40 protein-coding genes and 1 pseudogene (1 of these 41 running past the window's edge) are annotated in these 57,671 nt (G+C 36.7%); 18 read left to right on the top strand and 23 right to left on the bottom strand.

Features of this window, described 5'->3' with window-relative positions:
* A pseudogene (locus B045_RS15400) lies at positions 1-717 on the top strand (outer membrane beta-barrel protein); the annotation flags it as partial.
* Positions 718-852: 135 nt separating this feature from the next.
* Here B045_RS15400 and B045_RS0101865 read toward each other — a convergent pair.
* Positions 853-1,377 carry a ferritin gene (locus tag B045_RS0101865; protein ID WP_018462568.1) on the bottom strand — a complete coding sequence of 175 codons (525 nt, stop codon included), beginning with the start codon at positions 1,375-1,377 and terminating at the stop codon, positions 853-855.
* Between the two features lie 424 nt (positions 1,378-1,801).
* On the opposite strand from B045_RS0101865, the gene B045_RS0101870 reads away from it, so the two are divergent.
* Positions 1,802-2,818 carry an EFR1 family ferrodoxin gene (locus B045_RS0101870; protein WP_018462569.1) on the top strand — a complete coding sequence of 339 codons (1,017 nt, stop codon included), beginning with the start codon at positions 1,802-1,804 and terminating at the stop codon, positions 2,816-2,818.
* Positions 2,819-3,552: 734 nt separating this feature from the next.
* On the opposite strand, the gene B045_RS0101885 is transcribed toward B045_RS0101870, so the two are convergent.
* Positions 3,553-4,188, bottom strand: coding sequence for an NAD(P)H-dependent oxidoreductase (locus B045_RS0101885; RefSeq protein ID WP_018462572.1), 636 nt, complete (start codon positions 4,186-4,188; stop codon positions 3,553-3,555).
* Positions 4,189-4,623: 435 nt separating this feature from the next.
* Here B045_RS0101885 and B045_RS0101890 point away from each other — a divergent pair, with 435 nt between their 5' ends.
* Complete coding sequence (locus B045_RS0101890) at positions 4,624-5,094, top strand: helix-turn-helix domain-containing protein (RefSeq protein WP_018462573.1); 471 nt, start codon at positions 4,624-4,626, stop codon at positions 5,092-5,094.
* A 66-nt stretch (positions 5,095-5,160) separates the two neighbouring features.
* Complete coding sequence (locus B045_RS0101895; protein WP_018462574.1) at positions 5,161-6,246, top strand: AAA family ATPase; 1,086 nt, start codon at positions 5,161-5,163, stop codon at positions 6,244-6,246.
* A gap of 43 nt (positions 6,247-6,289) precedes the next feature.
* Here the strand turns inward: B045_RS0101895 and yfcE are convergent, their stop codons facing one another.
* Genes yfcE through pflB form a run of 3 tightly spaced genes read right to left on the bottom strand, consistent with a single transcriptional unit; the run spans position 6,290 to position 9,818 of the window.
* Complete coding sequence (yfcE, locus tag B045_RS15245) at positions 6,290-6,829, bottom strand: phosphodiesterase (RefSeq protein ID WP_018462575.1); 540 nt, start codon at positions 6,827-6,829, stop codon at positions 6,290-6,292.
* A gap of 3 nt (positions 6,830-6,832) precedes the next feature.
* Entirely contained in the window at positions 6,833-7,570 is a 738-nt protein-coding gene (gene pflA, locus B045_RS15250) for a pyruvate formate-lyase-activating protein (protein WP_025883663.1), read from the bottom strand.
* A gap of 1 nt (position 7,571) precedes the next feature.
* The gene (gene pflB / locus B045_RS0101910; RefSeq protein WP_018462577.1) at positions 7,572-9,818 is read right to left on the bottom strand and encodes a formate C-acetyltransferase; all 2,247 of its coding nucleotides are present in this window, start codon (positions 9,816-9,818) and stop codon (positions 7,572-7,574) included.
* A gap of 346 nt (positions 9,819-10,164) precedes the next feature.
* Here pflB and B045_RS0101915 point away from each other — a divergent pair, with 346 nt between their 5' ends.
* Both B045_RS0101915 and nrdG read left to right on the top strand, forming a co-directional pair.
* Positions 10,165-12,384, top strand: coding sequence for an anaerobic ribonucleoside triphosphate reductase (locus tag B045_RS0101915; protein WP_018462578.1), 2,220 nt, complete (start codon positions 10,165-10,167; stop codon positions 12,382-12,384).
* Positions 12,385-12,432: 48 nt separating this feature from the next.
* Positions 12,433-12,936 (top strand): anaerobic ribonucleoside-triphosphate reductase activating protein, encoded by a 504-nt coding sequence (gene nrdG, locus B045_RS0101920; RefSeq protein ID WP_018462579.1) that lies wholly within the window; start codon positions 12,433-12,435, stop codon positions 12,934-12,936.
* A 473-nt stretch (positions 12,937-13,409) separates the two neighbouring features.
* On the opposite strand, the gene B045_RS0101930 is transcribed toward nrdG, so the two are convergent.
* Positions 13,410-13,859, bottom strand: a complete 450-nt coding sequence (locus B045_RS0101930; protein WP_018462581.1) for a type I restriction enzyme HsdR N-terminal domain-containing protein — start codon at positions 13,857-13,859, stop codon at positions 13,410-13,412.
* Positions 13,860-13,903: 44 nt separating this feature from the next.
* On the opposite strand from B045_RS0101930, the gene holA reads away from it, so the two are divergent.
* The 7 genes from holA (at position 13,904) to B045_RS0101965 (ending at position 20,576) form a co-directional block, all read left to right on the top strand.
* Positions 13,904-14,938 carry a DNA polymerase III subunit delta gene (gene holA / locus B045_RS0101935; protein ID WP_018462582.1) on the top strand — a complete coding sequence of 345 codons (1,035 nt, stop codon included), beginning with the start codon at positions 13,904-13,906 and terminating at the stop codon, positions 14,936-14,938.
* A 771-nt stretch (positions 14,939-15,709) separates the two neighbouring features.
* A complete protein-coding gene (locus B045_RS0101940) occupies positions 15,710-16,177 on the top strand; it encodes a helix-turn-helix domain-containing protein (protein ID WP_025883666.1) in 468 nt (155 codons plus the stop codon).
* Positions 16,178-16,397: 220 nt separating this feature from the next.
* Complete coding sequence (locus B045_RS0101945; protein WP_018462584.1) at positions 16,398-17,174, top strand: dihydroorotate dehydrogenase electron transfer subunit; 777 nt, start codon at positions 16,398-16,400, stop codon at positions 17,172-17,174.
* Entirely contained in the window at positions 17,162-18,073 is a 912-nt protein-coding gene (locus tag B045_RS0101950) for a dihydroorotate dehydrogenase (RefSeq protein WP_018462585.1), read from the top strand. Before B045_RS0101945 ends, B045_RS0101950 begins: the two co-directional genes overlap by 13 nt.
* A 75-nt stretch (positions 18,074-18,148) precedes the next feature.
* The gene (locus B045_RS0101955) at positions 18,149-18,739 is read left to right on the top strand and encodes an FKBP-type peptidyl-prolyl cis-trans isomerase (protein ID WP_018462586.1); all 591 of its coding nucleotides are present in this window, start codon (positions 18,149-18,151) and stop codon (positions 18,737-18,739) included.
* A gap of 61 nt (positions 18,740-18,800) precedes the next feature.
* Positions 18,801-19,877: a chorismate synthase gene (gene aroC / locus B045_RS0101960; protein WP_018462587.1), complete on the top strand. Its 1,077-nt coding sequence runs from the start codon at positions 18,801-18,803 to the stop codon at positions 19,875-19,877.
* 315 nt (positions 19,878-20,192) lie between these two features.
* Entirely contained in the window at positions 20,193-20,576 is a 384-nt protein-coding gene (locus B045_RS0101965) for a hypothetical protein (protein WP_018462588.1), read from the top strand.
* A gap of 92 nt (positions 20,577-20,668) precedes the next feature.
* On the opposite strand, the gene B045_RS0101970 is transcribed toward B045_RS0101965, so the two are convergent.
* The 3 genes from B045_RS0101970 to B045_RS0101980 all read right to left on the bottom strand — a co-directional run bounded on the left by B045_RS0101970 (position 20,669) and on the right by B045_RS0101980 (position 26,982).
* Entirely contained in the window at positions 20,669-21,709 is a 1,041-nt protein-coding gene (locus tag B045_RS0101970) for a YeiH family protein (protein ID WP_018462589.1), read from the bottom strand.
* 73 nt (positions 21,710-21,782) lie between these two features.
* A complete protein-coding gene (locus B045_RS0101975; RefSeq protein ID WP_018462590.1) occupies positions 21,783-22,676 on the bottom strand; it encodes a LysR family transcriptional regulator in 894 nt (297 codons plus the stop codon).
* 226 nt (positions 22,677-22,902) lie between these two features.
* Positions 22,903-26,982 carry a two-component regulator propeller domain-containing protein gene (locus tag B045_RS0101980; protein ID WP_018462591.1) on the bottom strand — a complete coding sequence of 1,360 codons (4,080 nt, stop codon included), beginning with the start codon at positions 26,980-26,982 and terminating at the stop codon, positions 22,903-22,905.
* Positions 26,983-27,974: 992 nt separating this feature from the next.
* Between B045_RS0101980 and B045_RS0101990 the strand changes: the two genes are divergently transcribed.
* From B045_RS0101990 to B045_RS0102005, 4 genes are all read left to right on the top strand, one after another.
* A complete protein-coding gene (locus tag B045_RS0101990; protein ID WP_018462593.1) occupies positions 27,975-31,241 on the top strand; it encodes a SusC/RagA family TonB-linked outer membrane protein in 3,267 nt (1,088 codons plus the stop codon).
* A gap of 13 nt (positions 31,242-31,254) precedes the next feature.
* On the top strand, positions 31,255-33,255 hold the full coding sequence (locus B045_RS0101995) for a RagB/SusD family nutrient uptake outer membrane protein (protein WP_026234299.1): 2,001 nt from the start codon (positions 31,255-31,257) through the stop codon (positions 33,253-33,255).
* 120 nt (positions 33,256-33,375) lie between these two features.
* Positions 33,376-34,638 (top strand): DUF2264 domain-containing protein, encoded by a 1,263-nt coding sequence (locus tag B045_RS0102000; protein WP_018462595.1) that lies wholly within the window; start codon positions 33,376-33,378, stop codon positions 34,636-34,638.
* 38 nt (positions 34,639-34,676) lie between these two features.
* Complete coding sequence (locus B045_RS0102005) at positions 34,677-36,956, top strand: glycoside hydrolase family 88 protein (RefSeq protein WP_018462596.1); 2,280 nt, start codon at positions 34,677-34,679, stop codon at positions 36,954-36,956.
* 73 nt (positions 36,957-37,029) lie between these two features.
* Here the strand turns inward: B045_RS0102005 and B045_RS0102010 are convergent, their stop codons facing one another.
* The 6 genes from B045_RS0102010 to B045_RS0102035 all read right to left on the bottom strand — a co-directional run bounded on the left by B045_RS0102010 (position 37,030) and on the right by B045_RS0102035 (position 44,632).
* The gene (locus B045_RS0102010; protein WP_018462597.1) at positions 37,030-37,992 is read right to left on the bottom strand and encodes a type I phosphomannose isomerase catalytic subunit; all 963 of its coding nucleotides are present in this window, start codon (positions 37,990-37,992) and stop codon (positions 37,030-37,032) included.
* Positions 37,993-38,086: 94 nt separating this feature from the next.
* Entirely contained in the window at positions 38,087-39,982 is a 1,896-nt protein-coding gene (gene dxs, locus B045_RS0102015) for a 1-deoxy-D-xylulose-5-phosphate synthase (RefSeq protein ID WP_018462598.1), read from the bottom strand.
* Positions 39,983-40,287: 305 nt separating this feature from the next.
* A complete protein-coding gene (gene rbr / locus B045_RS0102020; RefSeq protein WP_018462599.1) occupies positions 40,288-40,830 on the bottom strand; it encodes a rubrerythrin in 543 nt (180 codons plus the stop codon).
* Positions 40,831-40,947: 117 nt separating this feature from the next.
* Positions 40,948-42,624, bottom strand: coding sequence for a SulP family inorganic anion transporter (locus B045_RS0102025; RefSeq protein WP_018462600.1), 1,677 nt, complete (start codon positions 42,622-42,624; stop codon positions 40,948-40,950).
* A gap of 58 nt (positions 42,625-42,682) precedes the next feature.
* Positions 42,683-43,381 (bottom strand): HAD family hydrolase, encoded by a 699-nt coding sequence (locus B045_RS0102030; RefSeq protein WP_018462601.1) that lies wholly within the window; start codon positions 43,379-43,381, stop codon positions 42,683-42,685.
* Positions 43,382-43,387: 6 nt separating this feature from the next.
* Entirely contained in the window at positions 43,388-44,632 is a 1,245-nt protein-coding gene (locus tag B045_RS0102035) for a CobW family GTP-binding protein (RefSeq protein WP_018462602.1), read from the bottom strand.
* Between the two features lie 245 nt (positions 44,633-44,877).
* On the opposite strand from B045_RS0102035, the gene B045_RS0102040 reads away from it, so the two are divergent.
* Entirely contained in the window at positions 44,878-46,284 is a 1,407-nt protein-coding gene (locus B045_RS0102040) for a C1 family peptidase (protein WP_018462603.1), read from the top strand.
* Here B045_RS0102040 and B045_RS0102045 read toward each other — a convergent pair.
* From B045_RS0102045 to B045_RS0102085, 8 genes are all read right to left on the bottom strand, one after another.
* Positions 46,281-47,786 (bottom strand): ComEC/Rec2 family competence protein, encoded by a 1,506-nt coding sequence (locus tag B045_RS0102045; protein WP_018462604.1) that lies wholly within the window; start codon positions 47,784-47,786, stop codon positions 46,281-46,283. The two genes, B045_RS0102040 and B045_RS0102045, sit on opposite strands and share 4 nt — an antisense overlap.
* Complete coding sequence (locus B045_RS0102050; protein ID WP_018462605.1) at positions 47,787-49,397, bottom strand: RagB/SusD family nutrient uptake outer membrane protein; 1,611 nt, start codon at positions 49,395-49,397, stop codon at positions 47,787-47,789. It lies immediately after the preceding gene.
* A 5-nt stretch (positions 49,398-49,402) separates the two neighbouring features.
* Positions 49,403-52,117 (bottom strand): SusC/RagA family TonB-linked outer membrane protein, encoded by a 2,715-nt coding sequence (locus tag B045_RS0102055; RefSeq protein ID WP_018462606.1) that lies wholly within the window; start codon positions 52,115-52,117, stop codon positions 49,403-49,405.
* Positions 52,118-52,369: 252 nt separating this feature from the next.
* Entirely contained in the window at positions 52,370-52,939 is a 570-nt protein-coding gene (locus B045_RS0102065; RefSeq protein ID WP_018462608.1) for a GNAT family N-acetyltransferase, read from the bottom strand.
* A 163-nt stretch (positions 52,940-53,102) separates the two neighbouring features.
* The gene (locus B045_RS14160) at positions 53,103-54,842 is read right to left on the bottom strand and encodes a TonB family protein (RefSeq protein WP_025883673.1); all 1,740 of its coding nucleotides are present in this window, start codon (positions 54,840-54,842) and stop codon (positions 53,103-53,105) included.
* Between the two features lie 3 nt (positions 54,843-54,845).
* Positions 54,846-55,205 (bottom strand): BlaI/MecI/CopY family transcriptional regulator, encoded by a 360-nt coding sequence (locus B045_RS0102075; protein WP_018462610.1) that lies wholly within the window; start codon positions 55,203-55,205, stop codon positions 54,846-54,848.
* Between the two features lie 1,469 nt (positions 55,206-56,674).
* Positions 56,675-57,076, bottom strand: coding sequence for an FMN-binding protein (locus B045_RS0102080; RefSeq protein ID WP_018462611.1), 402 nt, complete (start codon positions 57,074-57,076; stop codon positions 56,675-56,677).
* Between the two features lie 200 nt (positions 57,077-57,276).
* Positions 57,277-57,671 carry the final stretch of a diaminopimelate dehydrogenase gene (locus B045_RS0102085; protein WP_018462612.1) on the bottom strand. 505 nt of this gene lie beyond the right edge of the window, so only the last 395 of its 900 coding nucleotides appear in the window; the start codon falls outside the window, past its right edge — the gene reads right to left on this strand; it ends in the stop codon at positions 57,277-57,279.

Raw genomic sequence — 57,671 nt, forward strand, 5'->3', positions numbered from 1 at the left:
CAGGCTCAATATAATGTAGCAGCTGATTTTAGGATTGACAGAAATCTTATTGGAAATGCCGTCACATACAATCAGTCAAATGGTGTATATACTTATCAGCCACGTAATATAAATGGCAACTGGACCGGTTCTGTAAGTAATGGATTCTCAATGGCACTTGATAAGGATAGACTATGGAACTTGGAGAATAATGCCAGTTTCAACTTCAATCGCAATGTAGACTTTGTAACGCTTGCAGGAAGTGCTGATTACCAGATTAGCAAGGTGAACAATATCTATGTTACAGATGGACTGAAGCTTACGATGCAGAAGAATAAGTTTCGTGCTGCGTTGCTTGGCAATATGGAATGGCACAATTCCGTAAGTCTTAGCAACAACTTCTCTACAATGAATGTATTTGATTTTAATTATGGTATGACAGCCACTTATGTGTTACCTCTTAATATCGGAATTTCTACAGACTTGAAGATGTATTCACGCCGAGGTTATAGTGAAAGCGTTGCCAATACCAACTATGTAATTTGGAACATGTCTTTGTCGCGAAGTTTTATCAAAAACAAACTTGACGTACGTGTGATAGGGTATGATCTGTTACAAAAAATATCAAATCATTCATTCGTAGTCAACGGACAAGGTCGTACGGAAACATTCTATAACAACATTCCTAGCTATGTAATGTTGACAGTAGGATACAAAATTAGTATCAACCCAAAATAAAGTAAAGACGATTATCTATTAATAAAAAATTGCTAAGCCCCGTTTCTTTTAATGAAATCAAAGCTTAGCAATTTATTTATATTCTTTTATAGTGATAAAAGAAAACGGTATAATCTTCAAAAGTGTTTTATTTTTTTATAACACAGAGTTGGCTAATGGAGCAGCCAGTGTATAAGTTCTTACAGCAAGCTCTTTGTCCAACATATAAATACCGAAACCATTATCCTTAATCATATCAAGTTTATCTATAATGTCTCGTGCATTATCTTCTTCTTCTACCTGCTCGTCAATGAACCATTGCAGCAGACTTTCTGTAGCATAATCATTTTTAGCCTTAGCTAAAGATACTAGGCTATTGATTTTAGCTGTAATTTCCTGTTCGTGTTTTAATGTACTCTCAAAGATCTCATGTATAGATTTCCATTCCTTAGGAACAGCATCTAAGCCTTCGAGTTCAACTCTACCATCACGACGGATAATATAATTGAATAAAATTTTAGCATGATCCTGTTCTTCCTTAAATTGGACTTCAAACCAACTTCCCATACCCGTATAGCGAATGGAATGACAATAAGCAGCCATAGATAAGTATAAATAAGCTGACCACATCTCTACATTGACTTGCTCATTAAGAGCTTTTTCAATTTCTTTATTCAACATAAACTTCCTCCTATTTTATTTATATTATTGTTAATAACAATCTTGAAATTAACAGTCATCGCATCTGGCAACACATATCGTTGCCTAGAGTGAAATCACTTTCTCAAAGATATATATAAAAAACAGATAGTAATTAAAAATGTCACATAATTAGATGTTTTTAACTGTTTTTTATTTTAAAATATAATGATGGACTCAACTTATCTGTATAAAATTAAGATATTTTTGATAAAAACGCAAGCATTCCATTCTGTAGATATTATGAATTTCCCTTTTACTACTGTAGAAAACTAGATGCTAAATACTTTTTCCTCTAAATTCTTTAAAAATTCATTCGTGGTAAGGTTTCTAAGATCTAAATGTAGTTTTTTATAAATTAATATCGTAAATTTGCATTTTATAGTCAGATACCACATTATATAAGATGAAAGAACTTTTGATATTTTATTTCTCAGGCACTGGAAATGCACGACAAGTTGCAGAATGGATGAAAGAAGATGTTATGGAGAAAGGAGTAAAATGCTCTCTCTATGACATTACACAGCTGAATATTAATGAAATCACAATAGATAATGATGCCCATATTGGACTAATCTCTCCGGTACATGGTTTTAACTATCCACCTATAATGCTCAATTTCATCAGTAGATTTAAATATGGACATAACAAAGTGATATTAATGAACACTAGAGCCGGAATGAAAATAGGAAGTGTCGTGACACCAGGAATCACAGGTATTGCCTTCTTGTTATCAGCAATGATATTAAGCATTAAAGGCTACAAGGTCATTGGAATGGTGCCATTTGATATGCCATCTAATTGGCTGTCGCTGCATCCGGCCTTGAGAGGAAAAGCTGTGGATTATATCTTTGAGAAAAATCATCAGAGGGTGAATAAACATAGTCTAAGGCTGATTAAGAATGAACATGATTTCACTGCTCTACGCGAAATCGTCCAAGATCTACTCATATCACCAATAGCTTTGCTTTATTACGCTATAGGCCGTTTTTTCATTGCTAAAACCTTTTATGCGTCTCATACCTGTCTACATTGTGATATGTGTATTAAGCGCTGTCCAAAACATGCGATAATTAAGAAATCAGGACATCCTTATTGGACCTTCAAGTGTGAGAGTTGCATGAAATGTATGAATATCTGTCCAGGAAGGGCTATAGAGACGTCTCACGGACTTGTAATGATGACAGTACTATGCACGCTTCTTCTTTCTTCTTCAGCCCTATATGCAATGCTTCCATCAATATTCGACAATGCACAGGTAAGTTTTATCACTATCAACGTTTTCCTATTCATTCTGATGGGGCTGCTGTATCGCATACAGCACGTTCTGATTATGTATAAGTTCACTGGCAAGCTTATACATATATTCTCTCTCACGCACTTTAAATGGTGGGGAAGATACAGAAGAAATGGAAGATTATAATAACCAATATAAGCAGATATAATATTAACGCGTTGGCAATATTTGGACAACGGAAAATTGATGATTCTTAAAATAGAAGTTTTCCATATAGAAAAGGAAACTTTATATCGTAGGAATAGAAACTTTATATCGAAAGAACGGAAACTTTACGTCGAAGGAATGGAAACTTTATGTCGTAGAAATGCAGACGTTTGATCGTAGAAATGAAATACAGGGTCTTTAAATGCTGTTTTTTACTACAGTAAAAATGGATTTTAAGTATAACGTATTTAGAAATCAGGGTATAAATTATAGTACTTACTTTATTTTTTTATTGATGATTTAAGTCATTTTTCCCCCTATAGTTTTTGAAAATAAATAGCGTCAAAGCGTCTAATGATTGTGTGTCAGTCTGTTAGAAAGTTTTTTGGGGTAGGAGAGGTGTATGTCAAGAGACACTATTTTATGCGTTTTATCGATGAAATGCAAAATCGGAATAATTTAGAGGTGATTTTATACTGTGCAAAAACATGTATTTTGGGTAGAAAATTGATGATTATGAAAGAAAAGCTGATTTTGTCGTTCAAAAAATAGATGAAACTTAACATGAAACATGATTTCATGTTAAAGCACATCTAAGTTGCTGATAGTAAGTTTGTCTTCGTTTAAAAGCTTGTATCATTATTAAAAAATACGTCGTAATCCAACATGTTTAGTTAAATTACGACGTTGTTCTGATATAAGTTCCGAAGATTCTACTTGTTTGTTATAACAAAATCCTCTTTTGGAATTCTTACTTTCTTCATATTCACAAGCCAGTCGTTTGTTGTGTCTCTATAGCCTATAGGCATTAAAACGACACTTCTTAGTCCTTTTGATCTTAGACCTAATAGTTCATCCAAAGCGTCATTATCAAAGCCTTCCATTGGAGTGCTGTCTACTTTCAACTCAGCGGCTTGTGCCAAAGCCATTCCTAAACCAATGTAAGCCTGTCTAGCCGTGTGAGCAAAATTTTCTTCTGCTGTCTGTGGCAGATACAGAGCTTTAAGTTTCGTCGTATAAGAGCCGAAACGTCCTCTTGGTAAACCTCTTTCGTCTGTGATATAATTGTAAATATCATCAATTCTCTTTTCTGTGTACTTATCCCACGCAGCAAAGACTAAAAGATGCGAACATTGAGCAATATTCTTTTGATCCATAGCAATAGGAACAATCTTTTCTTTTAGTTTCTGATCGTTAATAACGATTATTCTAAATTGTTCTAAACCAGAAGAGGTTGGTGCTAAACGTGCTGCTTCTATAATTTTATCGACGTTTTCCTGATCTACCTTCTTTGTAGAATCATAAGCTTTTGTAGCGTATCTCCATTTTAAATTATCTAATAGTGCCATATATGTTAATTTATAAGTTATATGACAAAGATATATATCTTTTTTTTAATCGCCAAGATATTTCTGTTATAATTAATAAAAGACTCATGTTAATAATTTTTTATGAGCGCCCCGTCAACTCAAAAACATTATACAATGTCGTGTGCCACAAAACTTTTTTACATGCTTTTTGGGAAAGCATCATAATAACACTTGGTATCATAGCATTACAGACTCTTTGATAAAAATATTAGCTTATTTCCTTATTCTCAACATGTAGTAATAATGCAGATTGAATCTAACTGTTTTTTATTTTTTCTCAATAATATGTCTTTAATCTTTCTTTGTCTGACAATCTTTTAGTAATTTTGCATCGCTTTTAAATTTATTTAGTGACTGGAATAGTCGCAGTGGATGTCAGAATAACAATTTGAATGTATATATATATAAAGTGAGATGACGAAATACAATATTAAGGAAAAGTCGGAGAAAAGAGCAAACTATCGTAGTTTTATGAATCCTAGTGTGAAAGATGAATTACAGGAGAAAATTCGTGTGAAAATTATCCTTGAAGAAAAGTATAAGGACAAAGATTATAGCGCAAAGAAATTGGCAGAGGACTTGGGTACTAACGTAAGATATATTTCTGCGGTATGCGCTGAACGTTTCTATATGAGCTATTGCGAATTGGTGAATTATTATCGCGTTAATGAAGCTATGACAATGCTAATAGACAGAAGATATACAAAGATGAGAGTAGAAGATATCAGTGAAATGGTAGGATTCTCAAATCGTCAGAGCTTTTATGTGGCTTTTTACCGCTTGCGCGGAATGACTCCACGTCAATATAAAATGCAATATATCAGAAATCATCCTGAATTATTGAGAGAACTTGCTGTGAAAGGTCGTCAACGCAAAACAGCATAAAAAATTTTGTGTAATCGGGATTTTTAGAGTACCTTTGCTTACTCAATTGTACTCAATAAAACAAGTATGAAAGATATTAAGAAAATAGTTCTTACAGGTGGACCTTGCGCTGGCAAGACTACTGCTTTGGTGAAGGTTATAGAGCATTTCTCTAGTTTGGGATATAAGGTATTCACTATTCCTGAGGTGCCTACAATGTTCAGTCAGTCAGGAATGGACTATCTAACAGACAATAAAGATTTTTTTTACCAGGGCGAGAAAGCCACTCTGGAAGTTCAGCTTGATCTAGAAGATAAATTCCAGCTCATTGCAGAACAGTGCACTGAACCATCAATGATTATCTGTGACCGTGGGGCTATGGATATTTCTGCCTACATGAAACCAGAAATGTGGGAGAAAATAACCGCTTCAGTTGGCACAAGTACTAGTATGTTGAGAGATCATCGCTATGATGCGGTATTGCATTTGGTCTCTGCCGCTGATGGAGCTGAGAAGTATTATACGACTACTAATAACAAACAGCGCACTGAAGGACTTACATTAGCTCGTGAGCTTGATAAAAAGGTTATTAATGCATGGACGGGACATCCGCACTTGCGAGTTATTAATAATCATGAGGATTTTAATAACAAGCTGCACCGTGTGCTGAATGAAATATCAAATGTACTTGGCATTCCGCAGCCTATTGTTGAGGAAAGAAAGTATATTGTGGAATTGACTGGCGAAATACCTGGAGTTATAGAAAGTGAGATTACACAGACATATCTTGTTGCTGAACCAGGATGCGAAGTTCGTTTGCGCCGTCGTGGATGGCAGGGAAAGTATGTTTACGTGCATACAACCAAGAGACGAATCTCAGACACAGAAAAGTTAGAGACTGAACGCCCGATAAACAATAACCTTTATGTGTCACTGTTACAACAGGCTGATCCTTACAGAAACACAATAAGTAAGGTGAGAAAGAGTTTTATTTGGAAGGGACAGTATTTTGAACTTGATAATTATTTCAAGCCTGTGAAGAATTTGATGATTCTTGAAACCAAAGGTATTGCGGAACAGGAGAGCGTTAATTTTCCTCCTTTTATAAAAGTGATAAAGGATATTACAGGAAATTCAAAATATTACAATTATAATATAGCTTTAAAAGGATAGTAAATGTAAATAATTATCCTTTAATGCTATTTTGATATTCCATTTAGATCGCAAGCTGCTTTATAAGTTTGCCATTTAAATGGAATATTTTTATTGTTCCATTTTCGTATATGGCAAGAGTAGGAGAGTTGCCTCCTTTGGGGAATGTTACAGAACCAGTGTTGCAAATAGTAGTACCATCAATCTTGCAAAGTTCCCATAGGTGTGTGTGACCATATATAATAGCGTCAAAGTTTCCCTTTGGCAAGTTTTCCTTATTGTAGATGTGTCCGTGAGTGAGAAATAATTTATGACCTTCGTCTACAATCATCGTATAGTCGCTCATGATAGGAAAATCAAGTAACATCTGGTCTACTTCTGAATCACAGTTACCTCTTACTGCGATAATCTTGTCTGCCATAGAATTAAGATATTCAGCAATGCCCTTAGGGTCTATTCCTTCAGGTATTTCATTTCTTGGACCATAATTCAATATATCACCCATTATGCACATCATATCGCAATGCTCTGAATTGAATAGTTTCAGAGCTTCATTCAATGCTGGAAGTGAACCATGAATGTCAGATATTAATAAATACTTCATATGCTAAAGTTCTAGTCCTTGTTTGAGAATAGCTGTAGCTTTGTCTATGCTATCCTTAGAAGGAGGTTCTATGCCTTTTAAAGGGTATTCAATGTTTAGCTTGTCATATTTAAAAGTGCCAAGCGTATGATAAGGAAGAATTTCTACTCTTTCAACATTCTTCAATGTCTTGATAAATGCATTTAGCTGTGAAAGATATTCTTCTTTGTCAGTTATTCCAGGAATCAGCACGTGGCGAATCCAAACTTTCTTGCCCGTATCACTAAGATATTTGGCGCAGTCAAGGATGTTGCTGTTGCTGTGATGAGTTAGTTTGCGATGTTCGGTGTCGTTAATGTGCTTGATGTCAAGCAATATGGTATCAGTATATTTCATCAACGTCTCAAACTTGCTGAAATATGGTTCCCTTCTAGTGAAAGGTTGTGCCGATGTGTCAAGGCAAGTGTTAATACCTCGAAGTTTGGCTTTGCTAAAAAATTCTATCAGGAAGTCTATTTGAAGCAGTGCTTCACCACCACTTACAGTGATACCTCCCTCGTCACCCCAATATGACTTATATCTTTCTGCTTTATCAAGGAGCTCGTCGGCAGAGAATTCTTGTCCTTTGCCCAGTTCCCAAGTATCAGGATTGTGGCAGAACAAACATCTCATAGGACATCCCTGCAAGAAGATAATAAAACGAACCCCCGGCCCGTCAACCGAGCCGAAGGATTCTATAGAGTGAACGTTTGCTTTTGCCATATTAAAGAGTCTCGTGAGCCTGACGTGCGATAACATCCAACTGCTGTTCGCGTGTAAGGTCAATAAACTTAACTGCATATCCACTTACACGGATTGTGAAGTTCTGATATTCTTCCTTTTCAGGATGCTCCATTGCGTCTTTAAGTTTATCAATACCGAATACGTTGACATTAAGATGGTGTGCACCCTGACTGAAATATCCGTCCATAACATTTACCAATGTGTTGGCACGTTCAACATCGTCGTGGCCTAGAGCACCAGGATTTATTGTCTGTGTATTTGAAATACCGTCAAGGGCATATTCGTAAGGAAGTTTTGCAACAGAGTTCAAAGAAGCCAACAGACCGTTTTTCTCTGCTCCGTATGAAGGATTGGCTCCAGGAGCGAGTGGTGTACCTGCAGCACGACCGTCAGGCATAGCACCAGTATATTTACCATATACTACATTTGAAGTAATGGTAAGGATACTTGTTGTAGGCTCTGAGTTACGGTATGTGTGACATTTCTTAATCTTGTTCATGAATGTCTTGAGCAACCATACTGCAATCTCGTCAGCACGCTCATCGTCATTACCATAACGAGGGAAATCACCTTCTGTCTTGAATTCAATTGGGAATCCTGTTTCGTCGCGGAGAATGTTAACTTTGGCATATTTGATAGCGCAGATAGAATCAACTACATGGCTGAAACCTGCAATACCGGTAGCGAATGTACGGCGTACGTCTGTATCTATAAGAGCCATTTCTTCAGCTTCGTAGAAGTACTTGTCGTGCATGTAATGAATAAGATTCAATGTCTTTACATATACGCTAGCCAACCAGTCCATTATTGCATCAAAGCGAGGCGCAAACTCTTCGTATGTGATGACATCTCCACTGATAGGGCGGAATGCAGGACCACACTGTTCGTGAGACTTAGCATCTACACCACCGTTGATAGCATAAAGAAGAGCCTTAGCAAGATTTGCACGTGCTCCGAAGAACTGCATTTCTTTACCAGTCTGAGTTGCACTGACGCAGCAGCAGATTGAGTAGTCATCACCCCAAACAGGGCGCATGATATCATCGTTCTCGTATTGGATAGAACTTGTAGTCACTGAAATCATTGCAGCATACTTCTTGAATCCATCAGGAAGACGTTTGCTATACAATACTGTGAGGTTTGGCTCTGGTGAAGGTCCCATGTTCTCAAGAGTATGCAAGAAGCGGAAATCATTCTTTGTAACCATAGAACGACCGTCCTGACCTATACCACCAACTTCAAGAGTAGCCCAAACTGGGTCACCGCTGAACAACTGGTTGTAAGAAGGAATACGTGCAAATTTAACCATTCTGAACTTCATAACCAAATGGTCGATAAGTTCCTGTGCGTCATCTTCTGTAAGATTGCCTTCATTGATGTCGCGAGTCATATAGATGTCGAGGAAAGTAGAAACTCTACCTACAGACATTGCTGCTCCGTTCTGAGTCTTTACAGCTCCAAGATAACCGAAATATAACCACTGTACAGCCTCACGTGCATTTGATGCAGGTATAGAAATATCGAAGCCGTAGCTAGCAGCCATTTCTTTAAGTCCTTTGAGAGCCTTAATCTGCATTGAAACTTCTTCGCGAAGACGAATTACATCGTCGATCATTTCGCGGTCGCCCATGTTCTCTAGGTCGTTTTTCTTTTCCTGTATAAGGAAGTCAATACCGTAGAGTGCAACACGACGATAGTCACCTACTATACGACCACGTCCGTAAGTGTCAGGAAGACCTGTAAGGATGTGATTGTGGCGTACATGCTTCATCTCGGTTGTATATGCGTCAAAAACTCCGTCGTTGTGAGTTTTTACGTATTTAGAAAATACTTCGTGAAGTTTGTCAGCAGGTTGGTATCCGTAAGTGGTGCAAGCTTGCTCCGCCATTTTGATACCGCCATAAGGCATGAATGCTCGCTTTAATGGTTTGTCTGTTTGCAAACCAACTATTTTTTCTAGTTCTTTAGTCTTTTCTCCAATATATCCAGGTCCATAAGCGGTAAGACTTGAAACAATTTCTGTTTCCATGTCAAGTACGCCTCCTTTGGCCCTTTCTTCTTTTTGTAGATTTTTGAGTATGCCCCAGAGTTCTTCTGTTGCCTTTGTAGGCTTAGCAAGAAAACTCTCGTCACCATCGTAGCTTGTGTAGTTGTTCTGAATAAAATCTCTTACATCAACTTCAGATTTCCATTTGTTACCTTTAAAACCTCTCCATTCTGTTCTCATAATAGCGTGGGTTAAATATAATATTAATTAATCTTAATTCGCGTGCAAAGGTAATACTATTATTTTGATATACTGGTAACAATTGTTACCTCTAATATCATAAAAATAGTTAAATAGTTTGTGCGAAAGCGTAAAATGTTAGTTATTAAATAGTTATGAAAATTATCAGAAAAGAAAACTTAAAACGACTTAGAATTTAGCGAAGTTTTCTTTTTTATTTTGTAAGTTGTTGATTAATAGGCACTTAACTTTTGTTAACGTGTAAAAAGTTGTCTAAAAAGAACAACTTTGTTATATAAGTACTATCTTTGTAGGAGAATTTAAATAACTTAATCACTGGTTAATAATGATACAGACAGTAGTAAAAAGAGACGGAAGAGTAGTAGGCTTTAATGAGCAAAAGATTATGGCTGCTATCCGCAAAGCAATGCTTCACACAGAAAAGGGTGAGGACGATGAACTAATACAGAAAATCACGGATCACATATCTTTTAAGGGAAAAGACCAGATGACTGTTGAGAATATACAGGATTCTGTTGAACTGGAACTTATGAAGAGTGCCCGAAAGGATGTTGCTCAGAGATATATAGCTTATCGCAATCAGCGTAGTATTGCAAGAAAAGCCAAAACTCGTGACGTATTCATGGAAATTGTCAACATCAAGAATAACGAGGTAACACGCGAAAATGCAAACATGAATGCTGATACTCCTGCAGGAATGATGATGAAGTTTGCTTCGGAAACGACAAAACCTTTTGTTGATGATTATTTGTTATCTGAGGATGTAAGAGATGCCGTGAAGCATAATTACATACATATTCATGATAAAGATTATTACCCGACAAAGAGTCTAACTTGTGTTCAGCATCCTTTGGACAATATTCTTGAACATGGATTTGTTGCAGGTCATGGTTCATCACGTCCAGCAAAGCGCATTGAAACTGCTGCTGTACTTGCCTGTATATCTCTTGAAACATGTCAGAATGAAATGCATGGAGGACAGGCTATTCCTGCTTTTGATTTTTATCTTGCTCCTTATGTTAAAACTTCATTTATAGAGGAAGTTAAGAATCTTGAAAAACTTACCGGTAATGATTTATCTGTATTGTATCATAAGAATATTGAAGATTACATTGAAAAAACTCTTGATGGGCTTGAAGGTGATGAACGTTTGTGCCAGCATGCAATCAATAAAACTGTGAATCGTGTACATCAGGCTATGGAGGCATTCATCCATAATATGAATACTATTCACAGCCGTGGTGGAAATCAGGTTGTATTTTCTTCAATAAATTACGGAACAGATACGTCTGCTGAAGGTCGTTGTGTAATGCGCGAATTACTGAAGTCTACTTACGAGGGAGTTGGTAATGGCGAGACTGCTATATTTCCGATACAGATCTGGAAGAAAAAACGTGGTGTAAACTATCTGCCAGAAGATAGAAATTATGATATTTATAAGTTGGCTTGCAAGGTTACAGCACGTCGTTTCTTCCCTAATTTCCTGAATTTAGATGCCACATTTAATCAGAATGAGAAATGGAATGCAGATGATCCTGAACGTTATAAATGGGAAATTGCAACTATGGGATGTCGTACACGTGTGTTTGAAAACCGTTTCGGACCTAAGACTAGTATTGCTCGCGGAAACTTGAGTTTCACTACTGTTAATATCGTGAAGTTGGCAATAGAATGTATGGGTATTGAGGATAAGAATGAACGTATAAATGTATTTTTTGACAAGTTGAAAAATATCCTTGATATTACAGCAAAGCAACTTGATGAGCGTTTTCAGTTTCAGAAAACAGCTTTTGTCAAGCAATTCCCTTTGCTTATGACAAAACTTTGGATAGATTGTGATAAGTTAAATCCTGATGAAACAATAGAAAAGGTAATCAATCAAGGTACTCTTGGTATCGGATTTATTGGATTGGCTGAGTGTCTGAAAGCTCTTGTCGGTAAGCATCATGGAGAAAGCGATGAGGCTCAGAACTTAGGAGTTAAGATTATTACTTTCATGCGTGATTGCGCAAATGATTACTCCGAACTCTATCAGCATAATTACAGTATTCTTGCTACTCCTGCTGAAGGCCTTTCTGGTCGTTTCACTAAATATGACAGAAAGGAGTTTGGGGTAATCGATGGTATTACAGACCGTGAATACTATACAAACTCAAACCATGTACCTGTATATTATAAATGTTCTGCAATGCATAAGGCTCAGATAGAGGCTCCTTATCATAATCTTACACGTGGTGGACATATTTTCTATGTTGAAATAGATGGTGATGCAACACATAATCCAGATGTAATATCTAGTGTGGTAGATATGATGGATAAGTATGATATGGGATATGGCAGTGTAAACCATAATCGTAACCGTTGTATGGATTGTGGTTATGAAAATGCTGATACTGAACTTGAAGTATGCCCTAAGTGTGGAAGTACAAATATAGATAAACTGCAAAGAATTACAGGTTATCTTGTTGGAACTACAGACCGTTGGAATCATGCCAAACTGGCTGAACTTAACGACCGTGTAACACATATAAATTCAAATAAATAATTTTCTTTATAGCATCCCTCCTCAATAAGAGGAGGGATTTTTTCAATTATGATTAGTATATTAGATATAGTTCATGACACAATGGTTGACGGACCTGGTTTTCGTACGTCAATTTATTGTGCTGGTTGCCCTAATGCTTGTGTTGGTTGCCATAATCCTCAGTCATGGGATATCAACAACGGTAAGCTGATGACAACAAAAGAAATAATGGATATAATAAAAGAAGATCCGTTTGCCAACGTCACGTTTTCTGGTGGTGATCCTATGTTTCAACCTGAAGGATTTGCTGAACTTGCTGAAGCTATACGTATTGAAACATCAAAGACAATATGGTGCTTTACGGGTTTTAAATTTGAAACCTTAATTAAAAATCATGCCCAAAAGTCTTTGCTTGAAAAAATAGACGTTTTGGTTGATGGACCTTTTGTGTTGAAATTGAAAGATACAGACTTGATATTTCGTGGAAGCAGTAACCAGCGTATTATTGATGTGAAAGCATCTTTGAAAAATGAAGAAGTTGTATTGCTTGATTATGATCCAACTAGATTGTAATTAAGCAATGGACTACTCTAATTTTTAATAAATTTATCTCCCAGCATTGCTCCTGCAATAAAAACTCCAACCGCTATTTCTTCTGGAATATAATGAATTGTCACGACAAGATTTAGTATTGTCGTTTTTTATAAATGTGATTTTGGATCTACTGGTTCTTGACTTCTTGTATGAAGGTGTGGGGTAATAATACCAATGAGTATAAATGCCGTGCATACAAGTAGACCTATTGAAACTTATAGAACAGCAGCTTTTCCGTAATTAGATAGCATGTCCATTCTTGGTATAATGAGTGACCGTATTGAAGCGGCTATCATAACACCGAATGTAAATCCAAGTAACGTCTTCTTCATTTATAAAGGCATTTCATTTTTCATGAAAAACACAAATGCTGAACCTAAAGTGGTTCCTAAAAATGGTATTAATTAAGCTTATATAATTCCTTCCACAGTGTATCTTTCAATTGAATTTTGTCAGATATTTTTGTAGTCTGGAATATCTTTTAAAAATAAATATTTTTTACTAGCATAATCCATTTTGCAGCAATAGTGTTGTAGTCCGTTTGTGACTATAAGATAGTCTACGTGGAGCAACATATTGTATACTGTAATTTGGTCAAATACCTTTTGGGTTATGCTTATGTTGGGTGCCTTATATTCTATAATCATCCTAGGTTTCAACTCTGTTGAATATAATACGCTATCGGCTCTGAGTTTTTTCTCACCAACTTTTAGTTTTACTTCGTTTGCTAGTAAGCTAAGTGGATAACCTTTTTGCTCAATCATGAAGTGTATAAAATGTTGGCGTACCCATTCTTCAGGAGTAAGTGAAACATATTTTCGGCGAAGTACGTCGAAAATCGCAGGTTTATCTGGAGTTCCCGATAACTTTATTTCGTAATCTGGTAGGTTTAATGGAATCATTTTGCTATTTTTGCAAAGATAAACAAAATAATTTAAATAGAAAGATGCCTGAAAGAAAAAATACAGGAGTGTCATATGAAACGGTTATGCGCGATCTTAATGCGCGTAAGTTTTCACCTATTTATATATTAATGGGAGAAGAATCATATTACATTGATAAGATTTCTGAATTTATTGCTGAAAATGTACTTAAGCCAGAGGAAAAAGATTTCAATCAAAGTATTGTGTTTGGTGCAGATATAAGTGCAGCCCAAATTGTCGATTCGGCAAAAGGTTTTCCGATGATGTCTGAATATAGAGTGGTGATTGTTAAAGAGTCGCAGAATTTGAAGAATACAGAACCTTTAGAAAGGTATTTCAAAAATCCTGCAAAATCAACCATCTTAGTATTCTGTCACAAAAATGGCAGTATTGACAAAAGAAAGAAAATTATTCCGGCAGCTCTTGAAGGGGGAGCCGTTATTTTCGAAAGTAAAAAATTATATGATCGTGAACTTCCTGGTTTCATAGAATCATATTTGAAAAAAAATAGTGCTACCATTGATTCAAAAACAGCTCAGGTAATTGCTGAACATGTTGGAGCAGATCTTAACAGATTAACTTCAGAATTAGACAAAGTCCTAATTTCACTTTCTGATTCTGATAGGAGAGTAACAGCAGATGTTGTTGAAAAAGAAATTGGAGTTAGTAAAGAGTTTAATACTTTTGAACTTAGAAATGCAATCATAAGAAGAGATGTTTTCAAGGCAAATCAGATAATAAAATATTTTGACAGTAATCCTAAAGCTGGTTCACTCTTCTCAATTCTCCCGTTGCTCTTTTCATATTTCGAAAATTTGATGATAGCATATTATTCTCCAAATAAGATGAACGAAAATGCTGTTGCAGAATACTTGGAATTAAGAAACGGATGGGCCGCCAAAGACTATGTTACAGGTATGAGAAATTACTCCGGAATGAAAACGATGCAGATAATTTCTAAGATAAGAGAAATAGATGCTAAAAGTAAAGGGTTAGATAACCCTAATACTAGTGCTGGAGACCTAATGAAAGAGCTTATTTTCTTCATTTTGCACTAAAAAGAGTCTATTTATTGCTTATTTTGAGCTAGATGGAGTGCCCTTCAGGGGCACTTTTTTGTGCCTAAACTATTATAAACAAGTCATTTAAGTTGATTTTACCCCCTTCAAAATTCGCGTATTTTTAAATGTTCGGGCACTCGTTCAGATAATCAGAATTTTGCTGTTTTTTAGTTGTTTTGCTTTCTGATAATTTAGTGTTAACATTAGTTACGGTTTACCTTTTTAAAGTTTACGTTTTGATAATTAAGAATAGTAAATTGTATTTGTATTTACGAATCTAAATTTACTATATATTATACGTTTGTATATTGTTATATTTGGATATACAAATGTAAACATTTAGGTTTTGAATTCTATACGAATAAATATTCTGCACTGATATACAGACCATAACTTGCTAAAAATCAGCATTATAGCTAAAATTTCCATTGAAAACATCCTAATATATCACTATTTTAAAAATCAGAAGTGAATATATGCTCTTTCAGTGCTTTACAATCAACAATTAACTATATTAGAACTAATTAGTTAGCTTTTCCTTCTAAAGAAAGGCTTTGTAGTACTTTATGAATCTAAATTTGGATTTGTAATTCTAAACCATAGGCTTTTGCGTTTTGATATTTATATTTGTAAAGTTTCGAAATCAAAACCTGATGTTTAGTATGTTAAATATGCTATACAAATGTTGTTTGTTTCGATTTTTTGTTTTACTTTTGTAAAGTCAACGAAAAAAGGCATAAAAGAGCCCTTTTCTATAAATACACACTTATGAAAGATAGAATAAAGATGATCATGGAGAGTCAACACATGACTCAGCAGACCTTCGCTCAGTTCATTCAAATGTCACCTGCTTCACTGAGTAGTATTTTTAATGGTAGAACCAAACCTACCCTCACGATTGTTGAGGCTATAAAAAATAAGATCCCTTCATTATCTTTGGAATGGCTTTTATCAGGTACTGGACCTATGTATATGGACCAAGTTTCGACATCTGATGTTACTGAGCATAATGAGGCTTTACCATCCCAAGATGGTATTATTGATTTTGACTCACAACAAGACAGTCCTACTCTATCTCTTTTTGAACAACCAAATATACAGAGTGTAAATAATACACCAATTACTAAAACTAAAACTGAAGTTAAAATAATTGACAAACCACAACGAAAGATATCAGAGATAAGAGTGTTCTATGATGATAAGACATGGGAGACTTTCGTTCCTCAAAAAGGTTAGATCGTTATTAGCCTATGCAACTTTTATGGTATCAGAATAATATAAGTTGCATAGGCTAATTTATGCCAACCTATTTTATTTCGTATTAGGCTTTGTACTACTTTCGATTATTATATTATGTAGTTTTCACCTAAACAATAAAATTTAAAAAAACCTTTTTTATTTTGTATTGTGTTCAGCTTGCACTACCTTTGCATAAACATTATTGCAAAAAGCAAAGATGAAAAAATACGTTCTAGACCTTACTGTCAAATCAGTAGAGGCTCTGAGTGCTAAGCATGTTCTTATTAAGCTTACTTCTGAAGAGACTTTACCAGAGATGACACCGGGACAATTTGTGGAAGTTCGTGTTGACAATTCTCCGTCAACATATCTTCGCCGTCCCATTTCAATAAACTTAGTTGATTATAATCTTAACGAATTATGGCTGCTTGTTGCCATGATTGGTGACGGAACTCGCCAATTAGGAAAACTTCATGCTGGTGATAAGCTAAATTGTCTTTTCCCTTTGGGTAATGGATTTACTATGCCAGTTGACAAAAGCGAGAAGATTTTGCTTGTAGGAGGTGGTGTTGGCGTTGCCCCTTTGTTACATTTTGGCTGTGAAATACGAAGAATGGGTGGTCAGCCAACTTTCTTGTTAGGAGCAAGAAGCAAGTCTGATTTACTTGAACTCGAATATTTTGAGAAGATTGGTCGTGTCTTTGTTACAACTGAGGATGGAAGTCTTGGTGAAAAGGGATTTGTGACTAATCATTCAATATTGCAGAATGAAAAGTTTTCTCGAATAAGTACTTGTGGTCCTAAACCGATGATGGTGAGTGTTGCACGATATGCGATGTCAAATAACATAGAGTGTGAGGCTTCACTTGAAAATAATATGGCATGTGGTATTGGTGCTTGTTTGTGTTGTGTAGAGAAGACAACCGAAGGGCATGTATGTGTATGTCAAGAAGGCCCAGTGTTAAATATTAAGAAACTATTATGGCAAATCTAAATGTAAAAATAAATGACCTTGTATTGAAGAATCCTGTAATGACTGCTTCAGGAACTTTTGGTTATGGAATTGAATTTGCTGATTTAGTTCCTTTGGATGAACTGGGTGGCATTATAGTAAAAGGTACAACGTTACATGCGCGTGAAGGAAATGATTATCCTCGTATGGCAGAAACAGCTAGTGGAATGCTCAATTGTGTTGGACTGCAAAATAAAGGAGTAGACTATTTTTGTGAGCATATATATCCACAGATAAAGGATATAAACACGAATATGATTGTTAATGTAAGCGGAAATGATCCTGAAACATATGCTGAATGTGCCGCACGTATTGATGCCCTAGATAGTATCCCTGCTATTGAATTGAATATCAGTTGTCCAAATGTTAAGCATGGTGGAATGTCTTTCGGTGTAACTTGTGATGGTGCAGCTAGCGTAGTCAAGGCAGTTCGCAATGCATATCATAAAACTCTTATTGTAAAGCTATCGCCAAATGTAACTGACATAACATCAATTGCACGCACATGCGAGGAAGAGGGTGCTGATGCTGTTTCTTTGATAAATACACTAATGGGAATGGCAGTGGACATAGAGAAGCGCGAACCTATGCTTAGCATACGTACAGGTGGATTAAGTGGTCCTGCTGTTAAGCCTGTTGCACTAAGAATGGTTTACGATGTTGCTCATGCGGTAAACATTCCTGTAGTTGGGCTTGGTGGAATAAGCAATACTAGCGACGCAATAGAATTCCTAATGTGTGGTGCTACAGCTATAGAGATTGGTACATCAAACTTTGTAGATCCAACTGTAACCATTAATGTGATAAATGGTATAAATGATTGGCTAGACTCACATGGCTGCAAGAGTATAAACGAGATAATTGGTGCTATTAAAGATTAATAATATTGATGCTTATCGGATTTTTCGATTAAAAATATTATCTTTGCACAAGTTAAATTATATAATAAGGTAATAATGGACAATAACCAAAACAAGTACATCGCCGTTTCATATATGTTGTATGACGTGACTGATGGCAAGCAGGAACTGATTGAGCAAACTAGCGAAGATCGTCCTTTCGATTTTCTAAGTGGTTTCAGTTTCACTCTTCCTGCATTTGAAGAGGCTGTAGTTAATTTAAAAAATGGTGAAGATTTTGAGCTTACACTCACACCAGATCAAGCTTATGGAGAACATATCGAAGAGCATGTGTTGGACTTAGATAAGCAGATATTTTCTATCAACGGAAAGTTTGATTCAGAACATATTGTTGTAGATGCTATTGTTCCTTTACAGAATGAAGATGGCAATCGTTTCAACGGACATATTCTTGAGATTACTGACGATAAGGTTAAGGTAGACCTTAATCATCCTTTGGCTGGAAAGACTTTAAAGTTTGTCGGCAGTATAAAAGAAAATCGTGATGCGACAAATGATGAAATAGGAAAATACATGAACATGGTCAATGGAAACGATGGTTGTGGTGGCTGTAATGGTTGCGAAGGCGATTGTGAAGGTGGTTGTGGAGATGAAAAGAAAGATGGTGGCTGCTGTGGCTGTCATTAAAATAAATAAAGAGCGCTTCATTTCTATGGAGCGCCTTTTCTGTTTTTAAATATTAACCATTATGAGAAATAGTTTCGGCAATATATTTACTCTTACTACGTTTGGCGAAAGTCATGGTATGGCTGTCGGAGGTGTGGTTGATGGTATGCCTACTGGTGTTGATATAGATTTGGACTTCATACAGAAGGAACTCAATCGCAGACGTCCTGGACAGAGTAAGATTACAACAAGTAGAAATGAACCTGATAAGGTCGAGATTTTCAGTGGAGTCTTTGAAGGTAAGTCTACAGGTACGCCAATAGGATTTGCTGTTTATAATACTAATCAGCATTCTAACGATTATGACAACATGCGTAGTCTTTTTCGTCCATCGCATGCTGATTTTGGATACTTCAATAAGTATGGCATCAGAGATCATCGTGGAGGAGGACGTTCTTCTGCGCGTATAACTATAGCACGTTGTGTCGGAGGTGCGCTAGCCAAATTAGCTTTGCGTAAATTGAATATTGATATAAAGGCATATACATCGCAAGTCGGAACTATTGAGTTGGATAGAGATTATACAAAGTACGACCTTAATTCCATTGAAGATAACATCGTGCGTTGTCCTGATTCGGATAAGGCTAAGCAAATGGAAAAACTTATTTCTGAAGTAAAGGCTGATGGAGACACAATAGGTGGAGTCATCACATGCGTAATTAAGGGATGCCCTGTAGGATTAGGTGAACCAGAATTTAGCAAGTTGCATGCCCAGTTGGGATCTGCAATGTTGGGAATAAACGCTGTAAAAGGATTTGAGTATGGCGAGGGATTCCATGGAGTGGTAGCTCGCGGTAGCCAGCAGAACGATGTTTTTGCAAGTTCTGAGGGAACAATAACAATGAAAACAAATCATAGCGGAGGTATTCAGGGGGGAATAAGTAACGGACAGGATATATATTTCCGTGTCGCTTTCAAACCCGTTGCAACTCTGTTGATGAAACAAGATACTGTGGATCTCAATGGTGATTCCACAACAATAACAGCTCGTGGGCGCCATGATCCATGTGTGCTTCCAAGAGCAGTACCTATTGTCGAGGCTATGGCAGCCATGGTAATTTTAGATAATTACCTTATTAATAAGACAATACATATATAGGTAACAAAAGCTTGTTGACCAAATAATATACTTGTTGAGGATAAATCGTGTAGGTTTATCCTCAATTTCTATTTATAAAGGTATGTATTATTATACTTTTCGCTACAAAATAGCAAATTACTATAGAAATGAAAGCTATTTCTTTGATTTAGGTCAAGAAATGTTGCTGTTTGCGCAAACAGTGTGATAAAATGCTTGCGAGATAAATAAAAACATCATATCTTTGCAATGTCTTACAGAGATAAAGACATTTAGGATAATAACAGATGTATAACAGAGCCTCAGGATAATAGGTAATAAAAGAGGTTCAAAAAGATGAAAGGTAAAAAGATTATGAAAAAGATTATTTTGACATTCGTTGCTCTTATGAGCATGACAACAATCGCATTCGCAGAAGGTGAAGATGCAAAGGCAACAAACACAGTAGCAGTTTATGACATGACAGTAAACTATGGTAAACTTGCAGATGCTCTTGGACTTTCAATGGATCAGCTAGAAAGCGTTGAGGATGTACACAAAACATTCTGTGTGGAAATGATGAACGCAGCTAACGCTTCTAAAGATGAGCGCAAGCCTATGGTTGACAAGGCAATTGAGAAGAATCTTAAGTACATGCACTACATTCTGAATACAAATCAGTATCGCAAGTATCTTCTTCTTCTTAACACCACAATGAACAACCGTGGTTTGAACAAGTAAAAAGAAATAAGATTAAGAGAGAGAATAATTAAAGGCTACATGTCTGTTTTAACAGATATGCAGCCTTTTTTCATGTCCGTAGGTTTCTATGTTTACATAAGCATAGGGACAAGATATTTAGATAAACAGTAACCTCCAACAATTAGCCAGCAATATAATATAGAGGCAAGTAGGAATGGTTTGAAGCCTGCTTTCTTAAATTTCTCTATACTTGTTTCTGCTCCAAGTGCTGTCATCGCAATAGTAAGCAAGAAGGTGTCTATATTGTTTAGGAATGTTACTATTGATTCTGAAAGTAAACCTAAGCTATTAAAGCATATCACTATAAGAAACAATATTGCAAACCATGGAATCTTTATCTTTCCACGTCCAAATTCATCACTTTCAGGATTGCGACGAGCTTCACGAGCTACATTCCAACTAATTACCAACAAAACCGGAACTAACATCATTACACGTATCATCTTCACAATGATGGCTGAATTTGATACTGTTGTACTCATTGCGTTTCCTGCACCAACAACATGTGCCACTTCGTGAATTGTAGCACCAGTCATAATGCCCATCTGGTCTGGTGTTAAATCAAATATGCCGCTGCGAAAAAGAATAGGGTAGAGAAACATTGATATAGTTCCAAATATAACCACTGTTGATACTGCAACTGCAGTCTTATATGGTTTTACTTTTATAGCAGATTCTACTCCTAGTATTGCTGCTGCACCGCAAATTGCACTGCCAACCGAAGTGAGTAATGCTATTCCGCGATCCATTTTTAATAATCTTCCGATTAATACTCCTCCGCATATCGTCACTACAACTATTATGGCGTCCATACATATTGCTGGAAGTCCTACTGCTGTAATGTCCTGGAAAGTTAATTTGAATCCATACAGTATAATACCAAGTCTCAAAATTCTTTTAGAACAGAATGCAATACCTGGTGTCCATGTTTCTGGAAGGTTGTTGCGTAAACTGTTTGCGTAAAGCATACCTAGGATGATACCCACAATCATTGGTGAGAAAGATATAGCCTTGGCCATGTCTGTGCCACCGATGTAAAAAGCTGCGCATGCGAAAAGAGTCATAAGAAGTACTCCGTGTAGCATGCTGCTGCGTTGTTCTGATAATTTCATAATACTTATCTTTATTTGTTTTTATCGCATGCAAAGATAAGTAAAAAAGTCGTTGAGTGTTTATATATTATAACTATGCCTTATAACTATCGGTTATAAAGTGCTTGAATATTTTTTGCAGTCCAATACTTTCACCTCGCTTTTCAACATAAGCGAAGTCACGCATCATCTTCAGTCCTTTTAGTTCGATAATCTTGAATCTGTTTTCTAGTAGTTCATGACTAACAGCCATTATCGATATTATTCCCATTGTTTCAGTGTGTTCTACAAAATGCTTGATACCTTCAGTAGTTCCAAAACTCATGACGATGTTAAGATCAGAAAGTCGCAAATTGTTTTGGTGCAAATAATTCTCTATCACTTGCAGTGAACCTGAACCATGTTCACGAATAACTATCGGAGTCTTTTTAAAGGTATCAAAGTCAATCTCATCTAGTTCAGACATTTTGTTACCTTTGCAAACAATAGCAACAAGTTCATCTTTCATTATGTTGGTATATTTTAGTTCCGGCTGTCTACTTATACCTTCGACCATACCAACGTCTATACGCCCATCTTTAAGCAACTGCTCTATATTTCTTGAGTTATCCGAAATGGTGTTTATATTTATGTCTGGATATTTTTGCATGAATTTAGCCAGCATTTCAGGTAGAATGTATTGAGCGATTGTAGTACTCGCACCAACTCTTAGGCTTCCACCGTATTTTTTCTGGATATTGTTCATGTCAAAGTTCATCTTCTTGTATTGCTGAATTATTATTTCAGCATTGTCCAGAAGAATCTTTCCTGCTTTTGTGAGTTGTATGCGTGTACCCATACGTTCAAAAAGGCAAGTATTGTATTCACACTCCAGTTCTTTGATGTGCTTACTTATAGCTGGTTGACTTATGAACAGTTCCTGTGATGCTTTCGTGAAACTTAGGTTACGAGCGACACTTAGGAAAACATTAAGACGTGTATCTATCATTTTGCAAAGATATAGTAAACATAATACAATGCAAAATTAAAATGAAATTTTATTTTTATAGTTTTATCCTTTGCAAAAATCATTTATATTAGGCGTATTATATAGCTATAACAAGTTCTTTGAATGCCATAAATCACATGTAGTAATGATTTCATAACACAGCTTAACATAAGTATAACTCCACATGAACGTCCGTCTGCTAAAGTGCAGACAATTATTCTATTTTTTATAAAGAAGTATTTATCTTTTTTTGTGCATATTCTTTCGGTGACATTCCAAATTCTTTTTTAAAGCATTTTGAAAAATACTTTGGTGTGTTGAACCCAACTTTCATCGCAATATCATTGATTTGAATATCAGGCTGTCTTTTAATAATATTACAAGCCTCTTTAAGTCGTATGCTATTGATGAATTCAATAATGCCTTGTCCTGTCAAAGCTCTCAACTTATTGTATAGGGTGGAGGAACTCATCATCATATCACTGGCGAAAGTTTCTCTGTTATATTCTGTATCCGTTATATTTTGTCTTACGCATTGCATCGCCTTTTCTACGAAAGTCTTGTCTGGATTGCTATAGTGCATCTCATCAATTTTATCTATTTCAGTTTGTTGTCTGAATCTTTCACGTATTCTCATTCTATTGGCGATAATGCTGTCTATGCGCAATTGGAGATTTTCGAGTTTGAAAGGTTTTGTTATATAGTCATCTGCTCCTGTTTCATATCCCTTATTTTCGTCAGTATCACTGGTCTTTGCCGTAAGCATAATAACAGGTAGTTGTGCGAAATCTTTGCTGCCCTTTATTTTCTTAGTAAGTTCCATTCCGTCCATAACAGGCATCATCACGTCGGTAACAACAACATCCAATTCCTCCTTATTAATAATGTTAAGAGCTTGTACTCCGTTTTTAGCTGTTGCTACATGATATTTTCTGCCAAGCAGACGCTTCATTATATTCAGCAGTTGTTCATTGTCTTCAACCAGCAGAATCTTATATCCGTCTCCAGGTTGTAGTTCTCTTGTGTGCTGTGTCTCTAAAAGCTTCACTTCACTTTCGTGATTATATTTTGTCTGCGCCTTTTGTATATTTTCTTTTTCAATGCATATTTCATTTTCGCTGTAATCTTCCTTTCTAATGGGAATATTTATTGTGAAAGTTGTTCCTATTCCTGATTTGCTTTGACAGTTGATGTTGCCATGATGTAGTGTGACCAAATCATGGGTTAGTGATAGTCCTATACCTGTACCTAAAGTCTTCATCTTGCGATAGTCTCCATCTAGGAATCGTGTATAAAGATGTTTTAATTTGTCTGGTGAAATACCTATTCCTTCATCAGTAACTCTCAATATAGCCTTTCCGTCTTTTACTTCTAGCGCAACAGTTACGCTTCCTCCCTCGCGGTTATATTTAAAAGCGTTGGAAAGAAGATTAAATAGAATCTTGTCTATTTTATCAGTATCAAACCATGCGAATATCTCATTTTGTGGAATGTCCACAATCATATTATTGTGGTGAATTGAAGACATAGGTCTAATACTTTCACAGATGTCTCTTATGAATGCCGCAATATCATTCTTGCTTACTAACAATTTTAATTGTCCTGCCTGTGATTTTCTTATTTCAAGAATTTGTCTTAACAGTCTTGTAAGTCTTGATACGTTGTTTTGCATCAGAGTGTAACTGTCGTCAAATTGTGGAGCTTTGTTTCTCAATTCGTCAACGGCAGCTGTTATCACTGTCAATGGTGTCAGCAGTTCATGGGTAATGTTTGTAAACACTACTGTCATCTGAAGTCTATTCTTTGTTTTAAGATAGTTCTTATACCATCTTATTCCAAAAATCACACAAAGACCAATAATGAATATATATATAATGTAAGCCCACCATGTAGCCCACCATGGCGGCAATACCATTATCTTTATTGCGTAATCCATTTCTTGCCATTTGCCGAAACTATCTGCAGCTTTTATGTGAAGATCATAGTTACCCGAAGGCAAGTTTTGGTATGTAGCTCTTCTTCCCTTGAAATTTGTATAAGTCCATTCTTTGTCATATCCTTCAAGTTTGTAGGCATATTTATTTTGTCTTGCATTGCTGTATGTAAGCAGTGCGAATTCAATTCCGAATTTCTTTATGTCACTTGATATAGTTATGCACCTTGTATAAGCAGGATTTTCGTTAGATATAGTCCTTCTCTTTGCAGAATCAAGCTGCATATAAGGAATGTCGTTAATCAGTATGTCGGTAATGATAATATTCTTTTTAATGTTTTTCTGTTTCTCTCGGTTCCATTTTGATGGTGAGAAAGAGAAAAATCCAGTTCTACCTCCGAAGAACAATTCTCCGTTGTATTTATATGAAGAGTTCGGACTGAACATCATTTCGCCTATTCCGTCTTCGCTAGCAAAACTTGTCACCTCCGGATATGTGTTTCTTCGTATAGATAGTTTTACCAAAGCGTTATCGGTCGTTAGCCACAAATTATGATTTTCGTCTTCATTTATAGAAAAGACCCTGTCACCGTCAATGTGGTATTCTCTGTTAACAGGAATAAAACAGTCCTTTGCATTATAATATCTGAACAGCCCTCCACTGTTAGAGATTGCCCATAAAATACCTCTACTGTCTTCATAGCATGCTGTGGCATCATCTACAGCATAGTTCCTATTTAAAGGATTGTATTGTTTGAATACAATAGATTTTGTGTTATTTCTGTTTCTGCGTATTCTTATTATGCCTTCATTTTCAGTAGACAGCCATACATCTCCATTATGTGTTTGTATAATGTTTCTAACATCACATTGAGAAAAGTCCCTTTTTTCATCATGTGGTTTCAGAAGTATGCCTTTGTCGTTAGGGTATATCATTGATATTCCGCTGCGTTGTCCAACCCACATTATTTTGTCACTTGACTCAAATAGTGTGCAAACGTAGTTGTCTGCAATATATTTATGTTTCTGAGAGTTTATTATGTATGCTTTGCCATTTGGCTTTTTCACAACAATACCATAACTGCTACTTGCAAACCACATTTCTCCATTACTTCTTTTTACGATAGACGGTATTTTGGTTCCCATTACCTCTGTTGGAATATCACCAAGTCCAGGAATGTTGTTGCTGTATATGGTCTTTCCTGTAGTTCTGTTATACAGAGCAAGGCCATAAGGATTTAGTCCAAGCCAAAAGTCGTTACCGTTTTGGGTATATATTGAACAAATGGCATTAATTGAGAATTTATAGCTTTTGGTATCAATGTTCCATATATGAAACAGACTAGGATTGGTATTTACCTCTATAATTCCATAATTCAGAGTTGAAATCCATATATTACCATTATTATTGGTAGCCATGTCATTACTGAAGTTCAGATTGTTTGTCCCTGCGTATGTATAGTTTGTCCAAACTCCATTCACATCTTTTGAGTTAAGGATACTTACTCCCTCTCTGGAGCAAGCCCACATTGTATTTGTCACAGGATCTTCTATAATCTTATAGAAAGTATCAAAGTTATTTGTCGTGAAAGGATATTGATGTTTTTGAGGATTTTTTATGTTATACGGCTTATCAAGTCTGACAATACCATATCCCCATGTTCCAATCCAAAGTCTTCCAATATTGTCAAAATGCAATGAATAAGCAGAGTTGCGTTTGTTGAATTTTGGATATTGATAAAATTCATGGCTACCCTTATGAAATCTAATTAGACCGGCAGCCCATGTTCCGAATAAGATGTTTCCCTTGTTGTCCTCAATAATGTTTTTTACACTGTATGCCCCAATCTTTACTCTTTTCCCGTTAGATTGGGTTAAGTGAGTGTTTGTATTGTCAAAAGTGTAGAATGAGTCTTTTTTGCGGTCATAATATGACAAACCTTCATCAGTTCCTATCCATATCGTTCCGTCCTTTGATGTATAAAGGCAGTAAATTATTCTCTGGTCTTCCTTTGGTAGAAAGTAAGTATGAAACTCACCTGTCCTTTTGTCCATCCTTACCAATCCGTTGCGAGTTCCTATCCACAGTCTGTTGTCGTTGTCTTCTGTTATACACAATACGGTGTTATTTGGAAGAATGCCAGGAGAAAAGGCATCCGATTTGTATGTTGTTATATTATAACCGTCATACGATTTCAGACCAGAGCTTGTTCCAATCCACATCATTCCCTGATGGTCGAAGTATATACATCTCAATTCGTCAGAGGGGGAAATTCCTATTGGTGAGAACATTCTATAATTAAAGTTCTGTCCATAGGTAATAGTGAAAAATAATAAGTTTAATGTTAATAGCAAATATTTAACAGCTTTCATAATGCATAGGTTATTTTGCAAATTTACATTATTTCTTTAACACATACAAGATAAATCCCATTTTGTTTTATACTTTTTTTACATAAATGCTGTCTTTTGTATAATTCTTGTAATATAATGTTTATAGCAGTAATTTGGATATGCTTTACCTTTAAAGCAAGTTTCGTGTTAAATGCCATCAATTTTTGAACAACAAAATCAGCATTTCTTTCATATTCATCAATTTACTATGAAAAACGCATGTTTTTGCACAGTAAAAATCGCCTCTGAATCATATCCTATTTTGCATTTCATCGATAAAACGCCCAAAATACCGTCTTTTGGCTGACACCTTTTTAATAATAAAAGACTTTCTAATAGTCTGATAATCAATGATTAGACACATTGACGCTATGTTTTTTAAAAAACTACATGTAGGAAAGTACTTTAACAATCAATAAATGAAAACGGGTTAAGCATTATAGATAGTAGCTTAATTTTAAACGTTTGAAAGATTTTAATTTTCATTTCTACGATCAAACATTTTCATTTCTACGACATAAAGTTTCCATTCCTACGATCAAACGTTTGCGTTTCTACGACATAAAGTTTTCATTTCAACGATGTAAAGTTTCTATTTTAAGAATCATCAATTTCCCGTTATTCTATTTCCGCCAACACTTAATAATAATATTTGACTAAGTATTCAATTAGAAATAAATGATAAATAAGTAGAATGTATGCAAGTGCCAAATTTAGGCTTATTAATTATGAATACAATATACCGTTTTATAGATACCATAGTAATTAGATACAATTTAATAGAAATCTTATTAATTCATGCAAACCCTTTAAAAATGAGCATAAATCACATTCTGTTCCCTTAAAATCACATTTTGTATCCCTTGTTTTAACGAATATAAACGATATTTGCAGCCGGATATATGGTGTCGTTGATTGACTACTATGTAAGCCGAGTATTTAAACAATAACCTAACTTAATAACTTGAATAATGGAATATGTTAATCTTTCAATCATGCCTAGAAAATTGTTTGTTTTGATGGCTATGGCTGCAGGGTGCTCGCTGACTCCTATTGATGCAATGGCAGTTAATGCCGTTCAGATTACTCAGCAAGCTAACTCTATTAAAGGTAGGATCCTTGATTCTGCGGGCGAACCTATTATAGGTGCTACTGTTAAAGTGAAAGGATCTAAAACCGGAACTGTTACCGACCTTGACGGTAATTTTAATATTAATGCCGCTCCAGGAGCAATGCTTGAAGTTACTTATGTCGGATATAAACCGCAAATGGTTAAAGCCGGTAGAGAATTTTTGAATGTCAAGCTGGCAGAAAACTCTGAAACTCTTAATGAAGTCGTTGTTGTAGGATATGGTACAATGCGCAAAAAGGATCTTACTGGTTCTGTGGTTCAGATAAATCCTAGTAAGATTGCTGACCAGAATCCCGGTACTGTACAGGACTTACTCCGTGGAACTCCAGGTTTGCAAATTGGATATGATCCTTCTGCAAAGAGCAGTGCCTCTATTCAGCTTCGTGGACAAAACTCACTTTATACTGACGGCGGACACAATTCTCCATTGCTGATTCTTGATGGTATGGCTTTCTATGGTGAACTTTCAGAACTTAATCCTGACGATATCGCACAGATTGACGTTCTAAAAGACGCTTCTTCTGCAGCCATATATGGTGCAAAGGCCGCTAGTGGTGTAATCATCATTACTACAAAGAAAGGTAAGAGTGGTAAACCTACTATTAATGTAAGTGCCAACTGGGCTGCAAATACGAAGTCAGCTTATCGCGAAGTTTTCAATGCTTCTGAATACATGAAGTATCGTGAAGATTGGTACAAAGCTACCACATACGGATATGATGCTGCAGGAAATTGGGGCTATTATGGCGCGAAGAGTGGTACGCCTGCTGGATATTATGACAACGTAGATAATCTGTCACAATATGGACTTACTGCCGACCAATGGTCAAAGATGGGATCGGTACAGCTACAGTCTGGTGAAACATACCAGTCTTTGTATGCAAGACGACTCAGACTTAACGAAGCCATGAACGTATATAACAATTATTTGGCAGGAAAGACTTATAACTGGTATGACAGTACTTTCAGAACAGGTGTTAATCAAGACTATAATGCTAGTATATCTGGAGCTTCAGACCGTGTGAACTATTATGCTTCATTCGGATATATGAAGAACCAAGGTGTAGTAGAAGGAAATGATTATCATGCTTTCCGTTCAAATATGAAGTTGAATGCTAAGATTACAGATTGGTTGGAAATGGGCGTAAACGTGAATTTCCAGGACCGCTCAGACGGTGATGTATCTGTATCTCTTGGAACTAACTATTGGGATAATAACCAAACTCGCAATTCTCCTTTTGCTCCTATAACAGATGATAATGGCAAATATGTGCAGTATCCTATGAACGGAACTCCAACAAACGGAGGATACAACTATTGGTTTGATCGCCAGTATCTTAATCTAGATAAGGGATATACCGTGTTGAATACTATTTTCAACGCTAAAGTAACACTGCCTTTCGGTATTACATACCAGTTTAATATCTCTCCACGTTATCAGTGGTTCTACAATAGATATTTTATGTCAGCAGAACTTCCAAACAGTTCTCCTGCATCACGTGGTGCTGATCGTGAAACATCAAAGGATTTTGACTATTCTCTGAATAACACAATTACATGGGATAAAGTGTTTAATAAGGATCATCACTTCACACTCACCCTTGTGCAGGAAGCAGAAGAGATGCGCTATTGGGATGACAGAATAGAGGCACGCAATATTACTCCTTCTGATGCTCTTGGATTCCATTATATATCAGGTGCTAATATGGACCAGAGTAATTTCAGTGTAAATGATACTCATTCTACTGCAGCTGCATATCTTGGTCGTTTGTTCTATGGATATAAAGATCGCTATATGGTAACAGCTTCTGTTAGACGTGATGGCTATTCTGCATTCGGTTCAAACAATCCTTGGGCAACATTCTGGTCATTGGGTGGTAGCTGGATATTCTCAGAGGAACCGATGGTAAAGAAGGCTCTGCCTTGGCTTGATATGGGTAAGTTGCGTGTATCATACGGAACCAACGGTAACCGCTCGCTGAAAGATACATACCTATCTCTTTCAAACCTTACAAATCAAGGTTCTATGGTATATTATAATAACGGAAATGCCGACATCGTGAAGACTCTCGCTATGTCACGCCTAGGTAATCCTAATCTCGAGTGGGAAAAGACTTCTGCTTGGAACTTGGGACTTGATTTCGCTGTTCTTAATCAGAGACTGAGCGGTAGCATTGATTGCTATTTCAAGAAGACCAATAATATGATTATGGCACAGCGCCTTCCTAACTATACGGGTTTTAGCAGTATCACAACAAACCTTGGTGAAGTTCATAACTCTGGTGTTGAGTTGACATTAAACTCAGTCAATATCAAAAACAAAGACTTTGAATGGACTACCTCTGCTGGTTTCTCATATAACAAGAATACAATCAAACACTTGTATTATGACTATGACGCGAATGGAGTAGAACGCGATGATACTTCAAATGGTTGGTTTATTGGTCATCCAGTAGGTGAGATATGGTATTGGGAAACAAATGGTATCTGGCAGAAGAACGAGGCTGCACAGGCTGCTTTGGTAAACCAGAAACCAGGTGATCCAAAAGTTGTAAATCACTGTACAGATGATGATAAGATTCTTGCTGATGGAACACGTGTTCCTGTTTACAATGATAAGGATAAAGTTTTTCTTGGAACTACAAATCCCCCTATCTATTGGAACTTGCGCAATGAGTTCACTCTTTGGAAAGACTTCACATTCTCTTTCTCTTTTTATTCATACATGGGACATAAGAGTCTTGAGGGATATTATTTGAATCAGGATAACGGAGGTTCAATGGTTACAAATGCATTTAATGTATTTAAAAAAGAATATTGGACTCCAGAGAATCCTTCTAACACTTATGCACGTCTTGACGCAGTAGGTCCTACAGGATGTACTAGTGTGCAGAAGCTACATAATCGCAGTTTCGTACGTCTTGACAATATAAGTATAGGTTATACACTTCCACGCGAATGGACACGTAAGGCTATGGTTGAAAGAGTTCGTATAAACGCAAGTGTGAACAATGTATTCACAATAGACAGTTGGGAATATGGTGATCCTGAAACGAGCGGCTTGGCTACACGTGCATTCAATATTGGAATAAATGTTACACTTTAATTTGAAATACATCATGAAATATATAAGTAATATATTTAAAGGCAGTGCGGCATTTGTCATGGCGACAATGCTCGTTAGTTGTGGTGACTCATTTTTGGATCAAGATCCACTGTCATTCTATGAGCCATCTACAACATATAGCAATGAGGCGGGATTGAAGTCAGCTCTTGCTATGTGTGACCAAGAACTGAAGACGATAATCATGGATGGAAACGGAAACGTTATACCAATGGCTTCCAACTATATTATGTCTGATATAGGCTTGTATGCCAAGACTGATATGGGTGGTGGTTTCGAAGATAACTTTGATGCAAAACTAACTCCTACATCAGGTATGAACGGTGGTGGTGATGCAAATGCCATGCAACGTTTTTGGGATGAAGGTTATACTGGTGTGAAATACGCTAATACAGTGCTTTCATACGTAGATAAGGCACAGGGACTTGATGATAATACAAGAAACATTTATAAGGGACGTGCTTATTTCCACCGTGCATTGAGATACTACTATCTGACATTGCAGTTTGGTGATATTCCTTTGGTAACAAATATTATCACTAAACCAAAGCAGGACTATAAGAGTACATCAAAGGAAGCTATCTTCAAGATGCTTGTAAACGACTTGGAATTTGCAGTGAAATACGTGCCTTCACAGTCAGCAATGACAGATATTGGTATGGTGAACAAGGAGGCTTGTCTGCATCTTTTGGCAAAATGCTATCTTGTTACAGGTCAATATGATAAGGCAGAACAGACTGCTACAGATCTTATAAGTAACTATGGTCTGCACCTTATGCAGAATACATTCGGAACATTTGTTGCCGGAAACCAAAAGACATGGCCTATTACACGTAATGTACTTTGGGATCTTCATCGTGGTGAAAATGTATGTGATCCTGCTAACAAGGAACTCATTATGCCTATATTAAACTTCAATGATCAGAATTTCACTGGATATAGTATTATGCGTGCATGTTTCGCTCACTGGAGCAACGGTGTGATTAAAGATCCTTCAGGAATTTCTCCTGCTGGAAAAAATATCGCACGTAACAATGCTGATTATGATGAAAACAACGACTGGGTAAGATCTATCGGACGTGGTATAGGATGTTTCAGAACTTCAAAGCATTACAATCAGGCAATTTGGAACGTTGACGGAACTCCTGACTATCAAGACTTGCGTCACAACCGTAGTGTTGGAAACTGGGTAGAAATGGAAGACATAAAATATAGTAATAAAAAGTCTCCTTACTATGGAAAGAACTATCAGCTATATGCTACTCAAGACTATGTTGACGGCACTGGCAAGACTATCGTTCACAAGGGAGATTTGCTTTGTGGAGATACAATCAGAAGTTGGTATCCTACACCGCTATACCAATGCTATATATTGGATAAAACAGCAGAAGGTAACTTAGGTGCAAATCAGTTTAATGGTGCGTCTACGGGTTCTAACGGAAACCTTTATCTCTTCCGTCTAGCTGAAACTTATTTGATTCGTGCTGAGGCACGTTTCTATCAAGGAAATACAACAGGTGCAGCCGATGACGTAAACGTAGTGCGCAAGCGTGCAAATGCCAAGCACATGTTTACAACTGTCACTATAGGCGATATTCTTGACGAACGAGCTCGTGAACTTTATATGGAAGAGTGGAGACAGCCTGAAATGACACGTGTAGCTTGGTGTCTTGCAAAGAGTGGACAGCCAGATGAATGGGGACACACTTACGACATAAAGACATGGGACAAGCAAGAGGGTACCGACCGCACTGGCGGAAGCTATTGGTATCAGCGTCTTATTAACTACAGTCTATTTAATAATGGTGCTATACAGTCAAACGGTGTAAGTTTGGAATATAAGGTTAATAAACACAATCTATTCTGGCCTATTCCGAATTCAGCAATAACAGCCAATACAGGTGCTGCATTGAGACAGAACTATGGATATGACGGATATAGCGAATCTACACAAATGTGGACTAATTGGGAAGATGCCGTCGCTGATCAAAAATAGGTAATTAAGAAGTTTTTGGATAACGTTAATTATTAATAGGTTATAATTTACGGCGGAGTAATCAAATATAATGGTTATTCCGTCGTTTTATATTAAAAGGATAATTATAAATAGTTTGTTATGATTAGATATATAAAGTTATTTGTCGTAGCACTTGCTTTGCTTATGCCTCTTGGTGTTTCGGCAAAGAAGAAAGTGCAGATGAACGATCGTGAGTATTGGAGTTCACAAGCTTGGAAAATGTCACGTCCTGTATTGGAGAACATGGCGAAGGGTGAACTGGTAAAAAACATGAAGATGGAATTCAGCCCTAGTTTCGACAACCGAAACAAAAAGGTTGCATATATGGAATGTTTCGGTAGACTTATGGCAGGTATTGCACCTTGGCTTTCGTTGCCAGATGATAATACTGCTGAAGGTGCTAAACGCAAGCAACTTAGAGAGTGGGCACTTAAAAGCTATGCTAACGCAGTAGATCCTACATCTCCGGATTATTTGTGTTGGGGTAGCGGTGGTCAAAATCTTGTAGATGCAGCATATATAGCAGAGAGTTTTCTTCGTGGATATGATTCATTATGGAAACCACTGGATGATACTACCAAACAGAGATATCTTGCTGAATTCAAGAAATTGAGAAAGATTGATCCTCCTTATACCAACTGGTTGTTGTTCTCGTCGACGATAGAGAGCTTCATGGCAAAGGCAGGTGGTGATTATGACGAATATCGTGTGAACTCAGCATGTCGTAAAGTTGAAGAATGGTATGTGGGTGATGGATGGTTTTCTGATGGTCCAGAGTTTGCTTTTAATTATTATGGTAGCTATGTATTTCATGCCATGTATCTGGAAACATTACAGGCTATGATTGATGCTAAGGCAAGTACTCGTCTTGACTATAAGAAGTATTACGACAGACAGTTGAAGCGTACACAGAAATATTCAATCATATTAGAACGTTTTATATCTCCTGAAGGAACATTCCCTGTATTCGGCCGTAGTATTCCTTATCGAAATGCAGCAATGCAGCCGTTGGCTCTTTTAGCATGGATGAAGACTCTGCCGGAAGAACTTACAAATGGACAGGTGAGGGCGGCACTAACAAAGGTGATGCATCGCATGTGGGATGAACACAATAACTATAATGATGCAGGTTTTCTCACAATAGGATTTTGTGGAAGCCAGCCAGATGCAGCCGATTGGTACACCAATAATGGAAGTGAATATATGGCTTCGCTAACCTTTATGCCATTGGGACTGCCTGCTGATGATCCTTTCTGGACTGCGAAAGCTGAACCTTGGACACAGGTTAAGGCATGGGGTGGAGATAAATTCCCGAAAGACCACATGTGGACTGAAACCCCACAACCAAAAGATAAATGGTAGAGATTATACATAATAACGAATAATATATATTATATATAATGAAGAAATTGATGATTTCGACAATGCTTATGCTTGCGTGCACAAGCTGTCTGGCTTTTAATGCGCAGCAGAAGAAGATTGTGGAGATGATAGGAAAGGTGAATGATTACTGGCAGTCTCATCATAAACCCGAAACAAGGGCTTTTTGGGACAATGCTGCTTATCATACCGGTAATATAGAGGCTTACAAACTTACGTCAAACAAACAATGGCTTGAATATTCCACTAAATGGGCAGAACACAATAAATGGATGGGAGCTACAGAAAAGGATGCCTCGAAATGGAAATATAAGTTGTATGGTGAAGACCAACAGCATGTATTATTCGGTGATTGGCAGGTTTGTTTCCAGACATATATTGATTTGTGTAATATTTCTTATGGTTCAAAGGCTGACAGGAATGAAATGCTTAATGACTTCCGTCTGAAAAGAGCTCTTGAAGTAATGGGATATGAAGCGAATTCAAAGGCTCATGACTATTGGTGGTGGGCAGATGCTCTGTATATGGTAATGCCAGTAATGACAAAGATGTATAATTTGACTGGTGATGAGAAATACCTAGATAAACTTTATGATAACATCTGTTACAGTGATAGCATCATGCTAGATAAAAAAACTGGGCTTTATTTCCGTGATGGTAAATATGTTTATCCACGTCATAAGACGAATAGTGGTAAGAAGGACTTCTGGGCAAGAGGTGACGGATGGGTTCTTGCAGGACTTGCAAAAGTGCTACAGGATATGCCGCATACATATCGTCATTATGATTTCTTTATCAAAAAATATATTACTCTTGCTGATGCTGTTGCCAAACTTCAGCAGAAAGAAGGATATTGGACTCGCTCAATGATGGATCCATCTCAGGCTCCAGGACCAGAGACAAGTGGCACCGCTTTCTTTACTTATGGAATGTTGTGGGGAGTAAACAATGGCGTTCTTGACGCTGCGAAATATCGCCCTGTGATAAACAGAGCGTGGAAATATCTTTCAGAAGAAGCATTGCAGTCTGATGGAAAGATTGGGTATGTTCAGCCTATTGGAGAAAAAGCTATACCAGGTCAGGTTGTCGGCAAAGACTCTGAAGCTAATTTTGGAACAGGTGCTTTTCTGCTTGCAGCTTGTGAATATGTGAAGTATATTGGAAAGGGATTGCAAAGAATTTCTTTCAACGTTCATAATGGGCTTGATTTTCAGGTTCAGAGATTGGCAGAAGTTAGCCTTGACAGTGTATTCGCAGGTTTGGGATGCGGAAATGAAGATGACATCATTGTAAGAGATGCTCATGGAAACGAGATAGAATATCAGAAAAGTTATAATGGTAAACTTCTTGTTGATGCATCTGTAAGACCAAATGGAAACGCTGTCTTTTATGTTGAACGAGGACAACATTCCGCAATGAAGAATTTTGTTTATGGTGCGTGCTATAAGATAAGAAAAGACGACATTGCATGGGAAAACGACCGAGGTATATATAGGGCTTACGGACCTGCACTTCAAAGGAGTGGGGAAAAGGCTTACGGATTTGATGTATGGATTAAAAATACTCCTGAACTTGTAATGGACAAGCGTTATAAAGTTGATTATGATGCCAATATTATTGAGGATTCACTTTACAGAATAGGCAAGAAAGAAGAGGCTAGAGCTATTGACGATGCAACTTCTTTTCATTATGATCATGGCAATGGTATGGACTGTTACAGTGTTGGACCAACTTTAGGTTGTGGTACTCCTGCATTGATGAAAGACGGAAATATGATTATGCCTTACTGTTATAAAGATTATGAGATATTGGATAATGGTCCATTAAGATTTACAGTGAGACTTGATTTTAATCCAGTTAGTATTGGAAATGATAAGAATGTAGTGGAACACCGTTTGATAAGTCTTGATAAAGGCAGTAACTTCAATAAGATTACGGTATGGTATGATGGTATGAAGTCGGCTTGTAAACTTGTTACGGGTGTTGTTCTTCATAGTTCTGATGGTGCTGTTATTGACAAAGAAACCGTGTTGTATGCCGATCCTACTGATGATCCAGATAAAAATAATTCACAGATCTATGTCGGTGTATTGTTTCCTAATGGCAACATTACAACAAAGCTAATGACAATCAAGCCGGAGAATGGTATTTATGGACATGCTGTTGGTATAAAAGATGATTATCGTGGTGAGAAGTTTACTTATTTATTCGGTTCTGCATGGAGCAAATATGATGTTAGAAATATGCAGGAATGGATTGTAAGATCAAAAAGTGCATTGACGGTAGCTAAAGCAAACTAATTAGTTGTTTATAATAAAAAAGCACGAAGAATGATTATTTATTCTTCGTGCTTTTTTTGTCTGTATACTAATATTAAATGTAAGACTCAAGGAATTTTATCTCACCTTTTATATATATATCTTTTGTTGTAGCAGGTATGAGTATTGATTCGCCTGCTTCTAAAGAAATATTGTTTCCTTCATTGTCGCTTATATCGGCACTTCCTTTAAGACAAAGGAAGATAACGAAACTGTCAAGATCGCTATAGTCTATTGTCATAGGTTCGTTAATGTCATATATAGTTGTGCAGAAATATGGACAGCGTACAAGGCTTACACCTTGATTTTTTTCAGGCTTATAATCTGTGTGATAGTCATTCTCTACATTGTAGTTAATGCTTTCGGCAGCCTGTTTTGTATGAAGTTGGCGATAGTTTCCGTCTTTATCTTTGCGCTTGAAGTCATAAATACGCCATGTGACGTCACTTGTCTGTTGTATTTCAGCAAGGAAGCATCCTTTACCAGTGCTATGTATTCTTCCTGCAGGCAAGAAAAAACAGTCACCTTCTTTTACAGTATATTCAGCAAGAGCATCAGTGATCGTATCATTTTCAACCATCTTCTCGTATTCTTCAGGTGTGATCTTCTTCTTGAGTCCGATCCTCAGCTTTGCGTTTTCGTCACTGTTCATGATATACCACATCTCAGTTTTTCCGCGCTTCATGCCTTGCTTTTTGGCAATTTCGTCGTTAGGATGTACTTGAATAGACAATTGGTCTTTTGCGTCGATGAACTTAACTAGCAAAGGAAATTCGTTGCCGAAATGTTTGTAGTTTTCTTCTCCTACAAGTTTACCTTTAAGTTTTGCCAATAAGTCATTTAATTTTGTTCCTGCATATTCGCCTTCAGCTATTATGCTTTCATGGTCTTTTACTCCCGATATTTCCCAGCTTTCACCAACATTTTCTTGGTTTATAGCCAGGTGTTTAAACGGAATAATTTTGTCGCCACCCCAAATAGTGGATTTCAGTAGTGGATTGAATTTAATAGGTTTCATATGATATTTTTAGTTGTGTTTTCATGTAGTCGACGGAAATATCACCAAAACGGTGAATATCTCCATGGCCACTTGTGTATTTTATTGATTATTATCATCTTAAGTTCTTTATTGCGTCAATGATACTATCAGAATCAATATGGCATATCTTCTGAAGTTCGTCAACAGGTCCGTGTTCAACAAAAGAGTCGGGGATACCCAGACGGGTAATCTTTGGAGTGTATCCATTGTCACTCATCCATTCAAGGATAGATGAACCAAATCCTCCGTTACGTACTCCGTCTTCGATTGTTATTATGCGATTGAATTTCTTTCCTATTTCGTGAAGTAAATTACCGTCTAATGGTTTTAGAAAACGCATATCGTAATGTGCTACACTAAGTGTGTTATCAGAGCCACAATATTCCTTGATAGCATTCTCAACATTATTGCCGATAGGGCCTAAACTAAGTATTGCAATATCTTTACCTTCATGGAGTTTTCTGCCTGTTCCAACTTCTATTTCTTCCAATGGACATTTCCAGTCGGTAAGAACTCCGCGTCCACGTGGATACCTAATAACGAACGTTCCCTTATCAGGAAGTTGCGCTGTAAACATGAGACGGCGCAATTCATGCTCGTTCATCGGGCTTGCTATTGTAATGTTAGGAATAGGGCGCAGTGCTGCCATGTCAAATACTCCATGATGTGTAGGACCGTCTTCTCCGACTAATCCTGCACGGTCAAGACATATAACAACAGGCAGATTAAGTATTGCTACATCGTGAATGATGTTGTCGTAAGCCCTTTGACCAAAAGCACTGTATATATTGCAGAATGGCTGTAATCCGTCTTTTGCCATACCTCCAGAGAATGTTATAGAGTGTCCTTCGGCTATTCCAACATCGAATACACGATCAGGCATTTCTTTCTGCATTATATTCATAGAACAGCCTGTAGGCATAGCAGGAGTAACACCAACTATATTTGGATTCTGTTCTGCAAGTTCCAAAAGTGTTTTGCCGAATACATCCTGAAATCTAGGAGGTAGGTTGCTGCTGTCGGCAATCATACGTTCGCCAGTTTCTGGATCAAACTTGCCTGGAGCATGCCATATTGTTGCAGCCTTCTCAGCTGGCTCATATCCTTTACCCTTTACAGTATGAAGGTGTAGAAGTTTTGGACCTTTCATATTCTTCAGTTGCTGGAGAACCCTTACTATTTCCTTGACGTTATGTCCGTCAAAAGGTCCGAAATATCTTATGTTCATACCCTCAAAGATATTTTGCTGATGACTTATCGCACTTTTCAATGCATTATTTAGTCTGATGATACCTTTTCTTCTGTCTTCGTTAAGATATCCTTTGCTATGCAGCCATTTGCTAGCTTTGAAGCGCAAACGATTGTAAGTCTCGTTAGTGTCAAGGTTAAGCAAATACTGTTCCATGCCTCCTACGGCACGGTCAATGGACATATCGTTGTCGTTGAGGATTATCAGTAAATCATTTGGTGTGCTTGATGCGTTGTTTAGTCCTTCAAATGCTAAACCTCCGCTCATAGCTCCGTCTCCGATAACAGCAACAACATGTCGTTGGTCGTTGTGCTTAGCTGCCACGGCCATACCTAATGCTGCTGAAATGGAATTACTAGCGTGTCCACATGTAAAAGTATCGTATTCGCTTTCGCGTGGATTAGGGAATGGGCATATACCATGAAACTTACGGTTGGTACAGAATTTATCTCTACGCCCTGTAAGTATTTTGTGTCCATAAGCCTGATGTCCAACATCCCATACAATACGGTCTTCTGGTGTATTGTATACGTAATGCAGAGCAACAGTTATTTCCACAACACCTAGCGATGATGCGAAGTGTCCTGGATTAACAGAAACTTCATCAATAATATCCTCGCGTAGTTCCTTGCAGATTTCTGGTAACTGTTCAACGTTGAGTTTACGAAGATCTGCCGGATATATAATATTACTTAGTAATCCAAATTTGCTTTTGTCCATCAATACTTTTAGCATGATTATTTGTGCAAAGATACTGCAAGCCTCACACAATACAAAATAAAAAATGAAATATTTTATTTAATTACTGTGTGTGTCCCTATCTTAAAGGTTATTTTCAATACAGCAGTTCCGTTTTGATGGTATGGTGTTTTTCGTTATTTTAAGATGGTTTCTTTAGGTCTACAAAATAAAGATACCTTGATTGAACCGAAAGCAGTAAGCTATTTACTCAGAATTATGATAAAGTTCAGATAATTAAGCTAAAAAGAGGCAGCTTAATAAGCTGCCTCTTTTATGGATATTATTTAATAGTTTTCTGCACTTATTTCGAAGAAACTCTTTGGGTGATTGCACGTAGGGCAAATTTCTGGAGCTTTCTTTCCGATAATGATATGTCCGCAGTTACGGCATTTCCAGATGCGATCGCCATCACGTGAGAATACAATTCCGTCTTTGATGTTTTGCAACAGTTTCAAGTAGCGCTCTTCATGATGCTTCTCAATAGCAGCAACAAGCTCAAATTTCCTAGAAATCTCATCAAAGCCTTCTTCTTTAGCTTCTTTAGCCATTCGAGCATACATGTCTGTCCACTCGTAGTGTTCTCCGCCTGCAGCGTCAACTAAGTTATCCATAGTTGGTGCAAAATCGCCACCATTGAGATACTTAAACCAAAGTTTTGCATGCTCTTTTTCATTTCCAGCAGTCTCTTCGAAAAGAGCTGCTATCTGCTCATAACCTTCTTTCTTTGCTTTTGAGGCATAATAAGTATATTTGTTACGTGCCATGCTCTCACCTGCAAAGGCGTCATGTAGGTTTTTCTCTGTTTTTGTACCTTTTAAATCTTTCATATCGATTTATTATTAATAAGTTATATTGTATTGATGTGTTTATCATCAATGACAAAGATAGATTATATTTTGAATATATCAAAATGAATTTAGATAATATATATATATTTTAACTACTTATTTAATTTCCTTAGACCTTTCCAATGCTTCATTTATATGGCTGCATATATTCTCCTTGCCGATAATATTTTCGAGTTGTGCATGCTCAAGGGTTTTCTTAACGTTTTCGTTAACTCCGGAAAGTATTATTTGTATGCCCTCTTTTTTGCTCATCATACAGAGATTCGTTAGATTATGTATTCCTGTACTATCGACAAATGGTACTTTCCTCATTCTTATTATTCTTACTTTTGGACGGTCTCCGAATGTAGCCATTATCTCTTCAAAGCTGTTACCTGCACCAAAGAAATATGGACCATTGATTTCATAAACCTCTACGCCTTTAGGTATTGTCAGATGTTCTAGATTACCAAGCATGAAATCACTATTCTCTTCAGATGGATCAATCTCATCGCTTATAACTTTAATGTCTGTTGCTTCTGCTACACGTCTCATGAAAAGTAGGCATGCACATACTAATCCAACTTCAATCGCGATGGTTAAATCAAAGAATATTGTTAGAAGGAAAGTTACCCACAATACGATAATGTCGCTCTTGGGATTGTGCATGATTCCGATGAATGAACGCCAACCGCACATCTCGTAGCTAACAATTACTAGTACTCCAGCAAGACAAGCCATTGGTATATATTTAGCAAATGGCATTAGAAAGAGAAATATCAACAGCAATACGCCTGAATGTATTATTCCTGCAATAGGGCTGCGACCACCATTATTTATATTAGTCATTGTTCTTGCTATTGCGCCTGTTGCTGGTATTCCTCCAAAAATAGGTGAAGCCAGATTTGCCAGTCCTTGTGCAATCAATTCAGTATTTGAATTATGACGTGAGCCAATAACACCATCAGCTACAGTGGCAGAAAGTAAAGACTCAATAGCCCCCAGAACGGCAATGACAATCGCAGGAGGAATCAGCGACTTTATAGTGTTGAAAGATAATGCTGGTAATGTCGCTTCAGGTAGTTTATTGCTTATGGCAAAGTGGTCGCCAATTGTTGTTATTGATGTGATACCTGCATATTTTCTTAACAGCAATGCTGATACCGTCATTATTATAATAGCTATCAGTGATCCTGGAATCTTCTTACTGAACTTTGGTGATATAGCGATTACAATAACACTTACAATACCTATTGCTGCATTCCAAGGAGTAATGGTGCCGATGTTTTGAATATATGCAATCCATTTACTAGAAAAGTCAGCAGGAACATTTGCTATTGAAAGCCCAAGAAGGTCTTTTATCTGTGTAGTGAAAATGGTTACGGCTATACCGCTTGTGAATCCAATTACAATAGGATAGGGAATGTATTTAATTATTGTACCCAAATGCAACAGTCCGAAAATAATCAAGAACACTCCTGCCATTATTGTGGCGATGGTTAATCCTTCTATTCCATATTGTTGAATAATACCATATATTATTACGATGAAAGCTCCTGTAGGTCCACCTATCTGAACCTTACTTCCTCCGAATAATGATACTATTAGTCCGGCAACGATAGCTGTTATTATTCCCTTTTCAGGTGTTACTCCACTGGCGATACCAAAAGCTATTGCCAACGGCAATGCCACGATTCCAACAATGATACCTGCCATGAGGTCAGTGATAAACTGTTTACGATTGTAATTTTTTAATGTAGCCACCAGCTGTGGCTTAAATTCAAATGGTGTCATTAATAAAAAAAGAAAGGGGTAATACAATTACCCCGAAGTAAAAAAATAAATTTATGCTTTATTGGCAAATTTCGCCGAAATGTTTTATTGTCGTGAGGCGCTTATGATCATAAGTTTCAGATAGTTCCATTTTCCAAGCTACACTGAATGGGACATGAATTGCGTATGCTCCAATGTTAAGTGCTGGTGCAATATCTGATTTGAAAGAATTACCTATCATAAGTAATTCTTCAGGATGTATGTTGTAGTTCACGCACAGATGCTTGTATTCATGCTCTGTCTTCTCAGAAACTATGATTATATCGTCAAAGTAGTTGGCAAGTCCCGAACGTTTTATCTTGTTTTCCTGATCTTGAAGCTCTCCCTTGGTAAAGACAACCAATTTGTAGTTGTCGTCATTCTTTCTTTCGTTGAGAGTAATAAGTGTGTTTTCAACCTCTGGTAGTGGAGTAGTAGGAAAAGATAGAAGCGATTTACCCATTTGTAGTATCTCTTCTATTATGTTTCCCTTTACTTCACCTTCTGAAATCTTAATTGCATTCTCAATCAGTGACATGGTGAATGCTTTAATTCCGTAACCAAGACAATCCATGTTTGCTTTTTCTATTGCAAACAAAGAGTCAGATACTGTTTCAGCATCAGCATATTTTGAAAGCAACTGACAATACATGTTTTCAACATTGTCAAAATAGGATTGACAGTCCCAAAGAGTATCGTCAGCGTCTATAGCTATAATCTTGAATTTATCTAGTTTCATACTTTATCAGTCAAGAAGAATAGAGTCTAATTGTCTTGTTATCTCATCTTTGTCAAGATGCTGACCTATGAATACAAGTTTTTGCATTCTGTCACCATATTGCTCGTTCCAGTCCTGACGCAGTCCTGGCTCACGCTGCATAAGGTCGGCAAGTTCATCTTTCTCCATCGTTGCATACCATTGACCAGCATTGCGAAGATTCATCTGCTTTCCAGCCTGTTCAAATACATAGCATGTTGCAGGTTCTTCCTTAAACCAGCATATACCCTTGCATCGTATGATATTCTTTGACCATTTTGAAGCTATGAACTCATCAAATCCTACAAGATCAAAAGGCTTGCGACGATAATATACAAATGTGCCAATGCCATATTCCTCAACTTCTCCACCTTCGTGATCATGTTCGTGGTGATGATGATGTCCTTCTTCATGCTCATGCTCATGTTCATGATGGTGGTGTCCTTCGTGGTCATGTTCTTCGTCTTCGTCTTCGTCATCATCATCATGTTCATCGTCGTGGTGATGTTCTATTTCGTCAATCCATGCAGCAGAAGTAGCAACTTTATCAAAGTCAAACAGGTGTGTGTTGATAATCTTATCGAGGTCTACATTGCCATAGTCACATTCAATAATTGTTGCATGTGGCTGCAAAGCTACGATAATTTCTTTTAGACGTTCAAGTTCGCTAGGTTCAACTTCAGATGCTTTGTTAAGCAATATGATGTTACAGAATTCAATCTGCTGTATAACTAAGTTCTCGATATCATCTTCAGCTATATTCTGCCTTATGAGATTTTCGCCGTTTCCGAATTCGTCTTTCATACGCAGTGCGTCAACAACTGTAGTGATACAGTCAAGACGTGCTATACCGCCTTTGATATATTCTGGTCCCATAGTTGGTATAGAACATATTGTCTGTGCGATAGGTGCTGGTTCGCAAACACCGCTAGCCTCAATTACAATATAGTCGAATTTCTGCATACTTGTGATGTCACGAAGTTGTGCTACGAGATCCATTTTCAGGGTGCAGCATATACATCCGTTCTGCAATGCAACAAGACTGTCGTCTTTCTGGTCAACGATACCACCTTGCTGTATAAGGTCAGCATCGATATTTACTTCACCGATATCATTAACGATTACAGCGAATTTTATACCATGCTTGTTAGATAGAACTTTGTTAACCAATGTTGTCTTTCCGCTACCCAGATAACCTGTAAGTAGCAGTACTGGTATTTCCTGAAATTTCATAATATATATTGTATTTTATTTTATCTCAATGTTGAGTAATTCCTAAAATTGAACTAGATTGCAAAATTACTAAAAATCAGTTGGATATACAAAAATAAATATATAATTATAGATAACGTTCAGATAATAATGCGCATATACTTATTCTGCTAGTGCAAAATTTAAAAGAAATATTAATTTCTTTGTGTTTCAATACATTAATTATTACCTTTGAAGGCGTAAAAATATTAAAAGTAAACATTATCATGAGTAAAAAGACTTTTACAGTTGGACTTTGCTTGTGTGTAGCAACAATGATGCTGGCACAGACAAATCCAGGTGGCATATCTGCTAATATGTTGCAGCAGATAGAGAAATCACAGAAATCATCAAAAGCTGATAAGGCTATTTTCAATGCAATCGCATCTAACAGTATAGACGATTTGGCTAAGAACTTTGCCAATCAGGGTACTGTTGATACATACTTCAGTAATGAGACTCCTAGTCAGAATATTCACGACCAGCAGAGTTCTGGACGTTGCTGGATGTTTACAGGAATGAATGTGCTTCGTGCAGATTTTGCAAAACAGCACAACGACACTCTTGCTGTTGAGTTCTCTCATGCTTATTTGTTTTTCTACGATCAGTTGGAGAAGGCAAACCTTATGCTTCAGGGAATAATTGATAATGCAAAGAAACCTATGGAAGACCCTACAGTGCAGTTCTTCTTTAAAAATCCTATCAGCGATGGCGGTACATTTTGTGGTATAGCAGACCTTACAGAAAAGTATGGTTTGGTTCCTATGAGTGTTCAGCCTGAAACATATTCAAGTGACAACACAAAGATTATGGACAAACTTGTCTCTAGTAAGTTGCGTGAATACGGACTCGAACTTCGTCGTATGGTTGCTTCTGGAAAAAGTAAGAATGCTATAAAAGATAGAAAGACTGAAATGCTGGCAGATATTTATCATTTGCTAACTCTTACTATTGGTGAACCAGCTAAGGAGTTCACATATACGTTTACTGATAAAAATGGTAAGGCTGTTGGTGAAGCGCATAAGTACACTCCACAGACATTCTATGAAGCTACCGTTGGAAAGAAACTTAATGGTACTTTCATTATGGTAATGAACGATCCGCGACGCCCATATTACAAGACTTTTGAAGTAGAATATGACCGCCATACCTATGATGGTCACAACTGGACATACTTAAATCTACCTATGGAAGAAATTGCCAAGCTAGCCATTGCTTCAATAAAAGACGGACACAAGATTTATTCTAGCTATGACGTAGGTAAGCAGTTAGACCGCAAGCGTGGATATATGGATGTAGACAACTTTGATTATTCTACTCTTATGGGAACGACTTTCAATATGAATAAAGCCGACCGTATAAGTACTTTTGACAGTGGTTCTACTCATGCTATGACTCTTACAGCTGTAGATATGGACAAGAATGGTAATCCTAAAAAATGGAAAGTCGAGAATAGTTGGGGACCTACTTACGGACAGAAAGGATGCTTGATAATGACCAATAATTGGTTTAATGAGTATATGTTCCGTCTTGTTGTGAACAAGAAATATGCCACACAAAAGATATTGGATGCTGCTTCTCAGAAACCAATCATGGTTACTCCTGATGATCCTTTGTTCTTAGAGGATAATTAATTCCGGACTTTTAGCATTCTTAGCATTGCAAAACTACTGAGAATAAATATATATAGCAGCCAGGTCTGCGACGTGGAAATATAGGAATTTTCTATTGACGATCCTGGAAGTCCTGCTATAAAGAATATAGAACGATTCATTAATCCCGCTATCTGCACTATTACGTAACATACAATGTTATTGAGTGCAGTTAGTGGGATTGTTATTATCAAAGCCACAGCCATGTATATTATCAATGTAGCACATGGTACAACAATAAAGTTTGTAAGAATAAAATAACATGAAAAGCGTCCGAAACAATGAAGTACTATTGGAAAAGTAAATGTTTGTGCAGACAATGATACGCAGATACTTCCCCATATCCAACTTAACAATTTGTTGTAAGGATGCAACAGCATATACATTGGCTTGTATAGGGTGAATATTCCAGCAACAGCCATGAATGACATTTGAAATCCTATGTCCCACAAACTAAGTGGATTGATTACAAGTATCACTATTGCCGCAAAAGCAAGAGTATTAAAACTTATGCTTTTTCTGTTTATGATACTTACAAGGGCATATATTGAGAGCATCACGGCACTGCGTACTACTGATGGAGGCATACCTACAAGAAAGGCGAATGCCCAGATACCAATTATAGATAATGTCATAGCGATTGCACTATGACCGAACAAAAGCAGGAATACTGAGAATATTATTCCAAGATGCAATCCCGACAATGCAAGGACATGACTTCCTCCAGATATAGAAAATGCATTTTTCGTATCCTTGTCCAGTGCACTCTTGTCGCCTAGTGTCATTGCAGAAATCACAGAGTAAGCCTCTTTATCCTTTCTGTTATCCGCAAATATTTTTTTTGATAGGTTGTCACGAAATATACGTGCTTTCATACATAATCTGTCATAAGCATTTTTGCCAAGCGAAACTCTTGCGGGATGTATATTCCAATATGGAATAAATGTCTGCGCTGTGTATCCGTGTATTTTCATCCATTGTGCATAGTCGAAGTTTGAGCTGCCAGATATATTATGTGGCTTTTCTAAAACAGACTCAGCGCATATCCCATCACCAGTATTCAGTTTCATTTCAGTTGTAGTATCCCTGAGAATAGTAGCTTTTGCGTTGATTGGACTGCCAAGAGACTTTTCGTTGAGGCTCATAATTTCAATATCACATTTCAAAACCTTACCGTGGACAATTGGTGTGCTTGTAATCAAAGCCTCATATTGAGATGTTTCATTTGGAAGTTGTATATCAGTTGCTTTCAGTTGTCGACACATCAAAGTTCCGCCAAGTGCTAATGTTGTTGCAGCAATTAGTATGCTTTGTATATGTTCGCGTTTTATAAGTAATGCTAAAACTATGAATATAATGCCAGAAGTGAGCCATATACCTATAGTTATGTGCTTATATAGTAGATTTCCTGTAACAATACCTATGCATAAGGCTATGGCGAGACGCAGCAGAGGATAAAGTTGCAGTTTGTTATTCGTGTACATTTATTTGTATCCTTGGTTCTGTTTTAATTTTGTATTCATGTCTATTACAGCTTGTGGAATAGGGAACAGGTATGTGAATTTGCTATCTTCGTTATCTACTTGTTTACGTTGGTCGTAAGCCTTTTGAAAGATTCCAAACCTAATCATGTCATTACGTCGCCAACCTTCCCACATAAGTTCAAGTAGTCTTTCATCAAGGATATTCTGCAACGTAGCCTTTCTGTCGTTCATTCCTACACGATTGCGTATCATATTGAGTTCTTGTGTACCGTCTTCACCGTTGCGTACTTTTGCTTCAGCGATCATAAGCAATACATCTGAATATCTAAATAGCACAATATCATTGTCTTGCAGCTTTCCGTCAGCATGTGCAGTACGGTCTATCTCATATTTAGACATTCTGGCTCCACCAGTCTTTTCATATTTACTGCCTGTAAGGTCTGGTGCAACTTCAAGTGGTCTGTAAATCAAAGGATCTCCGTTGTTAAGATAAACAATCTTTCCGTCAACTCTCAGTGTATCACTGTAGAAGTTTATACTATATCTGCTGTCAATAGAATCCGTACCATATCCGTATGTCTTAACCGTTGATAGGGTGGCACAGCTTCCGTTTTCAGCATCCATACCTATTGCACTTCCATGATTATAGTGTCTGCTACGGAAGAGATACCAGAATTGGTTGCTATATAATGTCTTATCCATAGGTATGGTGAATATGTTTTCACTTGAAGTCTCATTGTGTACCGCAAAGTTGTCGGCATAGTTCTTTTCAAGAGAATATCCCTCTTTGGTAATCATGTTGCAATAATATATGCATGCTTCCCATGCGTTAAGTTGCTTCCCATCAATGTTAAACGTATGTTCGCCAGTACCAAGATAAATTTCATTATTAAGCATCATCTTGGCAAGTATGAAATAAGCTACAGGACGTGTGAATTTACCGTAATATGTTCCTTGGATGTTACTGTGTTCATCTGGAAGGTATGTTGCTGCCTCTTGTAGTTGAGATATGATTGTACTTGCTACTTCCTGACGTGTTGCTTGTGTCATCTCAGCAAGTGTAGCGCCGTCTTTCATTGAAAGAGGTACGTTTCCAAACATATCCATGATATAGAAGTAGAACATAGCCCTTATGCCTTTTACTTCGGCTGTGTATTCATTATACTCAGAGTCGTTGAGTAGATTCTTGTTGTATTCAATTTCTGCTAAAGAATGATTACATAGTCCAATTACCTTATAAAGATAGTTCCATGTGTCTAGTAGTGCCTTGTCAGTGGATGTCCATTTGTGCATATATAGGTCTTGCCAGAAACCGCCATCATACCAGTCTCCTCCTCTTGTAGGCAGAATAGCCTCGTCTGTGGTAAACGTGTTGTAGTCATATACTCCCCGATAAGTGCCTTGAATACCTTGACTGTTACTGTTTCCGCCTATATAGTTGTATAGGTTTCCCACTGAGTTTATATATAAATTGGTTGCCGTGTTGTAAGCTTTGTATTCAAGCAGTTTGTCTTTGGAATTCTCATCAAGACAAGACGAAAGAAATGTTGTCGATAATGTCATTCCGGCAATACCGATAATCGTTATTATTATATGATACGTTTTTTTCATGTGATCTAGAATTGAATGCTTATTCCCATTGAATATGAGCGATATGCAGGATATGAACGTTTGTCGTCAATACCAAGTGTTCCATCAACTACATAACTGTTTATCATAGGTGTGAGTCCACTGTATCCTGTTATGGTAGCTAAATTATTTACAGAGCATGAAAGACGTAGTGAACTGATATATTTATTTCTTACAGGTATGTTCCAGCCTATTGTTAGATAGTCAAAGTTCAGGTAGTCTCCTTTTTCCAGCCAATAGTCTGTTGCTGTCTGGTCTTTAATATTTTGCTTCGGCGCTTTTGCCATAACATTATAGTCGGGAAAGCTAGACATGTTCATATATGTTAGACTTGTTCCGTTGTATATCTTGTGACCAAAAGCTCCGTTTATCTGCAATGATACATCAAATTCTTTGTATCTGAAACTGATGTTTGAGCCTAGTATCCATTTAGGTGTGGCTTGTCCTGCAATATATCTGTCGCCACCGTCTTCGATGTTTATTTTTCCGTTATGGTCAAGGTCAGCAATGGCATAACTGTAACTGCCGTCACTGTTTTTTGTTAACCCTGTGCAGTGGGGCAGATAGAAAACTCCAAGTGGTTGACCTATTATTTGATATACGATGTTGTTGTTGCCACCATGGAATCCAGCACCGTTAAGTGAACCTATACTTGTTATCTGTGAAGCAGAAAGTTGTGTGCCGTTATAGTTGCCCGACAATGAAAGTAGTTTGTTCTTTTGGAATGCTACGTTCATGTTAATGTTTAGTTCCATGTCTTTCTTTGATATAGGAGTAATGCCTAAACCTAGTTCAAAACCACTATTGCTCATTTCTCCCAGATTGGCAAGCAACTTATTGTATGTGAATGGTGGAACAGGTACATCATATTGGTATAGCATGTCTCGTGTCTTACTGTAATAGTATTCTGCTGTAAGTATCACTCTGTTCTTCCAAAAACTTATATCCGTACCAATATTGAATGTGCTTCGTGTTTCCCATTTTAAATCAGGATTAGCATTGCGGAATTGTCCCATTGTTATAGTTGGTGAACCGTTATAAGATATTACACCTGTAGGCTGAACTAAATTTATTGAGTTGTATGGATCAATACCTCCTAGGTTTCCAGAGAGTCCATATCCCATTCTTATCTTGAAAATGTTTACAAGTTTGCGTAAGCTTTTAAAGAAAGGTTCGGCTGCAACATCCCATGTCCCAGATATAGATGGAAATATGCCCCATTTGTGGTTGTTTCCAAACATACTACTTCCATCAGCTCTCATGTTGGCAGCAACGGTATACCTATTCAGAAGTGTATATGATACGCTACCCATCGCAGAAGCCAGTGAAGACTCTGTGTAGTCAGACCCTGTACCTCCGTATGGCCTTGTAGAGGCGGCGGCAAGATTGTCATATCCTAATTCATTTGTTGTGAAACCTTTTACAAGAGTCCAGAAGCCGCTATGTTTGCTCTTTTGGTATTCTGTCATTGCTGTTGCTTCTATAGCGTGTATACCCCATGAGTGCTTCCATTCAAGAGTTGCATTGCCCAGCATATCTTCTGTCTTATGTTCTCCACGGTAAGCCTGCCCCTGTGCCCAAACCCATGTCGGGCAGAACACTGCATTCTCTAGAGAGTTATAGCTATAACTGCCGAATAGTTTTAAATGTAGTTCTTTTTCTAGTGTAAAGTCCAGTCCTAAATGAGTATTGAAGTTAATGTTCTTATCATCGTTCTTCTCTTTTAGTAATGCTCCCGGAGGGTTTATCTGACTAGCCGTTGAATTTTTATCCCAACCACCCGATGCATTCATTCCTTCTGGGTATGTTGGATTTTGTGTAGCTGCACTGTAAAACAGTTTTTGTTCGTCAAATATATAGTTGTTTTTTTGTGAAGCTCCAAATACACCAAAATCAATAGAAAGAAGATTATCGAATGCCTTTTGTGATAGGTCAAACTTAGCAGTGAAGTTTTGGTATTCATTAACCTTAATAATTGTTTTGTGGTCCATAACTCCTATTGACGCACGATAGTTACTGCTTTCAGAGCCTCCGCTGAAAGCTATATGATGATTTTGTACAATTCCAGTTCTTGTTACTGCATCCTGAAAATCAGTGTTGTATCCGCCGTCATTGTAATCAAGCCCCAGTGTCTTTGCCGTTGATATATATCCGTTACGTTGCAACATGTCTATGGTCTTGTATTTAGACTCAAAGCCAATATTGCCATCATAACTAATATGAAACATACTTCCATGTCCTTTTTTGGTCGTAACCTGTATAACGCCTGATGCACCTCTAGAACCATATTTTGCTGTTTCTGCGGCATTCTTCAGAATCGTAAAGCTCTCTATATCTGCTGGATATATTGATGAAAGGGTAGAAAGGTCGCTGTAAACGCCATCAATAATAACAAGCGGATCATTACCGCCAGTAAGAGAAGTCGTACCTCTTACTCGCACACTGCTCAATTGTGCCATTCGGTTTTCGCCAGAAGTCACATTCACACCTGCAGCTTGTCCGCTTAATGCATTGAGTGAGTTTATCACAAGTCCCTTGTTCATTCTGTCTTCAGTAACAATATCTGCCGATCCCTGTTTGCGTTCTGGTATCAGTCGCATTATTTCCAATGAGTCTATTTCTGAAAGACTATGTTTTTCCTGAGCCTGCATTGTGAAATTTGGCATTATCAGCAAGGGTATTATGAGTTTCCAGTTATACATGTTGTGTGATTTTAATGGCGCAAAAATATTAAACTATATTGCAAATGTAGTTAAAAATAATGTTTAAAGCAATAAAAGCTTTATTTATTTTTCTGTTTTGTAAGATGAAAGTGCTTCATTACATAGCTTATTTACGTGGTAAATTTGACGAGACTGCTATAGAAATACGATTATGTGTGAGAGGCATAAAATCGTATTTCTATAGCAGTCTTAAAATCAATTCGAAATATCTGTTTTGAATTAAGCTTTACTTCATCTTTGTAAATGCTTCATTTTATGGCCACCCCATGCTGCGTCATTCACAAATTTAAAGCCAAGTCTGGTATACAGCTGTTCTGCTTTTGGATTTCCGCAGTCAACGAGTAATCCTGTTAATGGAATATTCAGTGCTTTTGCCTTTTCTAATGTTGCTTTTAATAGGGCAGAGGCAATACCCATTTTGCGAAATCTTTTATCAACAGCCAAACTGTCAATATACAGTTCTCCTTTTCCGGTTTCATCGTCAATTCCAGAATAGTCTATGCCAAATTCTTTTAAAGCTTCCTCTATAAAAGCTTTTCGCAGTGTGTGCAGATCTGCTCCATCATAACTTACGCAAATGCCAATAACGGCTTTTGATACTTCATCCAAAGCTACTAATGTGTTCTTATACGAATATTGTGAGTCTTCTCTTTCCACAAGTCTTGTCATCATCTTATGAAAATCCTCTAACGTATGTTTTTCACCAGCAAAGTTTTTGCAACATTCATGGTTCATCGCCAGCATGATGAGTGTAGATATTGTATCTGCCTGTTGTTTAGTGGCATTCGTTATTCTTATCATGTAAAGTATTTATTACGTTTTATTACAAAAATACTAATATAACGATAAATACACAAATATATTAATGATTTTTAGTGAATGGCAGTACCTATCACAAGCACTGCCATTTCTTTATTTAAACAATACAATTTTCTCTTTTCAAAAGAGATTTAAATGGAATATCTTATTTAAATGTCTTCACATACACTTTCGCTTTTCCGTCTTCTGACTTCATAACTATGATACTTTTGATTTCAGATGGCTTTAAAATATCATTAATATCCTGACCTTCTGGTAGCTCCTTACCGTCTATTATATATTTATAGTTTTTCTTCCTTTCTTCTGAAGATTGTAACTTAATATTTCCTACAGGTACAGGAATAGTGAACAATGTTTTTACGACTTTACCTTTTTTAATGCCAGGTTCCCAATTAGGCATGCTATTTATAACTTTTAAAGCTTCGCTGTCCAATTCTGGGTCAAAGCTTCTTACAACATGGGCTCCAGATATAGAACCGTCTTTGTTAACAGTGAATGCGACTATCGTAAAACCCCCCTTTGTGGAATTTTCTGGATTCTTTATGTTTTTGGCAAAGTAATCTGATAGCTTGTCACTACCACCTGGAAAACTTGGCAACTTGTCTACGCTCTCGTAAACTTTATCTTCACCGTTTGAGTCACTATTGTCCTTCTTTAAAGTAATCTTTATTCCGTTAGCTGCATCTCCTGCACGGAATGTCATATCGTCAAAGCCAACATATTGCACAACAATAGTATTATCATCAGAGACCTCATTTAAAGAAAAGTTTCCTTTAGTATCAGATACAGAACCTTTCTTTATTCCATTTATGATAACAAGTGCACCTTGTATCGGTTTACCGCTTTCATCAACAACAGTTCCTTTAATATTGATAATCTTTGCATCTTGAGCTTGATTTTCAACAGCATTGTTAACTAGGTCGGCTACAGATTGAACTTTATTTCCAGTAACTCCTGATTCAAGTAATCCTTTTGTTGCATTTGATATTTTTGCAATCTCTGGAATTTTCTCACTCAGTGAACGTGCTACTGTGTCAATATTGCTTACAAAAAGCAATGCGGCTGCAAGTGGCGCAAATAATAAATACTTAGTCTTTGCTATTTCCTTCGTTCTACGTTTGTTCATCATTTTAATTCTTTTTTTAAGAGGTAAAACATTAAAGTTATTGGCAATATCAGTTTTTGGAGAATGATATGCCAAACCAAGCAAGTGATACTGATAGGCTTTGCGCGCGTTGCCTTCAGCCAAAACACTTTCATCGGCTAAAAATTCCAGATTAATACGCACATCCCGCTTCATAAGCCATGCAAAAGGATTAAACCAGCAGAATATACAAAACATTTCTGAAAAGATACTGTCTAGAGAGTGCCACTGGTTTACGTGTGTGCGTTCGTGTATTATAATTTCATTAAGTTCTTCATCACTTAATCCTTCTTTATTTAAAAAGATCCATTTGAAAAAAGAAAATGGTCCATCTTTGCTTCTCAATGTGTGCAGTATAGTGCCATTGATGCTTATTTTTTTATGTTTGCATGCCATATATACGATAGTTCCAAGCTGCAAAATAAAGTTTAGCAACATAATCGTTACCACGGCTATATAGACATATAGTAGAAAGTCTTTCCATGTTATTGACGGAGCATTGGCATATGTCATCATTGTTGGTAATATACTTGTGGCATAACTGTTTGCCATACTAACTGTGGTATCGGAGTCTTTAATCCAGTATTCAATGTTAAGTAATGGAATAGTTAATGATATAAGATATATTGTCCATAGCGTGGCACGTCGCAATGCAAAAAATGTGTCTCTGCTTGTCATAAGCCGATAGAATCCATATAACAGAATCAGAGCAAAATTTACTTTTAATAGATATATAGCCATATTCTATTCTCCTTTCTCTATTTCCTTAATTATATCTTTCAGTTCATCTTCTGATATTTTTTCTTCTTTAGCAAAAAAAGAAACCATTTCTTTAAATGAGTTCTTGAAATAATCGTGTACAAACCCATTCATGAATCTACGCTTGTATTCGCCCTCATTGATCGAAGGTGTGTAAACATATCCTTTTCCGTCACGTTCAGACTTAACGAAGTTCTTTCTTTTCAAGTTATTCACTATAGAAGCAACTGTTGTGTAGGGTGGTTTAGGATCAGGAATAGCATCTAGTACTTGCTTTACAGCGCAGCGACCTAACTTCCATACATATCTCATAACTTCTTCTTCTTGCTTTGTAAGTTTTTCCATTGCATTATATGTTTATATTATCAATGCTGCAAATCTACGAAACTTTCGTAACAAAAGCAATAAAATGTACGTTAAAGTGTTTAAATTGCTGCTATTTTAACATTTTACGAATGTTTCGTAACAAGTTATTAATAACTTACATTATTATATATATATCGCTTATTTCCGTTTTGGCTTAAAGATTTTCAATTTATATGCTAAGTAATTTTCATGTATTTGTGTGCCAAATATCTTTTAGATGTTGAATAAAAATATAATTGTCATATTAATCTAATTTGCATAGTTGCTAGTCTCTTAATCTTTCTGCTACATAGGGTTTTCAAAAAAACTAGTGTCTAAATGTCTATTTACTGATAATCAGTATGTTAGATGGTGGATTTTAAAAATAACAGTGTCGCTATAATGTCAAAAAGCAAATGCGTTTCTATATAGAATTGAAAACGTTTCTACATAGAAACGGAAACTTTATGTCGTGAAAGTAAAAACGTTTCCACGTATAAACGTAAACTTTATATCGTATAAACGCAAACTTTGACCGTGAAAGTGAATTCTGCGCTATAACTTCCTAATATATTTAGTTTTTATCTCAGAACACAACTGTAAAATAATAGTAATTGTCAATAATCTTATTCTTGTAATCATATTGATAACCATTCGTTTACCTGCGCAAAGTAATATCGTTTTTCACGCTAGGCAATTCGATTACCTAACGTGTGTAATCGAGTTGTTCACGTTGTGTAACATGGTTACACACGTTGTGTAATCGAATTGCACACATGCTGATGTAATTGAATTACACACATACCGATGTAATATAGTTACACAAAAGTTTTGTAAATTTATGTAATCGTTTGTGCACTCAGTTTCAATATATATTTGCATAATTACGAAAAAAACGCCAAAAACCAGGTGTAATCTAGGGTTTAATGTCACTTTTACGCTGATAATGTCACTTAATGTCACTCGCTCAACCCTTATAAATAAAGGGTTTGTGACATTATAACATTAGTGACATTAAAAAACTTTTTTATGTTTTGTCTTTAGCCGGAATAGGTTTATAGAGAATCCCCCCCTCTAAATTGACGAAGAAGCAGAATTCAAAATCTCTCTATATATAGTTTTATGTAGTAAGAATTCACTTTCATGGTCAAAGTTTACGTTTATACGATATAAAGTTTACGTTTATACGTGGAAACGTTTTTACTTTCACGACATAAAGTTTCCGTTTCTATGTAGAAACGTTTTCAATTCTATATAGAAACGCATTTGCTTTTTGACATTATGGCGACGCTGTATTTTCAAAAAATTACCATCTAACATACTGATTATCAGCAAATAGACATTTAGACACTAGTTTTTTGAAAACCCTATGTAGCAAACAGGGTAATATACAAGAATAATTATAAATTACAAGTAAATTACTCTTATAATATACATTTTGCAACTTTAAGCGGCGGATAATAAGAATACTATTTATTTTTCTTGTAATACTCAAGACCAAGTTTTACATTTTTCTTCAGTGCTTCTGAAGAATAGGTTGCACCGCTAATTCCGTCAACATTCATCTTGACAGCCTTTGAAACTGTCTGCCCATTAAACTGATCTAGCAAAGTCTTTGCTTTTCCAAAGAATTGAGGAGTTTCATGATTTGGCATAGCCTCAATCTTTACAACTTTATTCTTGCGTATGAAGATTTTAACAGGAGTATTACCTCTGAACCCCTTTACATTCTTACCCAGTTCCTGAGTGTTTACTATTACAGTATCTTTCTCGCGCGTAATTACGTTATCGTTAGGCATGGCACTAACCATTACTGCTATCATTGCAGAAGCAGACAAAGCTGTGACAATTGCATTGAATCTTTTATTCATATTATAATAATTCTATTTTTAATTTATAATCCTTTATTTACCCTAATAAGCGAGTCTTTCTGCAAAAGTAAAAAATATAATCCACATCTTAATATCAACGTAGTCGAATTTTATGTTATTTTTTGATTTATATAAAAGACAATGGCGCATGAAAATTATAATCATGCGCCATTGTGTATCTAAAAAGTGTAAAACAGTTTTTATACTAGTGTTGCGACGATTTCCTCGCGAGTGCCAGGAAGCATGTCAATAACAGGAATCTCAGGCATTGTATAACATCCTGGTTGTAAACGGAAACTAGCACGAGCTACATTTACAAGAACTTGTGCTGTAAGAGCTGGGTTGTTGATGCTCATGTTGAACTCAAAACGCTGATTCTGTGTTTTTCCAGAAACACCTTTGCGTACCAAGTTTACACCATGTCCCATATCACGTACATCATCAACAGATGCAACTGCGAATACATGAGTTTCATCGTGTGCGAAATATGGATCAGCCTTTATAGCTGCTGTTACGTCTTCCAACTTAGCTCCGTCTTCCAACTCAACATATACCATACGACGATGAATACCTTCGCCAAGAGGAATAGTTACAG

Origin of the sequence: Segatella paludivivens DSM 17968 = JCM 13650, assembly GCF_000373185.1 — a bacterium.
Lineage (GTDB): Bacteria > Bacteroidota > Bacteroidia > Bacteroidales > Bacteroidaceae > Prevotella > Prevotella paludivivens.

What these genes read in the sequence shown, in the direction of transcription:
- B045_RS0101955 (WP_018462586.1), top strand. Translation starts at nt 18,149, where the DNA reads ATGGACAATAACCAAAACAAGTACATCGCCGTTTCATATATGTTGTAT.
- B045_RS0101995 (WP_026234299.1), top strand. Translation starts at nt 31,255, where the DNA reads ATGAAATATATAAGTAATATATTTAAAGGCAGTGCGGCATTTGTCATG.
- B045_RS0101945 (WP_018462584.1), top strand. Translation starts at nt 16,398, where the DNA reads ATGAAAAAATACGTTCTAGACCTTACTGTCAAATCAGTAGAGGCTCTG.
- B045_RS0102035 (WP_018462602.1), bottom strand. Translation starts at nt 44,632, where the DNA reads ATGAAATTTCAGGAAATACCAGTACTGCTACTTACAGGTTATCTGGGT.
- rbr (WP_018462599.1), bottom strand. Translation starts at nt 40,830, where the DNA reads ATGAAAGATTTAAAAGGTACAAAAACAGAGAAAAACCTACATGACGCC.
- B045_RS0102050 (WP_018462605.1), bottom strand. Translation starts at nt 49,397, where the DNA reads ATGAAAAAAACGTATCATATAATAATAACGATTATCGGTATTGCCGGA.
- B045_RS0102000 (WP_018462595.1), top strand. Translation starts at nt 33,376, where the DNA reads ATGATTAGATATATAAAGTTATTTGTCGTAGCACTTGCTTTGCTTATG.
- aroC (WP_018462587.1), top strand. Translation starts at nt 18,801, where the DNA reads ATGAGAAATAGTTTCGGCAATATATTTACTCTTACTACGTTTGGCGAA.
- B045_RS0102080 (WP_018462611.1), bottom strand. Translation starts at nt 57,076, where the DNA reads ATGAATAAAAGATTCAATGCAATTGTCACAGCTTTGTCTGCTTCTGCA.
- holA (WP_018462582.1), top strand. Translation starts at nt 13,904, where the DNA reads ATGCCTGAAAGAAAAAATACAGGAGTGTCATATGAAACGGTTATGCGC.
- nrdG (WP_018462579.1), top strand. Translation starts at nt 12,433, where the DNA reads ATGATTAGTATATTAGATATAGTTCATGACACAATGGTTGACGGACCT.
- B045_RS0101885 (WP_018462572.1), bottom strand. Translation starts at nt 4,188, where the DNA reads ATGGCACTATTAGATAATTTAAAATGGAGATACGCTACAAAAGCTTAT.
- B045_RS0101980 (WP_018462591.1), bottom strand. Translation starts at nt 26,982, where the DNA reads ATGAAAGCTGTTAAATATTTGCTATTAACATTAAACTTATTATTTTTC.
- B045_RS0102005 (WP_018462596.1), top strand. Translation starts at nt 34,677, where the DNA reads ATGAAGAAATTGATGATTTCGACAATGCTTATGCTTGCGTGCACAAGC.
- dxs (WP_018462598.1), bottom strand. Translation starts at nt 39,982, where the DNA reads ATGGACAAAAGCAAATTTGGATTACTAAGTAATATTATATATCCGGCA.
- B045_RS0101965 (WP_018462588.1), top strand. Translation starts at nt 20,193, where the DNA reads ATGAAAGGTAAAAAGATTATGAAAAAGATTATTTTGACATTCGTTGCT.
- pflB (WP_018462577.1), bottom strand. Translation starts at nt 9,818, where the DNA reads ATGAGAACAGAATGGAGAGGTTTTAAAGGTAACAAATGGAAATCTGAA.
- B045_RS0101890 (WP_018462573.1), top strand. Translation starts at nt 4,624, where the DNA reads ATGACGAAATACAATATTAAGGAAAAGTCGGAGAAAAGAGCAAACTAT.
- pflA (WP_025883663.1), bottom strand. Translation starts at nt 7,570, where the DNA reads ATGGCAAAAGCAAACGTTCACTCTATAGAATCCTTCGGCTCGGTTGAC.
- B045_RS0102025 (WP_018462600.1), bottom strand. Translation starts at nt 42,624, where the DNA reads ATGACACCATTTGAATTTAAGCCACAGCTGGTGGCTACATTAAAAAAT.
- B045_RS0102055 (WP_018462606.1), bottom strand. Translation starts at nt 52,117, where the DNA reads ATGTATAACTGGAAACTCATAATACCCTTGCTGATAATGCCAAATTTC.
- B045_RS0102075 (WP_018462610.1), bottom strand. Translation starts at nt 55,205, where the DNA reads ATGGAAAAACTTACAAAGCAAGAAGAAGAAGTTATGAGATATGTATGG.
- B045_RS0101915 (WP_018462578.1), top strand. Translation starts at nt 10,165, where the DNA reads ATGATACAGACAGTAGTAAAAAGAGACGGAAGAGTAGTAGGCTTTAAT.
- B045_RS0101895 (WP_018462574.1), top strand. Translation starts at nt 5,161, where the DNA reads ATGAAAGATATTAAGAAAATAGTTCTTACAGGTGGACCTTGCGCTGGC.
- B045_RS0102065 (WP_018462608.1), bottom strand. Translation starts at nt 52,939, where the DNA reads ATGATAAGAATAACGAATGCCACTAAACAACAGGCAGATACAATATCT.
- B045_RS0101990 (WP_018462593.1), top strand. Translation starts at nt 27,975, where the DNA reads ATGGAATATGTTAATCTTTCAATCATGCCTAGAAAATTGTTTGTTTTG.
- B045_RS0102045 (WP_018462604.1), bottom strand. Translation starts at nt 47,786, where the DNA reads ATGTACACGAATAACAAACTGCAACTTTATCCTCTGCTGCGTCTCGCC.
- B045_RS0101865 (WP_018462568.1), bottom strand. Translation starts at nt 1,377, where the DNA reads ATGTTGAATAAAGAAATTGAAAAAGCTCTTAATGAGCAAGTCAATGTA.
- yfcE (WP_018462575.1), bottom strand. Translation starts at nt 6,829, where the DNA reads ATGAAGTATTTATTAATATCTGACATTCATGGTTCACTTCCAGCATTG.
- B045_RS0101970 (WP_018462589.1), bottom strand. Translation starts at nt 21,709, where the DNA reads ATGAAATTATCAGAACAACGCAGCAGCATGCTACACGGAGTACTTCTT.
- B045_RS0101940 (WP_025883666.1), top strand. Translation starts at nt 15,710, where the DNA reads ATGAAAGATAGAATAAAGATGATCATGGAGAGTCAACACATGACTCAG.
- B045_RS0102010 (WP_018462597.1), bottom strand. Translation starts at nt 37,992, where the DNA reads ATGAAACCTATTAAATTCAATCCACTACTGAAATCCACTATTTGGGGT.
- B045_RS0102030 (WP_018462601.1), bottom strand. Translation starts at nt 43,381, where the DNA reads ATGAAACTAGATAAATTCAAGATTATAGCTATAGACGCTGACGATACT.
- B045_RS0101930 (WP_018462581.1), bottom strand. Translation starts at nt 13,859, where the DNA reads ATGATTCCATTAAACCTACCAGATTACGAAATAAAGTTATCGGGAACT.
- B045_RS0101950 (WP_018462585.1), top strand. Translation starts at nt 17,162, where the DNA reads ATGGCAAATCTAAATGTAAAAATAAATGACCTTGTATTGAAGAATCCT.
- B045_RS0101975 (WP_018462590.1), bottom strand. Translation starts at nt 22,676, where the DNA reads ATGATAGATACACGTCTTAATGTTTTCCTAAGTGTCGCTCGTAACCTA.
- B045_RS0102040 (WP_018462603.1), top strand. Translation starts at nt 44,878, where the DNA reads ATGAGTAAAAAGACTTTTACAGTTGGACTTTGCTTGTGTGTAGCAACA.
- B045_RS14160 (WP_025883673.1), bottom strand. Translation starts at nt 54,842, where the DNA reads ATGGCTATATATCTATTAAAAGTAAATTTTGCTCTGATTCTGTTATAT.
- B045_RS0101870 (WP_018462569.1), top strand. Translation starts at nt 1,802, where the DNA reads ATGAAAGAACTTTTGATATTTTATTTCTCAGGCACTGGAAATGCACGA.